Origin of the sequence: Kitasatospora sp. NBC_01300 (genome assembly GCF_041435235.1) — a bacterium.
GTDB lineage: Bacteria > Actinomycetota > Actinomycetes > Streptomycetales > Streptomycetaceae > Kitasatospora.
In genome coordinates this window covers 3590001-3647267 of the sequence record NZ_CP108408.1, presented here as the reverse complement: position 1 = coordinate 3647267, position 57267 = coordinate 3590001, and the positions used below count along the sequence as shown (strand labels likewise).

Sequence of the window (57267 nt, the reverse complement as noted above, 5' to 3'; positions counted from 1 at the left end):
GAACCGGACGACGAGACGGCGCCGGCCGTCGCGGACCCCGCCACGGGGGAGGTCCGGGTCCTCGCCCGCCTGTGCGACACCTGCATCTACCGGCCCGGGAACCTGATGAACCTCACGCCCGGCCGCGTGCGGCAGCTCGCCGCCGAAGCTCTCACCGCCAACGGGCACATCGTCTGCCACTCGACCCTGCCCGCCCTCGCCCCACCCGGCACCAAGGGCGCGATCTGCCGAGGCTTCGCCAACGCCCACGGCAACGCCATCCTCGCGCTGCGCATCGCCGCCGCCTTCGGCCGCATCGTCGAGGTGCCGCCGCCGGCCAAGGGGGCGTGAACCAGGCGGTCTGTCCGATGTCCGTGCGCAACCGCGGTACACCAGGGATGGTTCGCAAGTCCGATCTGCCGAGAGGGCGTACAGGTAAGCCCACCACTCGATACGGTGGCGTTCCGTAGCGGAACGGATACTGAAGCCGGGGGCCAGTGTGAAGGCCAGCAGCATCACGTTCGGGAAGTTCATCGCGCTGCGCCGTACGGCGAAGGGCTGGACGCAGCTGCGTCTGGCCCACGAGCTGAACCGCAGCGAGGACTGGATGTCCCAGGTCGAACGCGACATCCAAGGCGTCAAGGACCTGGCGCTGCTACGGCGCCTCGCCGAGGTGTTGGGCAGCGACCTCGGCGAGCTGATGGCCCTGTCCCAGCCTGCCGCCGATCGGCCAAGATCCCGCGCCCGGAAGCCGGCCTCGGCTACGCTGGCGAGCACTTGCGCTGCCGAGGAGGACGATGTGCGACGCCGCCCGTTCCTGACCCTGGCGACTGCCGCCCTCTTCGCCTCTGCCACCGGCCAGGAAGCCGCGCACGCCGAGGAGAAGGCCCCGCTGGACGGGCTGGAAGACCTCCTGCTGTACGGGGCGAGCCGGATTCCGGCACCCCGCAGCGAGCCAACCCACCAGTCGGTCGCCGCTACGCTTCTGATGTCCCGTCGCGAGTTCAAGGCGGCCCAGTACGACGCGCTCGCCGAAGCACTGCCGAGCCGGATCGCCGCTGCCCAGATGGTCGGCAGCACCGAGGAGCGGGCGCGCAACGTCGCCCAGCTCTACAACCTCGCGGTCCGGCTGTGCATCAAGATCGGCGACAACAACCTGGTGGCCATCACCGCCGACCGCGCCCTCACCGCCGCCCGGGCCGGCGGCGACCCCCTCGTGGTCGCGGAGGCCCAGCGGATGGTCTCCAGCTCCTGGCGCCGCCAGGGCAGCCTGGCCCGCGCAACGGACATCGTCGTGGTCGCCGCCGAGGAACTGCTCGCCGACAACACGGTGCCCGCCACCGCCCGACTGGCCCTCCGCGGAGACCTGTACGCCACCGCGGCCTACACCGCCGCCAAGTCCGGTGACCGCGCCTACGCGCACGCCCTGATCCGGGAAGCCGCGGACAGTGCTTCAGCCGCCGGCCGAACCTCAGGCCTGGTGGACGGCATTCAGGGCGTCGCCCTGCACGAGCTGTCCGTGCACTACGAGCTCGGCGACGCAGGGAAGGCGATCGAACTGGCCTCCACGATCGACCCGGCCGCCCTGCCGACCGCCGAACGGCAGGCCAGGTTCTTCACCGACGTCGCCCGCGCGTTCGACCAGTGGGGCAAGCCCGAACAGTGCTTCAAGGCCCTGCTGGCGGCTGAGGAAGCCGCTCCGCAGGAGATCCACCGAGGCGCCGTCCGAGGCCTGGCCGGCGGCCTGCTGAGGCACGACCGAAAGCTGCCCGGCGTCCGGGACTTCGCCGCCCGAGCAGGCGTCCAGATCGTCTGACCCGTAGCCGTACTACGGCCCGTAGCCCGACTACGGATCCGCCCCCCGGCCCGGCAGTTCACTGGGAACGTCCGTACCTCCCACCCGCTGCCGAAGGCCTCCCATGCCCAAGCACAGTACCCCCCTGAACACCGCCCGCGCCCGGCACGCCGCCGCGCCGCACGGACGGTTCGACGCCCTTCTCACCGGCCTGTGGGCCGCCCTGCACCTGCCGGTCATCGTGCTGCTCGCCTTCGCCGTCGACCACCAGACCGGTACCGGCGCCCAGCCGCCGACGGTGGCCGCCGAGCCCGACCAGTTCGCACCCTAGGAGCCCTCCGTGCCCCGTCGCACCCTGGCCTCCCTCACCACCCTGCGCCTCGGCGGCCCCACCAGCGACACCCTGACCATCTCCGACCCCAGCAACTGGCCGGACCTCGTCCACACCATCAACCGGCACGGCCACGACTCCCCCCTGACCCTCGGCCACGGCAGCAACGTCATCGCCTCCGACACCGGACACCCCGGCACCGTCGCCGTCATCAACACCCGCGGCATCACCACCAAGCGGGTCGACGACACCACGGTCGCCGTCACCGTGGACGCCGGCCACCCTCTCACCGACCTCACCGCCTGGGCCGCCACCGAACACCTCGCAGGGATCGAGTACCTGGCCGGCATACCCGGCACCGCCGGTGCCGCCCCCGTCCACAACGCCGGAGCGTACGGGCAGCAGATCTCCGATACCCTGCACCACCTGCACGCCTGGGACTGGCACGCCGGCCGCATGCGGACCCTCCCCGCCCGGGAATGCCGACTGGGCCACCGCCACAGCCGCTTCAAACAGGAACCCGGCCGCTGGACCATCCTGTCCACGACCCTCCACCTCACCCGCACCGGCACCGCCGCGCCAATCACCTTCCGGCGCCTCGCAGGCGAACTCGGCGTCCCCGTCGGCGCCCGCCCACCGCTCGCCGAGGCCACTGCGGCCGTCCTTGCCGACCGCGAGCAGCAAGGGCTACTCCTCGACCCGGACGGTCCCGACGGCCGGCAGGTCGGCTCCGCCTTCCTCGACCCGACCGTCACACCCGACCAGGCCGCCCGCTGGTCCTCCGCCGGCTGCCCCGTCCACACCGGCATCGACGGCCGCTGGCGAATGAGCGCCGGCTGGCTGCTCGAACTCGTTGGCTGCCACCCCGGATACCGGATCGCCGAGGGCATCCACTGCTCGCAGCGGCGCACCCTGGCGATCACGGTCCACGGTGAGACCACGGCCACGACCTTCGTCCAGGCCCTCGCCGACCTGGCGGCGCGGGTGGACGCCAACACCGGGATCAGCCTGCGCCTTGAACCCGTTCGCGTCGGCCAGTGGCCCGCGTAGGACCCGCGCCCCGCAGCGCAGGCCGCGACGCGACGATTCAACTACGCGGCCTTTCAGGGAACTTGGTGTGCCCATCCGGCGGGCAGTTGGAGAGGTTGGAGGTGGTGGGGCTGCCAAGAGCCCCACCACCCCAACCCGTCACAGGGATCGATCCCTGCTGGACCGAAGGCCGTCATGCCAACACCGCAGCCGAAGCCCCCCACCGCCGAGACCGTCACGACCGCCCGCGACCGGCACCGCCAAGCCGCCACCGACACCAACCTCGGTCCCACCGCCCGCCGCTACCACCAGCACGCCGCCTGCGCCTACGACTGGGCACTCCAAGCCCTCGGCACCCCGACGGCCGACCGCCACCTCGGCTACGCCCACGCCTACGCCGAGCAGGCCGCCAACCACGCCCCCGCCACCACCCGGAAGACGCTCACCCTGCCTGGCCCGTTCTGCGACTGGCTGACCGAGACCAGCCAACTACCGGCCGACTTCACCGGCCACGAACGCGATGACCGCCTACTGCTCGCCTACCGCGCCGGCACCGCGCACCGGATCGACCCCTCCAGCTGGAGCCTGACGATCCCGGCCTACGACGCGATGGCGATGTACCAACTCACCCAAATCGCCCGCCGGTTCGCCGAGCACTGCTTGCCGGACAACAAGACCCACACGCCCGCCCAGGTTCGCGCGGCAGTGGCCCTCGGCAAGCGGCTGAAAGACCTCTCCGACGACATGCTTCACGAGGCCAACTGACACCCCGCCGGGCCACACCCTGGCCCGGCCTCAACCCCTCCAGGACCCCAACCATGCCGTCCTCCAGGCCACTCCTCGTGCCGACCAGCCCTATGCCCCGCCGACGCACCGACCCGACCCGCGCCTTCCAGGGCGCGCTCCTCCGTGAGGCCGAAGCCCAGCAAGCCCTCGCCGTCGCCGCCTACGAACTCCTCGCCATCGAAGTCCGGACCCAAGCCCCCGAGACCGCCGCCATCGAGTTCGAGGCCACCCTCACCTCCGACCGCATCGGCGCGCTGTGGGTGAACCCCCGCGATCACTGGTACCCGACTCCGCCGCTGCTGTGGCGGCGCGCCCCCACACTGTCCTCCGAACCGCCCTGGCTCAAGAAGGCGGACCGACTGCTGCCCACCGTGCTGCTCGGGGCGTACCTTCCCGTCACCAAGCTGGCCGACAACCGGCGCCTACTCAACCTTCCAGCCCCGGACGTGGCCGCCGCCCTCGCCTCCCGCATCCGCCGAGCCTTCCCGCAGGCGACCGCACTCCTGCTCAGCCTCGACGCACGTCCGCGCGCCATCACCGTCCAAGTCGCGAACATCGTCGGCCCCGACGGCACCTCCCTGCACGCGATCCCCAACGAACACGACTGGGCACCGCCAACCGCCCAGACGTGGTGGCGGCTCAACAAGGGCCACGTCGTCCGAGCGGTCCGCCACCTGTGGGCGCACCCCGACCACCGGACCCGCCACTTCCAGGCCCAAGGCCACGACTCCCTGATGTGGAACCAGGGCCTTCAAGCGCTCGTTCTACCCCCCATCCCGGCCCTCTCTGGACCCAAGAACCCCTGACGCCCCGACGGGCCCGTAGAAGCCCTTCTACGGGCCCGCGCGCCGACACCCAACTGCAAGGGGAAGAGAACGGCCATGGGGGCTTCAGCGCCTTGGCAGCAGCCGCCTACGCAAGGGCCGGTCACTCTCACTGGGGTGCAGCGCCCGCCGGCACTCGGCGCTGTACCGATCGACCGCCTGCTGGACCAACCCCTGGTCCTCCCGTCCAAACCGCCACTGACCCTGCACCCCCTCAATCCCTGCCTCCCGTGAGGCGATGGCCACCCAATCGCGCAGGCGTCCCACCAGCACCTCGACATGCTGCGCAGCGGACTCGGCGGTGTGCGTGACGTCGTAGGGACCCTCCACCACCACCGCCCCCACCGCCCGCGCCACAGCACCACGCTGCTCCTCCAGGTCCTGCAGCCGGGCCCGAGCCTCGACCGGATCGAACCTCTCATCCATGAAGGAGTCCAGCAGCGCGATCGCGGTGTCCCTGCGCGCATTGATGGCGGTGGAACATGCCGCGTACACCTGCCGCCGGGCCTTGCGCTCCTCGATGCCGACCTGACCCCGGCTGGTGATGCGGGCCGCGCCGAGTGTGCCCACCACGCCCAGCGTGGTACCGAGCAGCGTTCCGGCGATGCCGACTAGCGCGAGCAGTGTTGCTGAGTCCATCCGGGCATTCTCGCGGGTCGGGCGACGCGAACTGCGCCGATCCGTAGAGGACGAGGCGACCGGGCGCGATGGCTCGCCCGGTCGGGAAGTTAGCCCGGCCGGGGGTGCGGTCGGGTAGCTTGGTTCCTGATCCGCTGAGGGGAGTGGAATCCTCGCCCCTCGTGTTCGAAGATCCGAAACCGTTAAGTTTCCGGCCCGGCATCTCCCCTGGTCACCGCCAGTGGTAGCGGTTCGCCCGGCCGCCAGGTGGCCAACGCGGGGACGGTGCGGGGATGAAGCGGGGATGAAGCGGGGACGGAACCGCCTGATCCGAGGGCGGACCGGAGTAGACTGATGTGGACGGCAGGTAAGCCGTAACAGCGTGTGACCTGCGGAAACGTGGACTGACGTGGACGCAGATGTAACTAGGGCCGCTAGCTTGATTGGCAGAGCTGCGGACTTTTAATCCGTAGGTTCAGGGTTCGAGCCCCTGGTGGCCCACCGAACTGAGGCCAGGTCAGACACCCTCTGACCTGGCCTTTTGCATGTCCGCCGCCGCTGAACGCACCGCGGCACCCCGGCTGGTCGAGTAGCCGGGGTGCCGCGGTGCTGCGTGGGTCGTGGGGCGGATCAGGCCGCGGCGCGGATCGGGGCGCCGGTCTGGTGGAGGTGGGTGAGGATCTCGCGGTACGAGCGGAAGAGGCCGGTCTCGTAGTAGGTGATGTCCTTCTCGGCGCAGAAGTCACGGGTGAGGACGGCGGCGCGGCGCAGGGCCGGGGTGGGCATGCTGGGGAAGAGGTGGTGCTCGACCTGGTAGTTGAGGCCGCCCATCAGCGCGTCGATGAAGTAGCCGCCGCGGACGTTGCGGGAGGTGAGGACCTGGCGGCGCAGGAAGTCGAGCCGCATGCCGGGCGTCACCATCAGCATGCCCTTGTGGTTGGGGGCGAAGACGCAGCCCAAGTAGACGCCGAGCAGGGCCTGGTGGACGGCGAGGAAGGCGAAGGCCTTGCCGACCGGGAGGGCGGCGAAGACCAGCCCGAGGTAGGCGGCGAAGTGGGCGACCAGCAGGAAGCCCTCCAGGTAGGGGCGCTTCATGATCGGGCTGCGCAGCGCGCGGAAGCTGTTGTAGCTGAGGTTGAGGCCTTCGAGCAGGAGCAGCGGGAAGAAGAGGAACGCCTGGCGGCGGCCGATGAAGCGGGCGATTCCGCTGGCCTTCCTGGCCTGGTCCTGGGACCAGACGACGAGGTCGGGGGAGACGTCCGGGTCCCGCTCCTCGTGGTTGGGGTTGGCGTGGTGGCGGGTGTGCTTGTTCATCCACCAGCCGTAGCTCATGCCCATCAGGAGGTTGGCGACGATGCGGCCGCCGATCTCGCCGGCGCGGCGCCCGGTGAACACCTGGCGGTGCGCCAGGTCGTGGGCCATCAGTCCGAGTTGGGCGAAGACGACGGACATCGCGGCGGCCAGGACGAGTTGGAGCCAGGTGTCGCCGAGGGCGAACATGGCCCACCAGCCGCCGAGGAACGCGGCGAGGACGAGGCCCGCGCGGACGGTGTAGTAGACCGGGCGTCGGTCGAGCAGGGCCTCGGCGGTGATCCGGCCGAGCAGTTGGGCGAAGTCGCTCCCGCCGGTTCCGGGCGGGGCGGTGTCCGATGGTCCGGCGGGCGGCTGCGGCCGGGTTTTCGCGGTCGGCGTCCCCGCGGTGTCGGTGGTCATGGTGCTGAGTCTGGTCTAGGGAACGGGCCTTGAGAAACGGGGGCATCCCCCTGGGGCGGGGTGAGGAAAACCCCCGGACCGTCCCGGGCGGCTGCGGACGTGCGGCGCGTGGTGCCCGATGGTGCCGCTGGGGCGGGGAGAGGTGGCGTAGGTCACGTCGTAATCGGCTGGTTTCGGGCGTTCTGTGGCGAGCTTGTGCTGTGGTGGCCGGGGTTGGTGGTGGACCGGAGGTCAGTGATCGCGTCGGGCCTAAATATGATCGGAAGCCACGTTCATCGGTTTGTACCGATGTTCGTATGTGCAACCTGGGAACGGCTCCGACCGTCTCCCTGTGTGCGGTGCGCCAGATCGTCCGGGGCGTCGCTTCCGTCGGTGAAAGGTACGCGCATGTCAGGTCAGTGGGGCGAGGGCCCGGCTCGGGGTGAGGACGCACCCGGCGCGCTCACGACGGGGAGCGACGGGTCCGTGCCTCCGCCGCGTACCGGGGGCCGGGCGGAGGCCCGGCGCGCCGCCCAGGGCAAGGGCGGCGGCCGCGGCGGCAAGGACGGCGGCAAGGACGCGGGCAAGGACGGCGGCAGGCCGGAGGCGGCGGCCGGCGGCGGCCGGGCGGCGGCGCGCAACAGCCGCAAGCCCAAGAAGAACGTGAAGAAGATCGTCGCCTGGTCGGCGGCCGGTGTGCTGGTGCTGATCGCGGGCGCCGGCGGGGCGATCTACTTCAAGCTGAACGCCAACATCAAGTCCTTCGACGGCGACGCGATAGCGACCGACCGCCCGCCGGAGGCGCAGGCCGACGCCGACGGCAACAAGCCGGTCAACGTCCTGCTGATCGGTTCGGACAGCCGCGGCGGCAGCAACTCGGACCTCGGCGGCGGCGAGGACGGCGGCGCCCGCTCGGACACCACGATCCTGCTGCACGTCTACGCCGACCACAAGCACGCCGTGGGCATCTCGATCCCGCGCAACGCGAAGGTCCCGATCCCGCCCTGCAAGCTGCCCAACGGCAAGTGGACCAAGGGGTCGTCCAGCGACCTGTTCAACGCGGCCTTCTCGGTCGGCGGCAGCGACGGCGGCAACCCGGCCTGCGCCCAGAACACCGTCGAGAAGCTCACCGGGATCCGGGTCGACCACACCATCGTGGTCGACTTCAACGGCTTCTCCGCGATGACCAAGGCCGTGAACGGCGTCGACGTCTGCCTGCCGAAGCCCATCTACGAGGGCGACGTCAACCCCAACCTGCACAAGAAGGGCGACCTCGTCCTGCCGCAGGGCAAGCAGACCGTGCAGGGCCAGCAGGCGCTGGACTACGTGCGGCTGCGGCACGGCATCGGCGACGGCTCCGACATCGGCCGGATGAAGCGCCAGCAGGCCTTCCTCAGCTCGCTCGCGAGCAAGGTCAAGAAGGACGGGCTGAGCCCCACCAACCTGCTGCCGCTGGCCGACGCCGCGACCAAGTCGCTTGTGGTCGACCCGGGGCTGTCCTCCGCGGACAAGCTGCTCTCCTTCGGGCTGTCGCTCAAGAACATCGACATGCACGACCTCAAGTTCGTGACGGCGCCCTGGCGTTACCGCACCCAGGACAAGGACCTCGACCTGGTCCAGCCGGACGCCAACAAGCTCTGGGAGACCCTCAAGGCCGACCAGACCATCGACGGGCAGAACGCCACCGGCCAGCAGCCGGACGCCGCCGCCAGCCCGAGCGCACCGGCCGCCTCGCAGCCGGCCGCGACCAGCGCGCCCGCCGCGCCGGCCGCGGACGCCGGCAACTCGTCGATCAAGGTGGCGGTCTACAACGGGACGACCGAGAACGGCCTGGCCGGCAAGGCGACCGCGCAGCTGAAGGCCGCCAAGTTCGCCGCCACCACGGCGGGCCAGGCGGCGAGCACCAAGTACAAGACCACCATGATCGAGTACGGCTCCGGGCAGAAGGCGAACGCCGACAAGGTCGCCGCGCTGTTCCCGGGCGCCAGCGTCGAGGCCGGCAACTCGGCGGGCGTGACCCTGATCGTCGGCAAGGACTTCTCGGCGGCCAACGGCGGCGGGACCACCGGCCCGGCCACCGGGACGGGCGGCCCGGCCGCGAACGGCACCCCGGCACCCCCGGCGCCGCTGCCCACCACCGTCACCAACGACGCCCGCTCGGCGGACGACGACATCTGCGCGAACACCACCTACGGCAGCGGCGGCTGACCGCACCCGAGCCGTGGGGGCGACCCCCGGGCCGGCGCCGTCCAGGGCGCGCGGGCCCGGGGGTCGTGCCATGGTGGCCGGAGAAACCGGGGAGGCGCCCGGCACCCGGGCGGCCTGATGGACGAGGGCCCGACGCACCGGACCCCGACGCACGGGACCCAGGCACACCGGACCCGGCGCACGGACAAGGGGGGCGCGCACCGAAAGGCGGACCCCCATGCCCGAGATCGCCCTCCAGCTCGACATCGCCGCACCCCGGGCCGTCGTCCTCGCCGCGCTCAACACGCACGGCGGGCTGACCAGCTGGTGGACCACCGGCGTGGACCGGGAGGGCGACGTCCTGCTGTTCGACTTCCCCGGCGTCCCCGAGCCGTTCCGGCTGCGCCGCGAGCGGGCCGACCTGGACCGGGTGGTGTGGGCCAACGCCGGGGCCTTCCCGCCGCACTGGGCCGGCACCTGGATCAGCTGGGACCTCGCCGACCAGCCCGACGAGCCCGGCCGCACCCGGTTGCTGTTCCGGCACGGCGGCTGGCAGCCGGGCAGCGAGGACGGCGTCCCGCTGGTCGCCGGCACCTGGGCCGAACTGCTGGTCCGGCTCAAGGACTACGCGCAGAGCGGCAAGGTGCAGCCGTACTTCGTCACGGCCCAGCGGCACGACGCCGCGTGAACGGCCCCCACGGCGGCGTGAGCGGCACCACGCCGCGCGAACGGCCCGCCGGCGGCCGAACGGCCCCGGGGCCGCCCGATCGCCCGCCAGGGCGCCGTCCGGTGGCGGGATCGCGGCGCCGGGCCGATGGTGGGCGGTGTACCCGCCGTTCGCGCTGACGGCCGGCACCGGCAGCCCGGCACCGAGCGGCCGGGACCCGCCCGCCCCGACGACCACGCCGGCGACCACTGCCTTCGGGAGGCCCAGCAATGCCCGTAGTGACCGCTCCGTACAAGCCCGGCACCCCGTGCTGGATCGACCTGATGGCGAGCGACCAGCAGGCCGCGCTCGACTTCTACCGCGACCTGTTCGGCTGGCAGGGCGAGGTCGGCCCGGCCGAGTTCGGCGGCTACGCCGTGTGCATGCTCAACGACCGGCCGGTCGCCGGGATCATGGCGCGGTCCGCGCCCGAGGGCCAGCCGCTGCCGCCCGTCGCCTGGACCACCTACCTGGCCTCGGACGACGCCGCCGTGAGCGAGGCCGCCATCGCCGAGCACGGCGGCACGATCCTCTACCCGGCGATGGACGTCGGCGTGATCGGCCGGATGCTGGTCGCCGCCGACCCGACCGGCGCGGTGTTCGGCGTCTGGCAGGCGATGGACTTCATCGGCGCGGGCGTGGTCAACGAGCCCGGCGCACTGGTCTGGAACGAGCTCAACACCGCCGACACCGACGCGGCCGGCCGCTTCTACCTCCCGGCGCTCGGGCTGCGCCCGGCGACCATCCAGGGCATGGAGGGGTACTTCTCGCTCAACGTCGGCGACCGTACGGTGGGCGGCATGCAGCCGATCCCCGGGTACCTGGGGGCGGGCACGCCCTCGCACTGGATGGCCTACTTCTCGGTGGACGACACCGACTCCACCGTGGACGCCCTGGTCAAGGCGGGCGGCACGGTGATCCAGCCGCCGTTCGACATGCAGTCCGGCCGGATGGCGGTCGTCCAGGACCCGCAGGGCGCGGTGTTCGCGGTGGCGGAGGCCGCCGAGGCGCAGATGCCCGACTCGCCGTAACGGCGCCGGGCACCCCTCGCCATGACAGCGCCGGGCACCCACGAGCCCACCCGGCCGCCCACGAGCACCCGGGCAACCGGAAGCCGCCCTTCCCGCGACGCGCCGCCGGGAAATGGGCGGCTTCCCCGCGTTCCCGGGTAAGACTGCACCCATGCTGGGGCTACCGGACGACATCCGCGCATTCCTCTTCGACCTCGACGGGGTCCTCACCCAGACCGCCAAGGTGCACGCCGCGGCCTGGAAGGACACCTTCGACTCCTTCCTGCGCGCCGAAGCCGCCCGCACCGGCGGGCAGTTCGTCCCCTTCGACGCCGTCACCGACTACGACACCTACGTGGACGGCCGCCCGAGACTGGACGGCACCCGGGCGTTCCTGCACAGCCGGGGCGTCGACCTGCCCGAGGGCACCGACGCCGATCCGCCCAACACCCGTACCGTGCACGGGATCAGCCGGGCCAAGAACGACACCGTCCTGCGCCTGATCCGCGAGCAGGGCGTCCAGCCGTACGACGGCTCGGTCGCGTACGTGCACCGGCTGCGCGCGCTCGGGCTGCCCAACGCCGTGGTGTCCTCCAGCGCCAACTGCCGGGACGTGCTGCGGGCGGCGGGCATCGAGGGGCTGTTCGACGTGATCGTGGACGGCGTCGTCGCCCAGCGCGAGGGCCTGCCCGGCAAACCCGCCCCCGACACCTACCTGTACGCCGCCCGTACGCTGGGCGTCGAGCCCGCGCACGCCGCCGTCTTCGAGGACGCGCTCGCCGGGGTGGCGTCCGGCCGGGCGGGCGGCTTCGGGGCCGTGGTCGGGGTCAACCGCACCGGGCAGGCCGCCGAACTGCGCCGGGACGGCGCGACCGTGGTCGTCGACGACCTCGCCGAACTGCTGGAGGAGCAGGCATGAGTGAGCGGAGCGAGGCAGTCGCATGAGTGGCTTGGACAACTTCTCCGTCGACCCCTGGCTGATCGCCGAGCAGGGCCTGGACCTGACCGCGATGGCCCGCGCCGAGTCGCTGTTCGCGCTCTCCAACGGCCACATCGGCCTGCGCGCCAACCTGGACGAGGGCGAGCCGCACGGCCTCCCCGGCACCTACCTGAACGGTGTTTTCGAGCTCCGCCCGCTGCCGTACGGCGAGGGCGGCTACGGCTACCCGGAGTCCAGCCAGAGCGTCATCAACGTGACCAACGGCAAGATCATCCGGCTGCTGGTCGACGACGAGCCCTTCGACCTGCGCTACGGCGAACTCATCCGCCACAAGCGGTGGTTGGACTTCCGGGAGGGGATACTGCACCGCGAGGCCGAGTGGACCTCCCCGGCCGGCCGGACCATCCGGGTGCGCTCCTCCCGGCTGGTCTCGCTCACCCAGCGCGCGATCGCCGCGGTCGACTACAGCGTCGAGGCGGTGGACGGGCCGGTGCGGATCGTGATCCAGTCCGAGCTGGTCGCCAACGAGCAGCTGCCCGGCGGCGCCGCGGGCGATCCGCGGGCCTCCGCCGTCCTGGAGGCGCCGCTGCAGCCCGAGGTGCACCACGCGAGCGACACCAAGGCCGTCCTGGTGCACCGCACCCGCTACAGCGCGATCCGGGTCGCCGCCGGGATGGACCACGTGATCGACGGCCCGGAGGAGCTCGAAACCGTCGCCGAGGCCGAGGCCGACCACTGCCGGATCAGCGTCACCACCGTGCTCCGGCCCGGACAGCGGCTGCGGCTGGTCAAGTTGATGGCCTACGGCTGGTCGGGGACGCGCTCGCTGCCCGCCGTCCGGGACCAGGTGGAGGCCGCGCTGACCGCCGCCCGGTACACCGGATGGGACGGTCTGGTCGCCGAACAGGCCGCCTACCTCAAGGAGTTCTGGGAGACCAGCGACGTCGAGATCGAAGGCGACGTCGAACTCCAGCAGGCCGTCCGGTTCGCCGTCTTCCACGTCCTGCAGGCCGGCGCCCGCAGCGAGGAACGGGCCATCCCCGCCAAGGGGTTGACCGGCCCCGGCTACGACGGGCACAGCTTCTGGGACACCGAGACCTTCGTCCTGCCGGTGCTCACCTACTGCCTGCCCGGGGCCGTCAACCAGGCCCTGCGCTGGCGGCACACCACGCTGCCGCTGGCCCGCGAACGGGCCGCCCAACTCGGCCTGGCCGGAGCGGTGTTCCCCTGGCGGACCATCCGCGGCGAGGAGTGCTCCGGGTACTGGCCGGCCGGTACCGCCGCCTTCCACATCGGCGCCGACATCGCCGCCGCCGTCGCCCGCTACGTCCGGGCCACCGGGGACGCCGAGTTCGAGCGCGCGTACGGGCTCGAACTGCTCGTGGAGACCGCCCGGATGTGGCGCTCGCTCGGCCACCACGACGTCTCGGGGAAGTTCCGCATCGAGGGCGTCACCGGCCCGGACGAGTACAGCGCCGTCGCCGACAACAACGTGTTCACCAACCTGATGGCGCAGACGAACCTGCGCGCCGCCGCCGAGGCCGCCGCCCGCCACCCGCACGAGGCCGCCGAACTCGGCGTCGACACCGAGGAGACCGCCGCCTGGCGGGACGCCGCGTCCGCGATGTACATCCCGTACGACGAGGACCTCGGCGTGCACCCGCAGGCCGACGGCTTCACCCACCACCAGGTCTGGGACTTCGAGCACACCCCGCCCGAGAAGTACCCGCTGCTGCTGCACTACCCGTACTTCGACCTGTACCGCAAGCAGGTGGTCAAGCAGGCCGACCTGGTGCTCGCCATGCAGGTCCGCGGCGACGCGTTCACCGACGAGCAGAAGGCCCGGAACTTCGCCTACTACGAGCGGCTCACCGTCCGGGACTCCTCGCTCTCCGCGTGCACCCAGGCGGTGATCGCCGCCGAGGTCGGCCAGCTCGACCTCGCGTACGACTACACGGCCGAGGCGGCGCTGATGGACCTGCACGACCTCGGCGGCAACACCCGCGACGGCCTGCACATGGCCTCGCTCGCGGGTGCCTGCATCGCCCTGGTGGCGGGCTTCGGGGGGCTGCGCGACCACAGCGAGTCGCTGTCCTTCCGGCCCCGGCTGCCGGGCGGGCTGATGAGGCTCGGGTTCTCGCTGATGGTCCGCGGGCAGTTGCTGGGCGTCCAGATCACCCACGAGGGGACGACGTACACGCTGCGCCGCGGCGAGGTGCTGCACCTGTGGCACGACGGCGAGCCGGTGCAGGTGAAGGCCGGGGAGCCGGTCACCCTGCCGACCACCGCGCCGCCGGCCCAGGAGCGGTGCGGCCAGCCGCCCGGCCGCGAGCCCGCCCGGCGGCAGGCGCAGGCGGGCCTGGTCAGCGGCAAGCTCGGGCAGCAGGACCACCTGGCGGCGGAGTAGCCGCGCCGACCGGTCGTTCACCTGTTCGGGCCCGCTCCGGGTGCGGGGCGGGCCCGGCCGTCGGAGGGTGCAGGTGTCCTGCGGCAGCCGGCGGCCGGTGATTGGAGAGCACCCGTGGCGAGCGTGGCCGAACAGATGGTGGAGGTGCTCCGGCAGGCCGGGGTCGAGCGGGTCTACGGCGTGGTCGGAGACAGCCTCAACCCGGTCGTGGACGCGATCCGGCGGACCGACGGCATCGGCTGGGTGCACGTGCGCAACGAGGAGGCGGGCGCCTTCGCGGCGGCGGCCGAGGCCGAGCTCAGCGGCCGGCTCGCGGTCTGCGCAGGCTCCTGCGGGCCCGGCAACACCCACCTCGTCCAGGGCCTGTACGACGCCCAGCGCAGCGGCCTGCCGGTGCTGGCGCTCGCCTCGCACATCCCGTCCGGGCAGATCGGCACCGGTTTCTTCCAGGAGACCCACCCCGAGCGGGTGTTCACCGACTGCAGCACCTGGTGCGAGATGCTCTCCACCCCCGCCCAGTTGCCCCGGCTGATGCGGATCGCCATCCAGCACGCGCTCGGCTCGCACGGCGTCTCGGTGCTGGCCTTCCCCGGGGACGTCGCCGCGCTCCCCGCCGCCGGACCCACCGGGACCAGCCACTTCCTCACCGAGCAGGCCGTCGCCGCGCCGCCGTGGTCCCAGGTGCAGGAGCTGGCCCGGCTGCTCAACGCGGCCCGCAAGGTCGCCCTGTTCTGCGGCGCGGGGGTGCGCGGGGCGCACGGCGAGGTGATGGAGGCGGCCCGGGCCCTGAACGCGCCGGTCGGGCACTCCCTGCGCGGCAAGGAGTGGATCCAGTACGACAATCCGTACGACGTCGGCATGAGCGGCCTGCTCGGCTACGGCGCCTGCCACGAGGCGCTGCACTCCGCCGACCTGGTGCTGCTGCTCGGCACCGACTTCCCGTACGACTCCTTCCTGCCGCAGGCTCACACCGTCCAGGTCGACCACGACGCCACCCGGCTGGGCCGCCGCACCGCGCTCGAACTGGCCGTCCACGGCGATGTCGCCGCCACCCTGCGGGCCGTCCTGCCGCTGCTGGACGCCAAGCGCGACCGCGCCTTCCTCGACGAGATGCTGCGCAAGCACTGCCGCTCGCTGGAGGACGTGGTCGGCGCCTACACCCGGGACATCGAGAAGCACCTGCCGATCCACCCCGAGTACGTCGCCTCGGTGCTCGACGAGGTGGCCGCCGACGACGCGGTGTTCACCGTGGACACCGGCATGAACAACGTCTGGGCCGCCCGCTACCTCCAGCCGAACGGCCGCCGCCGGGTGATCGGCTCCTTCCTGCACGGCTCGATGGCCAACGCCCTGCCGCACGCCATCGGCGCCCAACTGGCCTGCCCCGGGCGCCAGGTGATCGCGATGGCCGGCGACGGCGGGATCGGCATGCTGCTCGGCGAACTGCTGACGGTGGCCAAGCACCGGCTGCCGGTGAAGACCGTCGTCTTCAACAACGGGGCGCTCGGCATGATCAAGCTGGAGATGCTGGTCTCGGGCTACCCGGAGTACGAGATCGACAACGGGGACGTCGACTACGCGGGGATCGCGCGGGCGACGGGCATCCCGGCCAAGCGGGTCACCGAGCCGGCGAGGGTCCGGGAGGTGCTGGCGGAGGCGCTGGAACGGCCCGGCCCCGCCCTGGTGGACGTGGTCACCGATCCCAACGCGCTGTCCATCCCGCCGTACATCACGGCCGCCCAGCTGAAGGGCTTCGCGCTGGCGGCCGGGCGGACGGTGCTCTCCGGCGGGGTCGGGCGCATGATCGACCTGGCCCGCAGCAACCTGCGCAACATCCCGCGGCCCTAGCCGAGAAGGGGGATCCGGGCCCTCTTGCCTCTGAGGCAAAAATCTTGCCCGAGCGGCACGGCGGGTGTCCACTGGTCACATGACCACCAGCCCGACCGGGGACGCCGCCCCGGGAGACCGGCTCGACGACCAGGAAGTGGCCGGCCTCGCCGCCCGCCTCCGGGAACACCGGCTCAGCAGCCGCCTGACCCTCGAAGTGGCCTCCGCCCGGGTCGGGCTCTCCCCAGCCTATCTGTCCCGGCTGGAGACCGGCCGCCGCCAACCCTCCCTCCCCGTCCTGCTCGGCCTCGCCCGCGCCTACGGCACCTCCGTCTCCGGCCTGCTCGGCGAGACCATGGCCGAACCCGACCCGGTCGTGCGCGGCGGCGCCATCGAACCCGGCCGCGCCGGGGGCTGGGGCTACCGCCGGGCCGGCGCCCCCGGCCGGGCGATGCAGGCGCTGCGCGTCCACGTGCCCCCGGGCGTGCAGGACACGGTGGTCCGGGTCCACCCCGGCGAGGAGTGGCTGTACGTCCTGCAAGGCCGGCTCAAGCTGACCCTCGGCGACCGCGTCCACCGCCTCGACGTCGGCGACTCCGCCCACTTCGACTCGCTCACCCCGCACTGCATCGCCGCCGACGCGCCGGACGGCGTCGAACTGCTCTTCGTCCACACCCTGCTGCAGAGCCCCGGCGGCGAACTCTGCCTCGGCGGCCCCGCAGCAACCCACTGACCCAACGTCAGAACCCTTGGAGGAGATCCCTCATGGCCGATCCCACCAGCCCCGAGAAGGCCGCCGCGGCCACCGCCCCGGCCGCTCCGACCCCCGCCCCGCTGACCGTCGACGCCGGCATCTCGGCCAACCGCCGGGTCGGGGTCCGCCTGGTGATCTACACCGCGGGCATCCACGCCTTCGCCGGCTTCATCATGCTGCTGTTCGAACTGGGCAACCGCAACAAGTAGTTCACCGGGGCGGTCGCGGCCCTCAGCGCTCGCGCAGCAGCTCGCAGAGGGCGTCCAGCGCGGCCGGGAAGGCGTGCTCGGGCGGGGACGCGTAGCCGATCACCAGAGCGGGAGCGGCGTCCGGGGCGGCGGCCGACCGGTCGGCGAGGTGCCAGGACAGCCCTTCGAGGGCCAGGCCGGCGGCCTCGGCCCGGGCCAGCAGCTCCGCCTCGGACGCGGAACCGGGCGGCAGTTGGAGAACGGCGTGCAGCCCGGCGGCGATCCCGGTGACCCGCACGCGCGGGGCGTGCTCGGCGAGCGCGGCGACCAGCCGGTCCCGCCGGCGCCGGTAGTGCAGCCGGCAGCGGCGGACGTGCCGGTCGTACGTCCCGGAGGTGATCAGCTCGGCGAGGGTCAGCTGGTCGAGCACCGGGGACATCGTGTCGGCCAGCGTCTTCAACCGGGCCACCGGCTCGACCAGCGCGTCCGGCAGGGCCAGCCAGGCCAGCCGCAGGCCCGGCGCGAGGCTCTTGGCGGCCGTCCCGGCGTACACCACCCGCTCCGGGTCGAGCGCCTGCATCGCGCCGACCGGCTGCCGGTCGTAGCGGAACTCGCCGTCGTAGTCGTCCTCGACGACGTACCCGTCCCGCTCGCGGGCCCAGCGCACCGCGGCGGCCCGCCGGTCGGCGGCCAGCGGCGCACCGGTGGGGAACTGGTGCGCGGGGGTGAGCAGGACGGCCCCGCACCGGCCGTCCAGCCGCTCGACCCGGGCGCCCGCCCCGTCCAGCGGCACCGGGACGGTGGCCAGCCCCGCCGCCCGGGCGACGGCGTGCTGCGGCGGCAGCCCGTACTCCTCGACCGCGAGGGCGCGGTCCCCGCGCTCCCGCAGGGCGGCGCAGAGCAGGCCCAGGCCCTGGGAGACACCGGTGCAGATCAGCAGGTGGTCGGGGTCGGTGCGGACGCCGCGGACCCGCGCCAGGTAGTCGGTGAGCGCCCGCCGCAGCTCGATCCGGCCGAACGGGCCGCCGTAGCCGAAGGCCTCGTGCGGCGCGGTGGCGAGGGCCCGGCGGGCGGCGGCGAGCCAGGCGGTGCGGGGGAAGAGCGAGAGGTCGGGCCGCCCGGCCATCAGGTCGTGCCGGACGGCCCGCCGCCCCGCCGCGGGCCGGGCCACCCGCCGGCTCCGGCCGGGCGCGGCCCGCCGGGCGACGGTGGTGCCGGAGCCCTGCCGGGAGGCGAGCCAGCCCTCCGCGGTGAGCTGCCCGTACGCCTCGACCACGGTGTTCCGGGCGATCCCGAGGTCCTCGCCGAGGGCCCGCGAGGACGGCAACCGGGTGCCGGGCACGAGCCGCCCGTCCTGGACGGCCTCGCGCAGCGCGTCCTCCAGAGCGGCCCGCAGCCCGGCCCCGGCGGCGCGCCGCTCGGTGAGGTCCAGGTGCAGGTCGCCGCCGAAGGAGGTCCAGGAGCTGCTCACGGGCCCGATTATCGCGCGGCCCGGCATCCTCGCCCCCGAGTCGGTGGCGGATCAGACCGACAGGTAGACCGCGCTGCCGACGCCGGCGAGGAAGCAGTAGAGCGCGAACGGCGTCAGGCTGTGGGTCTCGAAGTACTTGGTGAGGAAGCGCACCGAGACGTAGCCGGCGACGAAGGCGGCGATGCTGCCGGCGACGACCGGGCCGAGGACGGCGGAGTTCTCCGGCTTGAACAGCTCGGGCACCTTCAGCACGGAGGCGGCCAGGATGACCGGGGTCGCGAGCAGGAAGGAGAAGCGGGCGGCGTCCTCGTGGTGCAGGCCGCGCAGGATGCCGGCGCTCATGGTGACACCGGAGCGGCTGATACCGGGGAAGAGCGCGAGGATCTGGGCGGCGCCGATCCAGGCGCCCTGGACGAAGCTGAGCCGGGCGAGGCGGTGGTCGGAGGCGATCGCCGGGTCGAGGCCCGGTTCCTCGGCGGGCGGGGCGGCGTGCCCGGCCCGCCGGCGGCCGGTGCCGCCGCGCTTGAGCCGTTCGGCACCGAGCAGCACCAGCCCGTTGAGGGCCAGGAAGACGGCGGCCGGGACGGGCTTGCCGAGCGCGTTGCGCAGCGCCTTCTCCAGGGCGAGGCCCGCCACCCCGACCGGGATGGTGGAGATGATCAGCAGCCAGGCGAGCTTCTCGTCCCGGCTCTCGACCCGGCGGCGGCGGATCGAGCTGAAGAAGCCGCCGATCACCCGGACCCAGTCCTTGCGGAAGAACACCACCAGCGCGAACGCGGTGGCCAGGTGCAGGCCGACCAGGACGGCGAGGTAGGAGGAGCCCTCGGCGGTCATGTCGAGGTCCCGTTGGATCTTCCCGCCGATCAGGGCGGGGAGCAGGATGCTGTGGCCCAGGCTGGAGACCGGGAAGAGTTCCGTCACACCCTGCAGCAGGCCGACGCCTATCGCTTCCGGGTAGGTCAGGGTGGACATCGCGCACCTTCGCTCGGGGGTCTGGATCCGGGGGAGCCCCGCGAAGCTACTACGGGCATGTAGACGCCCGGCAGCCCCGCCGCCAGAAGTTCATCGAGCGGACGTCTGGGCGCCACCGCTGCCGATCGGTCCCCGACCGGTCGCCGGTCAGCCGTCGTCAGCCGTCGTCAGCCGCCGGACCGCGCCGCCGACCCGCCTCCGCCGAGCGGCACCCGCCGCCACGCCCCGCCGCCGACGGGCACCGGCGCGGGGGCGAAGTCGTAGCGCGGCCCGTCCGGCCCGAGCGCGAGCAGCGAGATCGAGGAGGACCCCCAGATCCGCCCGTCGCCGAAGTCCCGCCGCTGGATCAGCGCCGCGTCGTCGTCCAGCGGCAGGCCGTCGCCCGCGACGATCGGCAGCCAGTCGCCCCAGGCCCGTTCGGCGGGCCCGTCACCGGTCGGCTCCGGCCGGGGCGCGGCGGCGAGGCGGGCCCGGAAGCGGTCGGCGCGGGCGGCCATCAGCGCGCGGATCCGCTCGGAGGCCGTCCGGTTGGCGGCCATGCCCTCCAGCCCGTCGTTGAGCACCACGCTGAGGCCGACCGGCAGTTCGCGCTCCTCCAGCCGGCCGCCGCCCCAGCTGGCGACCCGGGCGCCGTCGGGCCGGACCAGGACGAGGTGGAACGGGTCGTACGGGGTGAGGTCGAGGTGGCCGATCCCGCCGTTCCGGACGGCGGTGAGCGGCAGTTCGCCGCGGGAGAGCCGGGTGTCGGCGGGGGCGAGCGGCCCGAAGCCGTTCAGCAGGCAGGCGGCGGTCCGCCGCCCGGGGTCGACGGCCAGCCAGGTGCCGCCGGCGGCGAGGTCGAGTCCGCCGACCAGGTCCGGCCGGTCCGGCCAGTGGTGGTCCGGCGGCAGCCAGTCGCGTCCGAGGTACTCGTCCCGGACGGAGAGGAGCAGCACCGGCACGGCCGCTCCCGGTTCGATGCTGACGAACGCCGTACACACGATCGTGGCCCCCTGACCTCGCCCGGCGGGGGCACGCGTGGTGGCGCCCCCCGCCGTCGATCCTCGCACTCCCGTTCGCGCGCCGGGAGTGGGCGTCCGCGCCCGGAGGCGCCCCCCGGGCCCTCCCTTTTCGGCCGCCGCCGTGCCACACTCGCCCCACGGCCGGGTGCAGACCGAAGTGGCCCAGGATTCTGTGGTTCAAATGCACCAGGAAACGGGTCCACCAGGTCCCTAGGCTGGCGTCATGACGACGAACGAGCACCAGTCGGCCGAAGCGCCCGTCCCGGCCCCCGCCCAGCGCCTCGCGCTGCACAGCCTGGCCCCCGACTTCTACCAGGCCATGATCGCGGTGGACCGCGCCTCCCGGAAGGGCATCGACCACACGCTCGCCGAGCTGGTCAAGGTGCACGCCTCGATGATCAACGGCTGCGCCTTCTGCATCGACATGCACAGCACCGACGCCCTGAAGGGCGGCGAGCAGGACCACCGGCTGCTCTCCCTCCCGGCCTGGCGCGAGACCCCCTGGTTCACCGCCCGGGAGCGGGCCGCGCTGGCCCTCACCGAGTCGGTCACCCTGCTGACCCAGGGACACGTCCCGGACGCGGTCTACGCCGAGGCCGCCGCCCAGTTCGACGAGGCCGAGCTGGCCCAGCTGATCGCGCTGATCGTCACCATCAACGCCTGGAACCGGATCGGGGTGGCCTCCCGGCTCAGCCCGGCCGCCAAGTGAGGCCCGGGACCATGACAGGGACGGCGAGCACGGTGGACGTCCAGCAGGAGAAGGCCCGGCTGCTCCGGGAGCTGCACCGGCCGGGCGAGCCGCTGGTGCTCGCCAACGTGTGGGACGCGGCGAGCGCCCGGCTGGTCGCCGCCGCCGGAGCGCGGGCGGTGGCGACGGCCAGCGCGAGCGTCTCCTGGTCGCTCGGCAGCCGGGACGGCGGCGGCGCCGACCTCGAACAGGTCCTGGTACGGACGGCGCAGGTGGTCCGCGCGGTGGACCTGCCGGTCACCGCCGACCTGGAGAGCGGCTTCGCGCGGACCGCCGCCGGCGTCGGCGAGTCCGTCGCCGCGCTGCTGGCCACCGGCGCGGTCGGCGTCAACCTGGAGGACGAGGGCCGGCCGGCGGCCGAGGCCGCCGAGCGGATCGCGGCGGCCCGGGCGGCGGCGGACGCGGCGGGCGTGCCCGCCTTCGTCAACGCGCGCACCGACGTGTTCCTGCACGGGATCGGCGCGCCGGAGGGCCGGCTGGACGACGCGGTGCGCCGGCTGCGGGCCTACGTCGAGGCGGGTGCGGACGGCGTGTTCGTGCCCGGTGTCGCGGACCGGGAGACGATCGCCGCGCTGGCCGCGGCCGTCCCGGTGCCGCTGAACGTGCTGGCGGGTCCGGGCGCGCCGTCCGTGCCGGAGCTGGCGAAGCTGGGCGTGGCCCGGGTGAGCCTCGGCCCCGGGCTGGCCGAGGTGGCGTACGCGGCGGTGCGCCGGGCCGCCGCGGAGGTGTACGCGAGCGGCACCTACACCGCTCTGGAGGGCGGGCTGACCTACCAGGAGCTGAACGGCCTCTTCTGAGCGGGCTCCTCGCGGTCCCTCCAGCGCCGAGCGGTCCGTCCAGCGCCGAGCGGTCCCTCCAGCGCCGAGCGGTCCGCCCAGCGCTGGGCGGACCGGCGGCCGGGCGGACCGGCGGCGCTGGCGCGGGCCCGGGCACGGCGAAGCCCCGGCTGCCGCCGACGGGGGGTGGCGGCAACCGGGGCGGTGCCCGGTGGGCGTGGTCGGCCGGTCCGGCTCCGGGTCAGCCGATTTGGCCGCTGAGCCCCGGGTGGGTCATCTGGTTGGTGCCGACGGCCTCCACCTCCTGGGCGGCGTGGCCGACCACCGGCAGCTTGCCGGCGGCGTGGATGGCGAGGTCGGCCGGGGAGAGGTTGAGACCGTCGGTGAGGCCCCCGGTGGCGTCCGGGGAGCTCGCGGTCTGGGTGGTGGCGGACGCCGCCGGGGCGGCGAGCGCGAGGCCCGCCATGGTGAGGGCGGCCAGGGTGGCGAGTTTCTTCATGCACTGCCGAACGACCCGGGCCGCCTTCAGGTAACCGGGCGGCTCAGACCGTCACCCGCAGGGTTCGCACGCTGTTGCTGATGAAGGAGCCGATCGGCTCCGGCGCGTCGCCCTCGGCGAGGGCCAGCCCGGGGAACCGCTCGAACAGGTGCCGCAGCGCGGTCTCGGCCTCCAGCCGGGCCAGCCCGGAGCCGAGGCAGAAGTGCGGGCCGTGACCGAGCGACAGGTGCCGGTTGGGCCGGCGGGTGACGTCGAAGCGGTCGGCGTCCGGGTGGTGCCCGGCGTCGCGGCCGGCCGCCGCGTAGGAGGCGAGCAGCGCCTCGCCGCGCCGGATCACCACGTCACCGACCTCGATGTCCTCGGTCGCGTAGCGCAGCGGGAACTGGCCGACCGGCGAGTCGTAGCGCAGCGTCTCCTCGATGACCGCCGACCACGGCTGCTCACCGGAGAGCACCAGCCGCAGCTGGTCGGGGTGGGCGAGCAGGGCCCGGACGGCGTTGGTGATCAGGTTGAGCGTGGTCTCGTGCCCGGCGACCAGCATCAGCAGCAGGGTGCCGACCAACTCGGCCTCGCTGAGCCGGTCCCCGGCCTCGCGGGCGGCGATCAGGTCGGTGGTGAGGTCGTCGCCGGGCGCGGCCCGCTTGGCCGCCACCACGGAGCCCAGCAGCGCGTACAGGGCCTGCTGCGCGGCGGCGGCCGCCGCGGGGGTGGCCGAGCTGGAGACCAGGGTGTCGGAGAGCTCGTGCAGCCTGTCCTGCTCGTCCAGCGCCAGGCCGAGCAGTTCGCCGATCACCTGCATCGGCAGCGGGTAGGCGAAGTGCTCGCGCAGGTCGAACGCGCCGTCCAGCTCGGCGACCCGGTCGAGCAGTGAGACGGTGCGGGCCTCGATCGCGGGCGCCAGGTCGGCTATTCGGCGCGGGGTGAAGGCCTGGCTGACCAGGCCGCGCAGCCGCCGGTGGTCGTCGCCGTCGGCGGTGACCATGCCGGGCACGGTGACGAAGTTGAGCAGCGGCCAGCCCTGGGGCAGCCGGCCCTCCCGGAAGGTCGTCCACAGCTGGGCGTTCTTGCCCACCCGGTGGTCGGCGAGCAACGCCTGGAGGGTGTCGTGGTGGGTTATCGCCCAGACCACCACCCCGCCAGGGAGCTCCACCAGGACCGCGGGGCCGGCCGCCCGGAGGCGGGCGTTCTCCTGGTGCTGGTCGCGTCCGAAGGGGTCGAGTCTGACGGGCTCGGGTCGGGGGTCGACGGCGGTGTCCATGCGGGCCTCTCGGGGGCTGGCGGGCGGGGCGGGGTGAAGGCGCTGTACAGCACCGGCAGGCCGAGCAGGGCCCGTGACCACGGGGACGGGCGCCATCCCAGGTCGCCGGACGGGACGGCGAGTTGGAGATCGGGCAGGCGGTGCAGCAGGGTCTCGACGGCGGTCTCGACGATGATCCGGGCCGGGTGCTGGGCCGGGCAGACGTGCCGTCCGGCGCCCCAGGCGAGGTGGGCCCGGTTGCCGCCGAGCGAGCCCTGGGCGGCGGAGGCGACGCCCTGGGCGGCCGGGTCGGCGTTGGCCGCGGCCAGGCCGAGGACGAGCATGTCGCCGGCGCTGATGTACTGGCCGCCGAGGACGGTGTCGCCGGTGGCCCAGCGTCCGGGGAAGTTCTGCGTCGGCGGGTCGCGCCAGAGCACCTCCTCCAGCGCGTCGGAGACGGTGAGCCGCCCGCCGGTGAGGGTGGCCCGGAACCGGCGGTCGGTGAGCAGCAGCCGCAGCGTGTTGCCGGTCCAGTTGATGCTGGTCTCGTTGCCCGCGACCAGCATCACCACCAGGTGGTGCACGGCCTCCTCGTCGGTGAGCGCGGCCGGGTGGGCGAGCAGCCAGGAGGTGAGGTCGGCGCTGGGGGCGGTCCGGCGGCGCCGGACCAGGTCGACCAGGATCGCCTGGAACTCGGCGTTGGCGCGCACCGACTTGGGGCCGCTGTCCACGAAGTGGCTGATCAGCTCGACCAGGTGGGGCCCGGCCTCGCGGGGCAGGCCGACCAGCTGGGTGAAGACCAGCAGCGGCAGCGGGCGGGCGTACTGGGCGATCAGGTCGGCGGTGCCGTCCGGGCCCCAGCTGTCGATGAGGTCGTTGGCGCAGGCCTCGGTGGTCTCGCGCAGCTGGCGGTGGTCGATCTGGGAGAGGGTGTCCGAGACGGCGGAGCGCAGCCGCTGGTGCTCGGCGCCGTCCAGGTTGAGCAGGGTGGGCCGCCAGGAGGTCATCGGCAGCAGCCGGGAGTCGGGGGCCAGCCGGCCCTCGGCGGGCACCCGCCAGCGGCGCGAGTCCTTGGAGAACAGCGCCTCGTTGCGGGTGAGTTCGAGCAGTTCGGCGTAGCCGAGGACGAGCCAGGCCTCGACCCCGGGCTCCAGCTCGATCGGCGCGACCGGGCCGTAGCGCTGGCGCAGCCGGGCGTACAGGCCGTGCGGGTCCTCGGCGACGGCGGGGCCGTACAGCGGGGTCAGCGGGACGCCGGCGGGCAGGCTGCCGCCGTGCGGGAACGGGCAGCCGGGGGAGGCGGTGCCGGGTTCGGGCGCGGTCATCCCTGGAGCTCCAGGATCGAGCTGCGGTGCAGGTGGTCGACGAAGTCGATCAGCAGGTCGTAGGACTGCCGCCGGTCGCGGGCGTCGCAGTGCAGGATCGGTACCTCCGGCAGCAGGTCGAGGGCGGAGCGCAGCTCCTCCTCGGGGTAACTCGGCGTGTCCGAGAAGGTGTTGACCGCCACGGCGAACGGGATGCGCTGCTCCTCCAGGCGGCCGAGCACGTCGAAGCTCTCGTCCGGGCGGCGCAGGTCGACCATGGCGATGGCGCCGAGCGCACCGCGTGACAGGTCGTCCCAGAGCGGCCAGAACCGCTGCTGCCCGGGCGTGCCGAACAGGTACAGCGCGAGCCGCGGGTTGAGCGTGATCCGGCCGAAGTCGAGCGCGACCGTGGTGGTGGTCTTGTCGCCGCGTCCGGTGAGGTCGTCGATGCCGGTGCTGGCGGCGGTCATCGTCTCCTCGGTGCGCAGCGGAGTGATCTCGCTGAGCGAGCCGACCAGGGTGGTCTTGCCGACCCCGAACGGGCCGGTGACCAGGATCTTCACCGCGCCCTGGACCGAGGACGGCAGGTACCGCGGCTCGGCGGGCAGGTCGGCGGGGGCCCCGGGGGCTTCAGCGGAGTTGGCGGAGGCCAACGAGCACCTCTTCCAGAAGGGTTGCGGGCAGGCGCTCGGCCTGCGGGACGGGCGGGAGGACCTGGACGGCGCCGAGGTCCCAGAGGTCGCCGACCAGCACCTTGACGACGCCGAGCGGCAGCCCCAGGTGGGCCGCCACCTCGGCGATCGACAGCAGGCTGTGGCAGAGCGCGAGGATGCGCCGGTGCTCGCGGTTGAGCAGGGCGTGGTCCGGGAGCTCCGGCGCCTCGGGTAACGCGCTGACCAGGCTCTCGATGGCCAGCTCGGCCCGGGTGGACCGGCTGCGGCCACCGGTGATGACGTAGGGCCGGACCGGCCCGCTCACCGGTGTCCCCCCGCCGCGTGGTCGACCCGCGGCGGGCTGGTGAGGTGGCTGCCGATCCGTTCGACCAGGACCTGCATCTGGTAGGCGACCAGGCCGGCGTCCACGGCGTCGCTGGTCACCACGGCCAGGTGTGCGCCGGCCCCGGCGGCGACGATGAACAGGTAGCCGCCGCCGTACTCGATGATGATCTGGCGGGTGGCGCTGCCCGGTCCGCCGAACCCGGTCGCGACGCCGCGGGCCAGCGACTGGAGTCCGGAGCAGGCGGCGGCGAGCCGTTCGGCGTCCTCGCGCGCGATGTTCGCGCTGCGGCCGATCTCCAGGCCGTCGTTGGAGACGACGACGGCGTGCTGGACCTGCGGGACGTTGACGATGTCGGCGAGCATCCAGCCGAGATCAGGGGTGGTGGTCATGGAACTCTCCGGAGCGCTGGGGAAGTCGGGGGGAAGCGGGCAGGGAAGGGTCGGGCTGGGCCTGGGCCCGGGCGGCCGATCGGCCGCTGGCGGTGCCGGCCTGGAACATCGCCATGAACGCCTGCGCGTCCCGGGCCGAGCGGTACGGCGGGGCGGGCGGCGGCGCGGGAGAGGCGTGCTGGGCGGGGCGGGCGGCGCGGTCGCGTCGGTGGCTCCGGCGGGGCAGCGGCGGCGGGGTGTGGGCGGCCGCGGGGGGTCGGCCGGCCGGCGGGGTCTCCACCAGGGGGTGTCCGGCGGGGTGCCCGGTCGGCCGGAGGTCGGTGCTGAACGCCCGGTCGTCCGGTCCGAGGCCGGGGACGGTGGGCGGCAGCGGTTCGGTGAGCAGGGCGTTCGGCAGCATCACGACGACGCGGACGCCGCCGTACGGCGAGGGCGCCGAGCTGAGGGTGACCCGGAAGCCGTACTGCTCGGCCAGCCGGCCGACCGCGGCGAGGCCCAGTTGCGGCACCTCGCCGAGTCGGGAGACCTCCAGGCTGGTGCCGCCGGCGAGGGCGGCGGCGGCCTTGGCGACGGCCTGTTCCGGCATGCCGACGCCACCGTCGTCGATCTCGATGACGGCTCCGTTGTGCACCGGCATCAGGGTGACGAACACCTGGGTGCTGGGCGGGGAGTAGCGGGTGGCGTTGTCCAGCAGCTCGGCGACGGCGTGGATCAGCGCCTCGGCGGCGGCGCCGACCACCGCGGTCTCGATCCGGCTGCGGACCACCACCCGCTGGAACGGCAGGATGCGGGACTGGGCGCCGCGCACGACGTCCTCCAGCGAGACCGGCTCGGGCCAGTGGCGGCCGGCCCGCGCGCCGCACAGCACGGCCAGGGTCTGGGCCAGCCGGGCCTGTTGGGCGGCGGCGTGGTCGGCCTTGAGCAGGCCCTCCAGCAACGCCGGGTCGTCGTGGGTGCGTTCCATCTCGTCGAGCAGGGCCTGCTGGTCGTGGGCCATGACGAGGATGCGGCGGGCGACGCTGAGGAAGGCCCGCTGGGTGGAGGCGGTGAGTTCCTGCTCCTGCTGGACGGCGGCCAGGTCGGCGCCGCGGCGGGAGAGTTCGGCGCCGAGCTGCTCCTGGAGCCGGGCGAGGTCGCGCCGCAGCCGGTCGGCGCGGCGGCGCTGGGTGACGGACACGGCGCGGTACCGGGCGGTGGCCACGAGGGCGAGGGCGGCGAGTACGCCGGTTGCCGTTGTGCACCACTGAGTCATCGTCACGCCGCGAATTCTAGGGTGATGATCCTACGAAGGTGTGAACGGATCTCGCCAAGTGACCGGATCTCGTCAATATCCAGTCAATACGGCGTCAAACCGGCGCCGCTCGACCGCGATCCGGGCGGCCCGAGGACGTTCGTCCCCGGTGGGGCGCCTGCGGCGCGTCGGCCGGGCCGGGCGGGAGATGGCCGAGTCATGTCCTGGGATGTGTGGGGAACGTGTGCGTGGTGTTACGGAAGGGGCGACGTCCGGTGCAGGAGCAACAGCGCCACGTCGTCCGGCCGGGACCGCCGCTCGGTCACGTTCAGCGTGAGCAGGTCGGCCAGCCGCTCCAGCGCGGGTGCCGCGCCGGCCCGGGTCGGGCCGGTCTGCCGGGCCCACAGCTCCAGCCCGCCGAGCATCCGCTGCACCGACTCGTCGTAGTCCTCCTCGCGGTCCTCGACCAGCCCGTCGGTGTACACCAGCAGCGTCTCGCCGACCGCCAGCCGGCCGGCCGTCAGCGGGTACGGCTGCCCCGGGTCCACGCCCAGCGGCGGCCCGCCCGGCAGGTCGAGCTCGACGGCCCCGGCGTCCGCGATCCGCACCGGCGCGGGATGCCCGGCCCGGGCCGCGGTCAGCGCGCCGTCGGCCGGGTCCAGGGCCAGGAAGAGGCAGGTCGCGAACAGGTCGGTGTCCAGTTCGGTCAGCAGCCGGCTGGTCCGGGCCAGCGTGGCGGCCGGATCGTGCCCGTCCGTCGCGTACGCCCGCAGGCCGCTGCGCAGCTGGCCCATCACCGCCGTCGCCTCCGCGTTGTGGCCCTGGACGTCGCCGATCACCAGCCCGATCCGGCCGTCCGGCAGCTTCAGCAGGTCGTACCAGTCGCCGCCGATCTGCATGCCCTCGGTGCTCGGCAGGTAGCGGGCGGCACTGGCGATCCCGGGCAGCCGGGGCAGGGTGCGCGGCAGCATCGCGCGCTGCAGCTCGGTGGCGCGGTGGTGGTGGGTGTCGTACAGCCGGGCCCGCTCCAGGGACTGCGCCAGGATCCCGGCGAAGGCCGAGTACAGGGTGCGGTCCTCCCGGCCGAACGCCCGCTCGGTGGAGAAGGTGATCAGGCAGGAGCCCACCTGCCGCCCGGAGGCGACCAGCGGCAGCACCGCCCAGGAGACCGGGGTGAGCGGGCCGTGCCGGCCCCGGCTCGTGTCGGGCTCGCTGAACAGCGGGGCGGAGCGGGTCAGCGCGTGCTGCATCACGTTCTCGGAGCGGTCCGCCAGCCGGGTCAGCTCGGTGCGCCTCGGCCCGCCGTACACGGTGTGCGAGACGGGCAGCAGCCGGCCCTCGTCCACCAGGTCCAGGACGATGCTGGCGGCGCCGAACGCCGGGCGGGCGACGTCGGTGACGGCGGTGGTGACGTCCCGGACGGTCACCGCCCGCGACAGCGACCGGGTGAGCGCGAGCAGCAGTGCCGTCCGGGCCCCGCCCGGGGTGGCGTGCTCCCGGGGGTGTCTCCGGTGCTGGTCCCGGTCCTGGTCCCGGTCGGAGAGCAGCCCGGCGACCCGGACCGGCCGGCCGTGGACGTCCAGCATCACCTCGCCGGTCTCCTCGATCCGCGCCACCTTGCCGCCCCCGCGCAGCACCCGGTACCCGATCCGGTACCACCCGCCGGTGGTGAGCGACTCGGCGAGCGCGGCCTGCACGTCCGGCAGGTCCTCCGGGTGGACGATCCGGTCCAGCTCCGGGGCGGAGCCGTCGGCGGTGGCGGGCTGGCCGGTGACCCGGAACGCCGCGGCGTCCCAGTAGCTCTCGCCGGTGACCAGATCGCGTTCGAAGGCGCCGTGCCCGGCGGCCCGGACGGCGAGCGACAGCATCGGGTGGGCCAGCCCGGCGGGGAGGCTCCCGGCCCCGTCCGGCGGCGCCCCGGCCGGATCCTGGGGTATCCGGGCGTCCGCGTGGTCGAGCAGGTGGGACAGCCGGTGGGCGCAGGCCTCGCCGATGGTCTCCAGGACGTCCAGGTCGCGGCGGGGGACGGTGCCCCGGTGGGCCAGCGCGAGGGCGAGGACGCCGACCGGCCGCTCGTCGACGACCATCGGCAGGGCGATCACGGCGACCATGCCGGTGCCCATGCCGGCGTTCTTGTTCGGGTAGTCGACGCTGGTGTGCTCGGGACTGAGCAGGTAGGGGCGGCGTAACCGCAGGGCCATCGCGGCGGGGAGGTCACTGGCCGGATCGACGATGCTGTAGCGCTCGTGGGCCCAGTCCGGCAGCCCGTGCGAGGCGGTCAGCCGGAGCATCCCGGCGGAATCCAGCAGGTAGAGCGCGGAACCCTCGCCGGTGATCCACCCCGGTCCCTCGGCGAGGACGGTGCCGAGCAGTTCGGCGGCGCTGGTGCAGCCGAGCAGCAAGCGCACGCAGCGCATGGGGCTGCGGGCGGTGGGACTGCTGCGCGGCCTCCGGCTCTCGTCCTCGGAGGGGGGAACCCACGGAGAGCTCAGGTCCATCGGATACCCGGCCTTTCCGCTCTCGGGGGGTGGGTGCCCTCTGGGTGCCCGAACGGGCACTTAATTCTTAATACCTTATTTCTCAGGCGGGTGCTGAAGCGGGTGAATGGTGGCCCAGACGGCGTACCAGCACCAGCGTCCGGTCGTCCGCCGCGTCCCGCGCCACCGTCCGCACCAGCCGCTCCGCCGCACCCCGGGTGAGCTGCTGCTGCGTCCGCCACGGCCGCACCACCGGCTCGGCCGCCGCCAGCAGCCGGCCCACCCCCTCGTCCAGGTCCCGACCCGGCACCTCCACCAGGCCGTCGCTGAACAGCAGCAGCGAATCGCCCCGCCGCAGCCGCCCCGACACCGCCGGATACAGCGCGCCCGACACCAGCCCCAGTGCCGGGCCGCCGTGCCCCGACCGCGCCCAGCCGCCGCCGTCCGCCCGGCGGAACTGCGCGGGCGCCGGATGGCCGGCGTTGAACAGCAGGTAGTCGCCCGTCGCCGGGCGCAGCGCGAGGTGCACCGCCGTCGCGAAGTCGTCCTCCCAGCCCATCCGCACCAGGTGGTCGTTGGCCGCCGGCAGGAACGCCTCCGGGGGCACCCGCCCCAGCAGCATCGCGAACGCGCCCGACAGGTGCGTCGAGCGGGCCGCCGCCCGGCTGCCCTTGCCCGACACGTCCACCAGCAGCAGCTCCAGCAGGTCCTCCTCGGGGCGGTGCGCGCACAGCAGGAAGTCACCCGAGAACGAGGTGTCGCCGGCCGGTGCCAGCGCACTGTCGAAGTGCCAGTCGAGCAGCCGCTCCGGAAGCCGGGCCAGCGCCCGGGTGTGCTCGGCCAGCTCCAGCAGCATCGAATCGCCCTGGGTCCCGCGCAGACCCAGCCGGTGCCGGAACCGGTTCGCGGCCAGCACCGTCACCGCGGTGGCGGCCAGGACCAGCGTCACCCCGATCCGCACCCCGAGCGGATCCCGCACCACCGCCCCCAGCACCCCGCCGGCCAGCGCCGCGCACACCAGCACCAGCAGCTGACCGCGCCGCAGCAGCAGCCCGCCGACCACCAGCGGCAGCACCAGCGCCGACGGCGGCCAGCTGTACGGCAGCACGATCGGCAGCACGCTCAGCACGGCTGTCACCCCGAGCAGCACCCCCAGCGCGTACCGCGCGGCCCGGGCGTTCCCGTCCAGCAGCCGCAGGTACCACCGCCGCGCCCTCGCTATCGGTGCGGGCACGTGGACCTCCGCCAAGGGGTCGGCGGTCCCCTGTCATGACCACCAGTCAGCCCGGCCACACTAACCCGTCCGCCCCCACCGCCCCCAGGCCCGCTGCCCGCCCGCCGCACGGGAAGTCGGCGGGTCCGACTTCTGGTGCACGCCCCACCCCGTGTGGTGGTGGTTCCGTCGTCGTCGTGGGAGGCCGGGCGGGTTGTGCCACGGCCGGCGTCTCAGGGGGTGGGCCAGGTGCGCAGGCCGGTGGTGAGGAGGGTGATGAGGCGGCTCTGGGTGGTGGCCAGGTCCTCGGCGAGCTGGAAGCCGCCGCCGATGGAGAGGGAGGCGAAGCCGTGGGCGACGGAGCGGACGGTGCGGGCGGCGTGGATCGCCTCCGCGCCGTCGAGGCCGTACTCCCGCAGGACGGCGATGATCACCCCGACGAGCCGTCCGGCCGCGCGGGTGAGGTCGTCGTCCGGCTGCGGGGCCTGGGGGAGCGCGTTGTAGCGGTGCGGGTACTCGGTGGCGTACGCGTGGTAGGCGCGCAGGACGGTGTCGACGGCGTCGTCCCCGCTGCGGCCGACGGCGGCCTCGGCGAGCCGGTCGGCGAGTTCCTCGGTGACCCGGACGGCGATGAGCCGCCGCAGTTCGGCGAGGCCGCCGCTGACGTGCTTGTACAGCGACGGGGTGGCGACCCCGGCCCGGGCGGCGACGGCGGCCAGGGTGAGGGCCTCCGTGCCCTGCTCGTCGATGAGGGCGAGGGCGTGGTCGACGACCTGCTCGGGGGTGAGTCCTACTCGGGGCATGGCGCGGGCTCTCCGTCGGTGGAAGGGGGCTGATGTGGCGGGGCGGGGCTGACGTGGGCGGGCGGGGCTCAGACGAGTTCGGCGAGGAAGGGCAGCAGGGCGTCGGCGGTGGCCTGCGGGTTGTCGGCCATCGGGTAGTGCCCGGATCCGTCGATCATGACCTTCCGTGCGTCGAGCGCGGCGGCCTGCCGGTCGGCGACGGCTTCCGGCTTCGGGAAGTCGGGGTCCTTGCTGCCCATGATGACGAGCGAGGGGCAGCGCACGGCCGCGGTCCAGCCGACGGGCGCGGAGTCCCCGCTGACGTATCCGCGGGTGGCGGTCTTGCGGCCGGGGGTGCGCATGGCGGCGACGAGTCCGGCCACGTACGTGTCGAAGTCGGCGGGCTTGGCGCCCGGGTAGGCCAGCTTGCGGTGGTAGAGGCCCCAGAAGGCGGGCGAATGGACGGTCAGGAAGCCCATGGCGCGGAGGGCGCCGCGCAGGAGGGCGCCGGGCGGGGGGTTCTCGACGAAGGCGTCGACCAGGGCGATGCCGGCGACCCGCTCGGGGGCGTCGCCGGCGGCCTTGACGACCGTCGCGCCGGTGTAGGAGTTGCCGACCAGGACGGCGCGGTCGATGCCGATGTGGTCGAGCAGGGCGAGGACGTCGGTGGCGATGGCGGCGGGGGAGTAGTCGTCCCAGACGATCGAGGATTCGCCGAAGCCGCGCAGGTCCATGGTGATGACCCGGCGGCCGGCGGCGGCCAGCAGCGGGCGGAGGTGCCGGTAGGCGGCGCGGGTGTCGAGCATTCCGGGGAGCAGCACGACGGGGGCGCCGTCGCCCTGTCGGGTGTCGTCGTAGGCGAGGCGGCCGCCGGTGACGTCGAGGTACTGGGTGGTGGGGGCGCTGGTGGCGTTCATGGGGGGGCCTCCGGAGGGCTGCCGGTGCGGGGCTTCGGTGCGGGGCTTCGGCGCTGCCGCCGATAGCCATAAAGCTAAGGCTAATAGCCTTAGCCGTCAAGCCTTCATGCCCTGCGGAGCGGGGGAGGTCGGCGAAAGGTTTGCAGGTGAAGGGTCGTTCGTTGACGTCCGATCACGTGAGGTGGCGTCAATGGTGTTCAAAGGGGTCCAGGGGTGTCCAAGGGGAACAAAACGCCCGCCGTGCCCCAGAATGCCCCGCCCGTCTCAGGTCGTCCCGGGCGAACGGCTTGGAATCAGGGCCTCCTAGGATTAACGTTTGATAACGCAGCGCGGTCGTCAACGCCGTACCCAGACGGCACCGTGCGCCGTCGCCTAATCCCACCGACCGGCCTCCGGGCAGGTCAGGGAGCCGGGGAACCACGTTCCTTGGGGTGAATCGGCGGGGCTCCGGCCCGGCCGTAGGAGACCTTCCTGCTCCGAACCCGTCAGCTAACCCGGTAGGCGCGAAGGAAGGAAAGGAGCGCGCCTCCGTGGCGTCGACGCACACTCCGGCACACCCGGCCGGCCTCGCAGCAGGTACCCGGCTCCTCGACCACCCCGGCCCGGACGGCCCCGAGTACGCGGGCCCGGAGGCCGAGACCAACCGGCACCGGATGCCGCGTCAGGTCCGCGGGACCTCCCCGCTGCTCGGCGTCACCGCCGTCGCCGCCACCCTGGGCGCCACCGGCTTCGCCTCCGCCACCCCGGCCGCCGCCCCCGCCATCGAGACCCCGGACGAGACCCCGGTCGCCCTCTCCGCCGACCCCGGCCTCGCGCTCGCCGCCCGCATCCAGCTGCAGGCCGACAGCCAGCGCACCGCCGCCGAGGAGGACGCCCGCGTCCAGGCCGCGAAGGAGGCGGAGGCCAAGGCCGCCGCCAAGGAGGCCGAGGCCAAGCGGGCCGCCGAGGAGGCCGAGCGGGCCAAGGCCGCCGCCCTCACCCTGCCGGTGCGCGACTACCACCTCACCGCCCACTACGGCCAGAGCGCCCGCTACTGGGCCCACCTGCACACCGGCCTGGACTTCGCCGCGGACACCGGCACCCCCGTCTACGCCGTCGGCCAGGGCACCATCACCTCGGCCGGCTGGTCCGGCTCGTACGGCTACCGGATCGTCGAGACCCTGCCCGACGGCACCGAGATCTGGTACTGCCACCTCTCCTCGATCATCAAGGGCTCCGGCAAGGTCGCCTCCGGCCAGCAGATCGGCAAGGTCGGCGCCACCGGCAACGTCACCGGCGCGCACCTGCACGTGGAGGTCCGCCCCGGTGGCGGCGCCCCCGTCGACCCGGAGACCTGGTTCCAGCAGCGCGGCCTCAACCCCTGACGCACCCGCGAAGCCCCGGCCGCCGGAACCAGAAGGCACCGCGGCCGGGGCTTCGCCGCGTCACTCCTGCACTGGGTCCGCCGGGTCCGCCGACTCCGCCGGGTGCGCGTCGAACCCCTCCTGCGCCGGCCCCGCCAGCCCCTCCATGCGGGCGTCGAACTCCTCCTGCGCGAGCCCGGCCAGGTACGCGTCGATCTCCTCCTGCCCCGGCTCCGGCGCGAGGTCCGGGAACTCCTCCACCAGCATTCGCGGCAGCCCGGGCACCGTCCACTCCCCGTACAGGTCGAGCGCGGCCTCCACCGCGGCCTCCTCGAACGCCCCGAAGTCCCCGGCCAGTTCGTCCGGCATCGGCTGGCCCAGCGCCGTCAGCTCGGCCAGGTTGCGGTAGCTGCGCCGCATCAGGCCCTGCTCCAGCAGCCGGCGCGCGCCGTCGGTGGCCATGCCGACCGAGATCACCCGGGTCGGGCTCCAGCCCTGCTCGTCCACCTCGTCCAGCCAGCCGGTCTGCGCCAGTGCGGCGAACCTGGCCAGTCGCTCCTCCTGCGCCAGCTCCCGGAAGCCGGTCAGCCACTCCCGCACCGCCTCCGGATCCGCGACGTCCGCCCCGTACGCGTGCAGCAGCAGCGCGTACAGCCGGGGCCAGGTCACCAGGTCGGCGCGGCGCAGCAGCCCGGCCGCGACCTCGCCCTGCCACTCGGCCTCGGCGTGCAGCCGCTCCTGGCGCTTGGCGTTGAGCCGCTTGGCGGCCCGCTGGTGGTCGGTCAGCAGCCGGACGGCGGCGCCGTACGCCAGCGGGTCCGCCTCCGGTTCGGGTTGGACGTACAGGTAGAGCCGCTCGTACAGCAGGTGCTCCACCGCGTTCGAGGTCAGTTCGGGCCAGCCGTCGTGCATCCTGCCCTCGCCCAGCTCCAGCAGGGCCAGCACCGCGCGCAGCGGCGCTTCGGCCACCGGGGTGCGGTCCTCCGCCGCCGCCCAGGCGAGCAGGTCGGAGGCCCTGGTGCGCGGGGCGAGCCGCAGGTCTTCGTCGTTCATAGCTCGAACGGTAACCGCTGGCCGGGAGTAGGGTCGGCTGCCATGGTCCCCGTACGACTCACCGGCCCCCGGCTGGCCATCCGCGAGTATCACCACACCGCAGGCGACGTGGACGCGCTGTACGGGCTGTTCGGCGACCCGGAGGTCACCCGCTACCTCCCCTTCGAGCCGCGCGACCGCGAAACCTGCGCCGACCAGATCGAGCTCTACCTGGAGGAGGCGATGGCGCCGGAGCGGGACACCTACCGGCTGGCCGTCACCCGGCGCGAGGACGCCGAGGACCCGGCGGACGCCACGCCGATCGCCCACGCCTCCCTCACCCTCGGCAACCACCGCTCCGCCCACCTCGGCTACGTGCTGGGCCGCGACGTCTGGGGCCGCGGCTACGCGGGCGAGATCGCCGGCCTGCTCTGCGAGCTCTCCTTCGAGGCCCTCGGCGTGCACCGGCTGGCGGCCCGGGTCGACGTGGACAACGCCGCCTCCGCCAAGGTGCTCCTCCGGCTCGGGTTCCAGCTGGAGGGGCGGGTCCGGCACGACCTCCACAAGGGCGGCGTCTGGTCCGACTCGTACCTGTACTCGCTGCTCGCCGACGAGTGGACCGGCGCGCCCGGCTGACGGCCCGGCGCGGACGTCCGGCGTGGGCCTGGGGGCAGCCTGCCGGGTCGGGCCCGGGGGGTTAACCCCACCCCCGATCCGCCAGGCCTCCGGATCCTCCCCGGCCCGCCGTTCGACCAGACTGATGCCATCAGCAGTCGAGAACGAGGGACCGGGGCCGGGACATGAGCATCAGCCGAAGCACGCAGGACCGTGAGTGGGACGTCCTCGGTGGTTACGGCGACGACCCGCGTCCCGCTCGGGCCCACCGGACCGAGGAGCCGCCGGCCGTCTGGCGGGCGCCGTTCTCCAAGCACTACTACCGCGAGATCGGCTACACGCTCACCGGCCTGCCGCTGTCGGTCATCGGCTTCTCCGTCTCGATCGTGCTGTTCTGCATGGGGATCGGCACCTTCGTCACCGTCCTCGGCCTGCCCGTGCTCGCCCTCCTGACCACCGTCGCCCGCGGCATGGGCCGGATGGAGCGGGCCCGGGTGCGCGGCATGCTGGCCCTGGACGTGCCCGCCCCGGAGCCGGTGCGCCAGACCCGCCCGGGCACCTGGGGGGCGATCACCGCGCGGCTGGCGGACCCGGCCGGGTGGAAGGCCGCGTTCTACCAGGTGGTGATGTTCCCGTGGGCGGTCCTCAGCTTCGCCCTGTCGCTGGTGTTCCTGCTGCTCGGCTGGGCGATGGCGCTGTACCCGCTCTACCAGTGGATCTTCCCGGCCTTCACCTCCTGGCGCGGGTACCGGATCTTCGACTTCTACGACAGCGACAACGTCCAGCACGTCTACTACATCGAGGGGGCCTGGCAGATCGCCGGCTTCTCGCTGGTCGGGGTGCTGCTCATCATCCTCACCGCGCAGCTGGTCCGCGGCCTGACCAACGTGAACCGGGCCGCCGCCCAGGGCCTGCTCGGCCGCTGAACCCCGCAGCCCTCCCCGGTCCCGCCTGCCTCCCCGGTCCCGCCTGCCTCCCCGGTCCTGTCTGCCTCCCCGGCCCCGCCCGCTTCCCCGGCCCCGCCCCCACCCGGACGTGCTCCGGATGCGGGTGGGGCCGACCCGTGTTCGGATGGCCGCGTGTCCGCCGCACACACCCCCGCCGACCCGGGCGCCCTGGGCCGGGACATCCTGGTCACCTCCCGCCCGCTGGACGAGTACTGCGACCTGTTCGACCTCACCCGGGCCCAGCTCGCCGCGCTGCCGGGCCCGGTGCTGGACTGCCCGGGCGGTGCGGCCGGCCTGGCCGCCGAGGCGCGCCGGCTCGGCTGCCGGGTGATCGCCGCCGACCCGGCGTACGCGCTCCCCGCACCCGAGGTCGCGGCCCACGCGCTGGCGGCCCGGGCGTCGATGGCCACCGCGATGGCCGCCCGCCCGCACCTCTACCCGTCGCCGCGCTCCTGCCGACCGGACCGCTACCTGCGCAGCTGGGACCGCGCCCGCCGCCTGTTCGCCGCCGACTCGGCCGCGCACCCGCAGCAGTACGTGGCCGCCGCGCTGCCCCGGCTGCCGTTCGCGGACGGCGCCTTCGCGCTCACCCTGAGCGGCTACCTGCTCTTCGCCTACCCCGAACTGTTCGGCCCCGAGCGGCAGTTGGCCGCCCTGGTGGAACTCGTCCGGGTCACCTCCCCGGACGGCGAGGTCCGCGTCCAGCCGCTGCACGACGGCCACGGCCTCCGCTGCGCCCACCTCGACCCGCTGCGGTTCGCGCTCGGCGAGCGTCGCGTCGCCAGCGAGATCCGCCGCTTCCCCCGCGCCGCGGACGGCCGCACCCGCCGCGTCCTGGTGCTGCGGGCCGCCGACCACCGCCGCCGGTCCGCCACCGAAAAGTAATGGTCTCTCCTGGTCAGCGCCCCTATACTCGCCCGCATGAGCGAGACGACCATCAGGCGAGCCGGGGCGGCTGACGCCGACCGGCTCACCGAGCTGATCCAGGCTTCCACCGCCTACCGCGGCGACTACGCGGCGATGATCGACGGCTACCGGGTCACCCCCGAGTACGTCGCCCGGCACGAGGTGTTCCTGGCCCTGGACCCGACCACCGACCTGCTGCTCGGCTTCTACGGCATGATCCGCGAACCGGCGGAACTGGACCTCATGTTCGTCGCCGACGAGGCGCAGGGGCTCGGCATCGGGCGGAAGCTGATCGCGGACATGCTGGAGCGCGCCCGGGCCGCCGGGATCACCTCGATCAAGGTGGTGTCCCACCCGCCCGCCGAGGGCTTCTACCTCCAGATGGGCGCCGAGCGCACGGGCACCCGCCCGCCGCAGGTCAAGACGCCCTGGGAGCAGCCCGAACTGCACTTCACCGTCAAGGAGTTCAGCAGCTAGCTGGGGTCGCCCGCCGACGGAGCCGACTGGACGGGCTGAGCCGACTGGACGGGCTGAGCCGACTGGACGGGCTGAGCGGGCTGAGCGGGTGGGGCCGGCTGTTCCGGCCGGCCGGGCTCGGCGGGTGAGGCCGGCTGCGTCGGGACGAAGGCCGTCGTCTCCAGCCGGGACAGTATCTTCTCCGCCAGCCAGCTGCGGTCCGACCCGTACGGGATCCCCTCCGGCAGCACCAACTGCCCGGCCACCGCGTCCCGCAGCCGCTGCGCCTCGGGGCCGGGCAGCCGGGAGAGCAGGCCCCGGGCGGCCAGCAGCGCGTGGTACTGCTCGAAGCCGGAGCGCGGACGCTCGATCGCGTCCAGCAGGCTCGGCAGGTCGGCCAGCGACGGGTCGCCCTGCATCAGTGCGAGTGCTTGGATCCGGCGGCCCTCGGAGCCGTCCGCGTACAGCGCCCGCACCTGGTCGGCGGTCAGCGCCGAGCGCCGCGCCGTCGAGCGGACCTCGGCCACCACGCCCGCCGGCCCGGACGAGGGCGAGGAGGCGGGCGGCAGCTGTGCGGCCAGCGCGGCCGACTGCTCCGCGCTGTCCCCCAGCAGCCCGAGCTGCTGCATCGCCCGGACCCGCAGGTCGTCGGCGCCCACCTTGTCGCCCCGCCGGTCGCGGTCCTGCCCGGCGAGGAAGAGGTCCAGGGCCTGGTCGGCGTCGGTCAGCACCTGCGGCAGCGCGAGCCTGGTCACCAGCCAGCCGGCCAGGAAGCCGAAGACCACGAAGTACAGCACCAGCGCCGCCGCGAACGGCACCGCGGCGTCCTCCCCGCCCAGTGCGGGGGCCAGCGCGGTGCCGAGCTGGTGCAGCCGCTCGCCGAGCGAGCCGAGCTGGGTCAGCCCGACGCCCAGCAGCACCTTGGTCAGCCAGTCGGACACCTGCTCCAGGTTGGTGTTCGGGGCGTACGAGCCCTGCGGTTCGCCGCTGCCGCTGCGCACCCGGGGCACTCCGAACAGGAAGCCGAGCGCGCCGCCGAGCACCGTCGAGGCTCCGGCCACCACCAGCCCGCCGCCGAACGCCTGCCAGGCCTGCTCCCGGTCGAGCGAGAAGAGCAGCAGCCCGAGCAGGCCCGTCCCGGCCAACGCCCCGGGCGCGGCCCACCGGGCCGTCCGCAGGGCCGTCGTGCCGCTCCGCCGCCGCGCCTTCGCCATCGCCTACCCCCTGTGCCCGCGCCGCTCCGCTCCGGAACCCGCGCCGACTCTAGCGCCGCGGCCCCACCACGGATACGACCCGGGGGCGCCCCGGACAGGACGCGGGTGACGGCGAAGAGCGGCGGAAGGCACCGGAGAGCGGTGGAGAGCGGTGGAGAGTGGTGGAGAACGCAGACAGCCCGCAGGCTGCTCCTCCGCGCCGGCCCGTGCACTGGCCTGGCGCCGAGGCACCGGGGATGTACCGGTGGGCCTGCGGGCCGGGTGACTGCTATGGATTTCGCCTGCCGGAGGCCTCAGGCCTCACCCCGCGCAGGCAGGGGCGGCTCTAGCGAGCAGCCACCTCACGCATCCTGATGGAACTCAATTCAGGATCACCTCCCTTCAGTGTGCCGCCACGATAGGCAGCCCACCGGCGGGAGGGCAACGGATTTATCGGCGGCCCGGCGGCCGTCGTCCGGGCGGTCTCCGCCGTCGGAGGCCCAGGTCCCGTTGCGGCCGGCTTTGCGGCGGAACGTTCCTTCGCCGCGCCGGGGAACGCGAAAGGCCCGGAGGACGAATCCTCCGGGCCTTTCGTTGCTACTGAGTAGCGGGGACAGGATTTGAACCTGCGACCTCTGGGTTATGAGCCCAGCGAGCTACCGAGCTGCTCCACCCCGCGTCGGTGAACGCAACACTACGGGGAAGTCGCCGAGATGGGAAATCGGTTCTTCAGACCACCCCGGCGGAGCGCCTGCCGCGCCGGGCGGCGTGCCGGGACGCCCGGGACCTGGCCCAGGCCGCGAAGCAGACCAGCGCGGCGAAGCAGGGCACCATCAGCGCCCCGTACACCACCAGGAAGCCGTCCGTGCCGAGGTCGGCGGCGGCGTTCCAGGTGCCGTGCAGCGCCATCGCCAGCAGCAGCCCGGTCGGCGCGGCCAGCCGGGCCAGCCAGCGCCGCCCGGTGGTCAGGGCGACGGCCAGGCCGATCCCGGTGAGCGCGGTGAACAGCGGGTGCGCGAAGGGGGAGAGCAGCGCGCGCAGCACGAAGGTCTGCACGGTGCCGTCGAAGTCGCGCAGGCTGGGCGGATCGCCGAGGCCGATGCTGTCCAGCCGCTGCCGCTGGTCGGTGGTGAACGCCCGGCCCAGGTAGAGGGCGTTCTCGGTGAAGGCGAAGCCGCAGGCGGTCATCCCGCCGAGCACCACCCCGGCCGCCAGGGTGCGCGGCCGGGAGCGGCGGTGCGGGCCGCCGCCGGAGGGCGGGGCCGGGCGCAGGTACGGCAGCGGGCGCAGATACGGGCGCAGCCGCAGCCGGCCCCGGGCGTGCGGACCGGCCGGGCGGCGGGCGTACGTGCGGGGGAGCCGGGGGGCCGGCAGCCGGTGCAGCAGCGGCGCGCAGGGGCGGCCGGTGCGGCGGCCGTGGCAGCGCAGCCGCTGGCCGAGCGGCAGCAGCAGCACCAGCAGGGCGGTGGCCTTGGCGGTCTCCTCGATCAGCGGGGTGGCGATGCCGGCGCCCAGCAGTTCGCCGAGCGGGCCCTGGTGCGAAGTCAGGTACCTGGCGGTCCAGTTGTTGGCCACGATGGCGACGGTGGTGGCCGCGCAGGCGCCCCAGGCGAGGCAGAACACGGTGTGCCGCAGCGGTACCCGGGCGGTCAGGTTGAGCCAGGCCAGGGCGCCGAGCACGAACGGCAGCGGCACCATCGCCAGGCCGACGCCGACCAGCAGTCCGACGGTGCCGGTCTGCCGCTGGACCAGGTGCAGGATCAGCACCCCGCAGCCGGCCAGGGTCAGTACGGCGGTGGCGGTGACGGAGGAGACCGCCACCGAGTGGCCGCGCCGGCGCGGTGCGGCGGCTCCGGACGGCGGCGGCGGTGACGCGGCGCCGACCCAGGGCGCGAGGCGGTGGGCCCGGCGCCTCCGGGGCCCCGGGATGGTCCGGGTGTCGCCGGTGCGCGGGACCGTCTCCGGTGCGTCAGCGGCGGCCTGGACGGTGGCCCGGGACCCGCCGCCGGCCGGGCTGCCCATGCGGCACAGGGTAGGCCACCGCACCCGCCCGTCGGGAGGACTCCGGACGAACCGTCCGGCCGGGGAACGGCCCACCGGTCATCGCGCGGTGGCCCGTTCGAACGGCCGACGGCGGCTCAGCGGCGGCGGAACAGCAGGTCGTGGACGACGTGCCCCTTGGCCAGCCCGGCCCGTTCGAACTTGGTGACCGGGCGCCAGTCCGGCCTCGGCGCGTAGCCGGGGATGCTGCCGTCCGGGTGGTCCTCGGGCTCCAGCCAGCCGCTGCCGTCACCCTCGGGGTGCAGGTTCTCCAGCTCCGGCGAGGCGGACAGCACGGCCAGCATCTGCTCCGCGTAGGGCTCCCAGTCGGTCGCGCAGTGCACCAGGGCGCCGGGGGCGAGCCGGGGCAGCACGAGCTCCAGGAAGGACGGCTGGACCAGTCGGCGCTTGTGGTGCTTGGGCTTGGGCCACGGGTCGGCGAAGTAGACCCGCAGGCCGGCCAGCGAGGCGTCCGCCAGCATGTCGCGCAGCAGGATCACGGCGTCGCCGGCGGCCGGCCGCACGTTCCGCGAGCCGTCGCGCTCCAGCAGGCCGAGCAGGTTGCCGTGGCCGGGGGTGTGGACGTCGGCGGCGAGGATGCCCATGGCCGGGTCGGCGGCGGCCATGGCGGCCGTGGTCTCGCCCATGCCGAAGCCGATCTCCAGGGTGACCGGCAGCTCGCCGAACAGCTCCCGCAGGTCGAGCGGGCTGCCGTCGATCGGTATGCCGTAGGCCTCCCAGCCCCGGTCCAGGGCGCCCGCCTGGGCGTTGGTCATCCGGCCCCGGCGCGGCTGGAAGCTGCGGATGCGCCGCTCGCGGTGCTGGGCATCGGTGGCCTTGTGCGGGTACATCGGCGCGGGGTATCCGGCCGGTGCGGCGGACAACCGGGCGGACGGCGAGGGCTGGGGGATCGGGGCGGTGGCAGTCACAGTTCCCCGAGTCTACGGGGCCCCCGGGCCCCTCCCGAAGGCGCTGTGACCGGGCTCATCCGCCGGCCTCCAGTGCCGCCAGCGCCCGGCGGGCCACCTCGCGGCCGATCGGCAGCGAGGCCGTGGCGGCGGGGGAGGGGGCGTTCAGCACGTGCACCGCGCGGCGCGGGGAGCGCGGGTCGGCCGGGTCGAAACCGGCGAAGGCGAAGTCGTCCAGCAGCGAGCCGTCCCGGGCCACGGCCTGGGCCCGGACCCCGGCGCCGGCCGGCACCAGGTCCTCGGGGGCGACGGCGGGCAGCAGCCGCCGCACGGCGGCGGTGAACGCCCGCTTCGACAGCGAGCGGTGCAACTCGCCCACCTCCTGGCGCCAGTGCCGCCGGGCGATCCGCCAGGCGCCGGGGAAGGCCAGCGTCCCGGCCAGGTCGCGCGGGCGCACGGTGCGCCAGTCGTAGCCCTCGCGGGCCAGCGCGGGTACCGCGTTCGGGCCGACGTGCACGTCCCCGTGGACGCCCCGGGTGAGGTGCACGCCGAGGAACGGGAAGGCCGGGTCGGGCACCGGGTAGACCAGACCGCGCACCAAGTCCCTTCGCCCCTCGGCCAGTTCGTAGTATTCGCCGCGGAACGGCACGATCCGCACCCCGGGCTCGTCCCCGGCCAGCCGGGCGATCCGGTCGCTGTGCAGCCCGGCGCAGTTCACCAGCACCTGGCAGCGCAGCTCCCCGGTGGAGGTCTGCACCGTCACGCCGTCCGCCCGCCGGGCCACCGCCCGCAGCTCGCAGCCGAGCCGGAGTTCCGCACCCGCCTCCCGGGCCAGCCGGGCGTAGGCGGTGGCGACGGCCGGGAAGTCGCAGACGCCGGTCGTGCCGACGTGCAGCCCCGCCACCCCGGTGACCTGCGGCTCGTACCGGGCGATCCCGGCCCGGTCCACCTCGGTGACGGGGATGCCGTTCGCCCGCCCGCGCTCGGCCAGCGCCGCCAGCCGGGGCAGCTCCTCCGCGCCGGTGGCCACGATCAGCTTGCCGGTGACCTCGTGCGGGACGCCCTGCTCGCGGCAGAACGCCACCAGCTCGGCGGCGCCCGCCACCGCGTACCGGGCCTTGTACGAGCCCGGCCGGTAGTAGACGCCGCTGTGGATCACCCCGCTGTTGCGCCCGGTCTGGTGGGCGGCGAAGCCGGGCTCCTTCTCCAGCACCGCGAGCCGCAGCCCCGGCCGGGCCCGGGTCAGCGCGTACGCGGTGGCGAGGCCGACGATCCCGCCGCCCACCACCAGCACGTCGAAGTCGTACGCCACCGCCCGCTCCTCGCAGTCCGCCCGGCTCCCCCGCCGCCGATGCTGCCACGCCGGGCGGGACCGGTCGAGGGCGCCCGGGCCCGGGTGGCGGTGCCGTACCCGAGTGCCCGGGCCCCTCCCGCCGGTGCGCCTCAACTGCGGCCGGGCACGCCCCCGGTCACGCCGGTGCGCCGCAACTGTCGCCGGTCACGCCGGGGCGACCAGGACCGCGCGGGCCCGTTCGGTCAGCTCCCGGACGCGGCGCTCGCCCTGGAAGGGCTCCAGGCGGCGCAGCATCTCCACCACGTACTCCCGGCTGCGCTGGGAGGAGATCCGGCCGGCCACCTCGACGGCGCGTTCGCCGGCGGCGACCGCGGCGTCCAGGTTGCCGGCCTCGGCCTCGGCCATCGCCGAGACCACCAGTCGCAGGCCGTGCGAGCGGACGAAGCCCTCGGTGGGCTTGGCCAGCGCCTCGCGGGTGAACTGGCGGACCTTGGAGGGCACTCCGAGGTCGCGGAAGCACTCGGCGGCGTCGGCGGCGAGCCGGTCGTAGGCGTAGAAGTCGATCCACGCCGGATCGGGATCCCCGGCGCGGGCCCGTTCGAGTGCGCTCTCCGCCGCGCCGAGCGCCGTCGCGCACGCCGCCGCGTTGCGGGCCTTGGCCTGGGCCCGGGCCTCCACCAGGTGGAAGAAGCTCATCGTCCGGGCGGTGGCCAGGCCCCGGTTGCGCTCCAGGGCGGCCTGGGCGAGGTCCACCGCCTCCTCGGCGAAGCCCCGGTAGCCGGCCTGGAGGCTCATCGAGGCGAGCACGTAGCCGCCGAGCGGCACGTCGGCGGCGGCCCGGGCGAGCCGCAGGGCCTGGATGTAGTAGCGCTGGGCGGCCTCGTGCTGCCCGGTGTCGAAGGCCATCCAGCCGGCCAGCCTGGTCAGTTCGGCGGTCGCGCCGAACAGCGCCCGGCCGACGGTGTCGCTGTACGAGGCCAGCAGCAGCGGGGCCGCCTCCACCCGCAGGCACTCCGGCACCATCGACGAACGCCAGTCCCCGCCGCCGTACTTGGAGTCCCAGCGGCGGGCCTCCTGGGCGGCCTCGCGGAGCTTGGCGGCGTCCGAGTGGCCGACCCGGTAGGAGGACGCCTCGCTGGGCGCGCGCGGCGCCTCCCGGGCGACCGAACCGTCCGCCGGGGTGATCAGCCAGCGGGACACCGGCGTCGCGTAGGCGGCGACCGAGAAGGTGCCGGCCAGGCTGTCGCTCCAGCGGCCGCCGCCGGGGCCGCGGCGCAGGTCGAGGTCGACCCGCCACAGGTCGGTGGCGGAGCGGACCGCCTCGGCGACGTCGCGCGGGAAGGCCAGGCCGAGTTCGGGGGCCGGGTCGGTGTCGCCGAGGCCGATCTCCTCCAGCGGCACCGGGCGGCCGAGCTTGCCGCCGATCGCGGTGGCGATCAGGTGCGGGACGGGGCCCTGCGGGACCATGCCCTTGCTGACCCAGCGGGCCACCGAGGTCTTGTCGTACCGCAGGGTCAGCCCGCGCTGGGCGCCCAGGTCGTTGACCCGGCGGGCCAGTCCGGCGTTGCTGATCTGGGCGAGGGTCAGGAGCGTGCCGAGCCGTTCGTTCGGTCCTCGTGGGCTGACGGTCATGGTGGCGGCGGCACCTCCTGCGGCCTTGTGCTCGGGGCCCGGGCGGCACCGGGCCGTAGCTGCTGTACCTAGAGTAGTCGGACGCGTTCCGACGGTTAAGAGGCCGCATTCCGGATGGCGGGATCGTGCACCCGGCGGTGCGGCGCCGGCTCCTCGCCGGGGTTGGTCCGGACCACTCGGATCGAGCCGGGGGTGCCGCACGCCGGAGCCTCGTGCTCCGGTCCTGTGTTGACGTGCGCCCGGCCGTGCCCCCTGGCTCGACCGGCTGGTCGGCGATTCGCTGGTGGTCGTGGGTCGGCCCGCCGTCGAGGACCCGGCGGGCCGGGGGATGCCGCCACCTCAATCCCCGCGGGTGGCGGTTGAGTCCGGGAGGGCATGCGGATGCCCTCCCGGGCTGGGCGACGCCTTTCGGCCATCTCGCGATGCCCATGTCAAAGGCGGCGCGGGGGGCGGTCCGGGCCGGGGAGGGGAAGGCCCGGCCCGCCCCGCGGACCACGCGCACACGTCAACACCCGTTGCCCGCAACGGGATCGCCGCCGGGGCCGGAACCGCCCCGCGGCCGGGCCCCCGGCGGAACCGGAACCGGCAACACGGGCCACGGGAGCGCCAACCGGTGGCACGATGTCTCCTGACGGCGCGCCGGTACCCGGGGCGGCCGCCACGGCACACCGCGGACCGGCGAGGAGCCGCCCGGCGGCGGAAGCGCCGTACGGGTGCAGGTCCTCGTCCGGTGGAGGCGCGATGCGGTGGCTGACGGGCTGGAGCACGGGCACGCCCCGGGCGGGCGCACCGGCGCACGAGGCACTCGGTACGGTCGCACCGATCGCCGCGCGCCCCCTGTGGACCGGACCCAACCCGCTCTGGGCCGTCGGGGACTGGCGCCCCGAGGAGATCCGCCTCGCCACCCTCCGCCCCGGCGCCCCCGCCACGGTCACCACCGGCCCCACCGCCCCCGACCCCGTCGAGGACACCCCCGCCACCCTGCGCCTCGCCGTCCTCGGCCACTGCGGCGCCACCGACGCGGAACTCGCCGCCGGCCTCGCCGCCGCCCGCGGCGGCGCCGTCCGCCACCTCACCGCCTGGCCCGGCAGCTACACCGCCGTCCTGCGCACCGGCACCCGCTCCACCCTGCTGCTCACCGACCTGGCCGGCGCCCAGCCGGTCTTCCACACCCCCTGGGCCGGCGGCACCGCGTACGCCACCGCCGCCCTCCCGCTCGCCGACCTGGTCGGCGCCCCGCTGGACACCGGCCACCTCGCCGCCCGGCTCGCCTGCCCGGAATCGCCCGAGGCCCTCGGCGCCGGCACCCCGTACCTGGGCGTCCAGCGGGTGCCGCCCGGCCACGTGCTCGCCATCCGCAGCGGCCACCCCTACCTCTCCGCCTACGACGACCCCGCCGTCCGGGAGCAGCCGCGCGACGAGGCGCCCGCCGTCCGCGAACTCACCCGCGCGCTGCTGGAGTCCGTCCGCTCCCGGGTCCGCACCACCGTGCCCGCCACCGCGCCGGGCCCGGCCGGCCGCGCCCGGCTCGGCGTCGACCTCTCCTACGGCACCGCCTCCGCCACCGTCGCCCTGCTCGCCGCCGCCGTGCCGTTGCCGCCGGTGCCCGCGGGCACGGGCCCGGAGCGCCTGCCGGCCGTCCGCGCCGGGGCCAGGAACGGCGCGGTCAAGGGCTCCTGGGCCCGCGTCGCCGCCCAAGAACCCTCCGCCCCGGAACAGTTGGCCGCCGTCACGCTCGGCGAGACCGAACCCCCCACCACCCTCGCGCTCGCCCCCGACACCCCCCGGCTGCGGCACACCGTGCTCCACCCCGGCCCCGACACCCTCCCGTACGCCGGACTGCACGCCGACGCGCCGCCCGGCCGGCTCACCGACGAGCCCGGGCCCGAACTCGTCGCCGCCGCCCGCGCCGAGGTCCGCTTCGACGCCGGCGGCACCGACCACCTCACCGGCTACGGCGCCCGCCAGGTCCTCGACGGCCACCCGGCCCGGCTCGCCGACCTCATCCGGGCCGGCCGCCCGCGCGAACTGCTGCCCCCGGTCGCCGCGCTGGCCGGTGCCGACCGGGCCGTCGTCGGCGTCCTGGCCGGCGCGCTGCGCACCCCGCTCACCGTGGTCCGGGCCGCCCACCGGCTCTCCCGGGTCCGCTACGCCGAGGCGCTGGACGACGCCGCCGCCAAGCTGACGGCCCGCCACCTCCCGGGCGGCGGCCGCACGGCGGGCGACCGTTCGGCCGGCGACCTCGCCTGGTGCGTCCCCGGCCCGGCCGCCCGCTGGCTCTCCGACGAGGCGCTCTCCTCCGTCGCCCTCCGGCTGCGGCTGGCGGCGCGCAGACCGGCGCCCGACGAACGCCCGGGCGCACACCGTGCCCGGCACGCCCTCTACCGGCACGCGCGCTCCTACCGCACCCTCGTCCACGCCGCCGAACAGCCCGGCCAGCGGCTGCACGCGCCGTTCCTCGACAACCAGGTGGTCCGCGCCGCCCGCCTGCTCCCCGACGACGTCCGCCTCCAACCCGGCGCCCGGCACGCCCTCCTGCACGCCGTCCTCACCGGCGCCGGCCGCACCGACCTGCCCCCCGACTGGGGCCGCGGCCCCCGGCCCGACCGCACCGCCCCCGCCCGGGCCGGCCTGCGCCTCGCCGCCGACGGCCTCGCCGAACTCTTCGACGCCCCCCTCCTCGCCGAAGCCGGCCTCATCGACCTCCCCGCCGTCCGCGCCGGCCTCGCCGACCCCGCCACGCCCCTCTCCCCGGCCGCCCTGGCGGGCCTCGCCGACCTGGTCTCCACCGAACTCTGGCTCCGCCGTATCCGCGCCCGCCGCCACGGAGCCTGCTGGACCGGCCTTCCGCTGGCCCAACCTCCGGCCCTCAGCCCCGTCGGTCCCTCCTGACCCCCTCCGGGCGCCGCGCCCGGCCGGGCGACGGGGTCCGGGAGCCGGGGCAGGTGATGATGGCGGGCAACGAGTCCGTCGGTGAGGAGAGCCGTGGTGGCCAGCGTGAGCCCGGAGCAGTCCGTTCCCGTCGTGCTGTCGGTGTCGGGGCGGCCGCCGACGGGGCGCCCGCCGGGGGTGCTGGCGGCCTGCGACGGATCGGACGGGTCGCTGTGGGCGCTGGACCGGGCGATGACCGAGGCGGAGCTGTTCGGGCTGCCGCTGTACGTGCTGGCCGTGGTGAACCCGGCGCCGGCCGGCTACCCGCCGGGGATGGCGGAGCTGGTGCAGGAGAGCGTCGAGACGCTGGTGGAGAGCATGGCGGACGGGCTGCGCCGGGCGGTGGTGGCCGTGCAGGGGCAGCGTTCCCGGCCGTACGCGGGGGAGATGTCGCTGCACGTGGTGCTGGGGAACGTGATCGAGGTGCTGCTGGAGGCCTCGACCCGGCAGCACACGCTGGTGCTCGGCACGCGGGGGAACGGGGGGTTCGCGCGGTTGCTGCTGGGTTCGGTGAGTTCGGCGGCGGTGCACCACGCGGCGTGCCCGGTGCTGGTGGTCCCGGCGCCCGCGGAGGGCTGATCCGGGGCGGGTTCGGGGCGGGGGCGGGGCGGGTTCGGGGCGGGGGCGGGACGGGGTCGGGGCGGGTTCGGGGTGCTGACCAGCCCGGGTCGGGGCGGCGCTGACCAGGGAGGCCGGCCGGGGTGTCGGGAATGTACCGAGATGGTTCATCGTTCACCTATCCCGACATCCGTCCCCGCCCCACCCCTGGAGTCCCCTCATGAAGGTCGAGATCTGGTCCGACATCGCCTGCCCGTGGTGCTACATCGGTAAGCGCCGCTTCGAGCAGGCCCTGGAGGGCTTCGCGGGCAAGGAGGGCGTCGAGGTGGTCTACCGGCCGTACCAGCTGGTCCCGGACGCGCCGGCGACGGCGAGCCCGCACCGCGCGTGGCTGGCCGAGCGCTACGGCCCGCAGTCGGTGGCGATGGACGCGCGGGTGGCCGAGCTGGGCCGCGCCGAGGGCATCACGTACGACTTCGACGCCGCGCTGCACGCCAATACCTTCCTGGGCCACCGCCTGCTGCACCTCGCCGAGACCGAGTACGGCGCGGCCGTCCAGGGGCGACTGAAGGAGGAGCTGCTGAAGGCGCACTTCACCGACGGTGTCGACGTCGGCGACCGCGCCGCGCTGACCGACATCGCCGTGGCCGCCGGCCTGGACCGGGCGCGGGTGACCGCCTACCTGGCGGGCGACGAGGGCGCCACCGAGGTGAGCGCGCAGCTGGCCGAGGCCCGGGAGCTGGGCATCACCGCGGTGCCGACCTTCGTGTTCGAGGGCAAGTGGGCGGTGCAGGGCGGCCAGGACGCCGAGACCTTCCGCAAGGTGCTGGAGCAGGTCGCCGCCGAGATCGGCGAGACCCGCCCGGCGCCGGTGCAGGTCGCCCCGGCGGGGGAGGCCTGCGCGGACGGCTCCTGCGCGATCTGACCCCGCACAGGCCCACCCCGCACAGCCCTACCCCGCGTGGGGCCCACCCCGCGCAGCCCCCGCCGAGGCCCGTTTCAGGAACACCTGAAGCGGGCCTCGGCCCAGTCCGCCACGTTGAGCGCCGACCAGATCCCGTGCACCGGGGTGACCACCAGCCGGATCGACTTCTGCCCGGCCAGCGGCACGTGCACCGGTACCGTGTCGTCCCCCGCGGCGAGCGGGCGGGAGCGCCACAGGGTGCCGCCGTCGCCGCCCTGGACGGAGAAGACCACACCGCCCGGCGAGAGCGTGGCGTCGTCGACCCCGGCGACCGCGTCGAAGGACGTGCAGCTGCGGTTGAGGTCGATCAGGGCGGTCGCCGGGGCGTGCACGGTGATGGCGTGCCCGTGGCGTTCGCCGCCGATCCAGGCGTTGTCGTGCTGCCAGAGCCAGTCGCTGCCCTTCTGCCGGATGCTGGGGCCGGGCGGCGGCACCCGGTTGTTGCCGGGCTTGACCACGGGCAGTGAGTCGGCCCAGAAGTCGGTGGGCGCGGGCGGCGAGGGCAGGGTCACCGTCGGGGTGGGCAGCGGCGGCACGCTGGGCGTGGGGACGACGGGGACGACCGGCGGCTCGGGCGTGGGCAGCGGCGGCACGCTGGGCGTCGGCACGGCGGGGACGTCCGGGGCCGGCGGCGGCGTGGGGGTCCGCTTGGGCGTCGTCGAGCTCGGCGTGACCGGCGACGCGGCCTTCGTCGTGGTCTGGGCGGCCGTCGGGGCGGCTGTCGGGGCGGACGTCGGGGCGGACGTCGACCGGGCGACCGGCGTCGCGCTCGGGCTCGGCTCGGACGGCGCCGGGGCGGCCGCGGCGCTGCTGGGCGCCGGGTCGGCGGGCGCGGGCGGCGCGGGTACGGGCGCGGGGGCCTGCGGCCGGGGGGTGGCGGGGGCACCGGCGGCGGGGGGCGCGGCCGTGGGGGGCTTGGGTTCGGGCGAGCCGGTGAGCGCGTACGCGGCGACGGCGGCCGCGGCCACCGCGACGGCGGCGGCGATCCCGGCCTTGGCGGCGGTGCCCAGGCCCTCGCCGGCCGCGGCGCCGGCTCCGGCCCCGCCTCCACCGGAGGCCGCACCGGCGCCCGCACCCGCTGCGCCTGCACCCGCTGCACCCGCACCGGCTCCCGCGGTTCCGGAGGTGGCCGCCGCGGTGCCCGCGGCCGCGCCGCCGACCGCGGCGACTCCGCCGACGGCCGCCGCGGCGGCGCTGAACCCGCCGACCCCGATCCAGACGAGCACGCCGGCGGGCAGCACCCCGCGCAGACCGGCGTTGATCTCGGTGAGTTCGAGGCAGGCGGCCGTGCAGCGGTCGCACTCCTGGAGGTGCCGTCCGACGTCCGCCGAGGCCCGCTTGCGCAGCGATCCGCGCGCGTACGCGCCGAGCCGGTTGGCGTACGCCTCGCAGGTGCGGTCCTGGCTGCCGGAGAGGTGTGCCTGGAGGTAGGCGGCGGCAAGCCGGTCGCGGGCCCGGTGGGCCTGGACGGCGGTGGCGTTGGCGGTCTTGCCGAGCATCACGGCGACGGTCTTCGGGGACTCCCGCTCGACCTCGGTGTGCCAGAGCACCATCCGGTCGTCCTCGGGCAGTTCGGCGTAGGCCTGCATGACCATGCGCTGGTCGGCCATGGCCATCGCCCAGGCATCGGCGCCGGGGTCGGCCAGGTCGAGGTCGACGACGGCGGCCGAGGTCTGGGCGAACACGCTGAAGTCGTCGACGAGTTGCTCGCGCCGCTCGCTGCGGGTCCAGGCGGCGGCGACGTTGCGGACGGCGGTCAGCAGGTAGGCGCGGACGGCGAACTCCGGGCCCTTGCCCGCCCTCAGGGCCTGCAGGGTGCGGGCGAAGACCTCGCCGGCGAGGTCTTCCGCGGTGAAGCTGTCCCGGCAGCAGGTGCGGGCGTAGCGGCGCACCGAGTCGGCGTGCCGGCGGTAGATCTCCTCGTACGCGGTGTCGTCGCCGGCCCGGACCCGGGCGGTCAACTCGGCGTCGGAGGCCGGGCGCTCGCCGTCGACCGGGTCGGCGGGGGCGGGCACGGTGGGGCGGGCGGGTCGGCCGGCGCCGACGAACGCCTCGGGGGCGACGCCGCCGCGGCCGGCCGGGGCCTGGCCGGGCACCCGCCCGGGGGGCAGCGAGGCGGCGGAGGCGGAGAGGGACTCGCGGCTGGGCATGCCCGCCTGGTCGGGAACGTGTCCGGCGGTCGGGCCGGTGGCCGAACCCGGTGCGGCGCCGGGTACTTGGGCCGGGCCGCCGGAGGCCGTGGCGGGGCCTTCGGACGCACTGGACGCACCGGACGTACTGGACGCACTGGACGCACTGGACGCACTGGGCGTACTGCCGGACGAGCCGTCGGCCAGTCCCCCGGTCAAGCCTCCGGACGGGCCGAAGTCGAGGCCGTACCCGTAGTCGTTCTGTTCCTCGGCGCTCACAACGGACCCCAGATTCCACGACAGCCCCCGCAGTGTGGCAGGGCGCGCCGGAGTGCGTGGGCGCACGGTTCCGCGCTGTACGGCGCCGAGGGCGCGCGAAGGGCGCGCATCGGGACATTGGCTCCAACCACGGGCAAAGGATGGCATAGCGCAGGGACGGGCGGTAGCCGGACCGGCCGGGACCCACTCTTCCGAGGAGTCGTCGCGGATGTGTTCGGCCAGCCCAGGGCGGGTGGTTGTGCACCGCCCGCACCCGGCGCGCGTGACTGGTCCGCGCGCCGGTCTCCCGTCCAACTCCCGCCCCCGCCACCGGCGGGGGCCGCACCCGTGGTGGCGCGTCAGCGTGCCCGCAGGCCGTCCAGCAGGATCTCCAGCAGCCGGTCCGAGGGGCCGGCGGTCGGCTGCCCCTCCGCCTGCTGGACCCCGGCCGAGAAACCGGCCGTGGTCGGCGCGGTGCGGGCCGCGTGCACCGGCACCGAGGCGGTCAGCACCAGCACGACGTCCGACACCGTGACGCCCGGCCGCAGTTCGCCGGCCGCACCGGCCCGGGCGACCAGGGCGGCCAGCAGTTGCAGCAGCAGCCGGGGATCGGCGTCGGCCGCCGACGGCTCGACGGCCGCACCGTTCTGCGCGTCCTCGCCGCGCAGGTCGAACCGGACGGCGGCCGGCTCGGGCACCCGCTGCTCGGGCACCCGGCCCAGCTCCTCCGCGTACCGGAACGCCTCCGGCGGCAGCAGCCGCCCGGCGCCGGTGCTGACCGCCCGGGCCAGGTAACCGGCCAGCGACTCCCAGGCTCCGCCGCCGCCGTACAGCGACTCCCGCGCCTGCGCGGTCAGCCAGGCCACCTCCTCGGCGGCGATCCGCTGGACCAGCACCTCCTTGCTCGGGAAGCGCCGGTAGACCGTCCCGACGCCGACCCCGGCCCGACGCGCGACCTCCTCCATCGGCGCGCCGTAGCCGAACTCGCCGAACACCTCGCGGGCGGCCCGCAGCACGCTCTCCAGGTTCCGCCGGGCGTCCACCCGTAGTCGGGCCCCGGGGACGTGCACGGTGGCCGGTGGTGGCTCCACCCGGTAGGGGACGCCCGGATAGGCGGCCCCGACCTCCGGCGGCAGGTCCACCGGGCCGCGCTGTTCCGGCACCATGCCCTGGCCGGCGTGCGGTGTTCCCGTTCGCCCCAACACCTGCTCCTGCTCCATCATCCCAACTCTCCCCCGCAGGCGCCCGAACCCGGACCCTGTCGTCGCCCGCCCCTGCACCCCCCGGTGCAGCTCAGCCCGTCAGAAATGACCTGATGACCCATCGCTCGTTGCCGCCCGTCCCGTTTCGTGACCACGGTTCGTGCCTCCGGGCCGGCTCGCGTCCGGCTCGGCGCGTCGGCACCGTCCGGGGCCTTGTCCGGGAACTACCCTTCCCCGGATGACTGTCCCGCAGTCGGGTTCTCGAGCCAACGCTGGAACTGGCCGTAGTGGCCGCTCCACGGTGCGTCGCCGCCGATTGTCATGGCGGTAACCGCTCCGGCACACAATCCGACCATAGTTCACGCCCGTTCGCGGCCGAAAGTCCGTCAGAAAGTCGCCCGGGCAGCACAACTGGCCCCACCCGTCGACTTCCGTCACATCCGGCGCGGTACGGACTGTGGACAAGACCGCCCCTGCCGGTCCTTCATAGGGGGGCGCGAGGGGGGACACCCCCGGCCGCGGGGCCGGGAGGAAGCGCCAATCGGCAGGAGGTGCACCATCAGAATCCTGATCGCCGGCGGAGGCTGTGCCGGGATGGCCACCGCGCTGCACCTCCAGCGCGGCCTGCGGGAACGGCTGCGACGCGGCGAGGTCGAGATCACCGTCGTCGAGCCCCAGGCCTACTTCACCTACCACCCGCTGCTGGCCGAGGTCGCGGCTGGCTCGATCGACCCCCGGCACGTGGTCGTCCCGCTCCGCCGGGCCCTGCCGGACTGCCGGGTGCTGACCGCCCGGATCACCCGGATCGAACACGCCGCCCGCCGCGCCTTCGCCGACGCCGCGGGCCCCGGAGAGGCCGCCACACCGATCGAACTCCCCTACGACGTCATGGTGGTGGCGCCCGGTTCGGTCTCCCGGACGGCGCCGGTGCCCGGTCTGGCCGAACACGGCCGCGGCTTCTCCACCGTCGGCGAGGCCGTGGGCCTGCGCAACCACGTCCTGGAACAGCTCGACCTCGCCTCCGCCACCCGCGACCCGGCCCTGCGCCAGGCCGCGCTCACCTTCGTCTTCGTCGGCGCCGGGTACGCGGGCGTCGGCGCGCTCGCCGAACTGGAGGACATGGCCCGGACCGCGGTGCGCGGCTACCACAACGTCCGCCCCGAGGACCTGCGCTGGGTCCTGGTCGAGGCCACCGACCGGATCCTGGCCGAGGAGTCGCCGGAGCTGGCCGAGCACACCCTCGGCCAGCTCCGCGAACGCGGCGTCGACATCCGGTTGCGCACCACCCTGGCGTCCGCCGCGGACCGGGTCGTCGCCCTGTCCGACGGCAGCCGCTTCGGCGCCCGCACCCTGGTCTGGACGGCCGGGGTGCGGCCGGCCCCGCTGCTGCGCGACACCGACCTGCCGCTGGACACCCTCGGCCGGGTCCGCTGCCTCGCCACCCTGCAGGCCGTCGGCCCGGACGGGCGCGCGCTGCCCGGCGCCTGGGCGGCCGGGGACTGCGCCGCCGTACCGGACCCCGACGCGGACGGGGCGCCCTGCGCGCCCAACGCCCAGCACGCCTTCGCCCAGGCCGAGCTGCTCGCCCGGAACATCGCGGTCGCCCTGGACGCCGGACCGCACGCCGCGGGCCTCGCCGAGTACCGGCCGGGCCACGCCGCCTGCTCGACCTCGCTGGGCCTGCGCCGGGCCGTCGCCCACACCAGGCGCGGTCGCCGGATCACCGGGCGGCGGGCCTGGTGGCTGCACCGGGCCCGGCACCTGCGGCGCCTGCCGAGCGCGGAGCGCCGGGTGCGGGTGCTGATGGACTGGGTGCTGGGCGGGCTGTTCTCCCGCGAGGTGGTCTCGCTGGGGGCGGCGGAGCATCCGCGTCCGGAGTTCGAGGCCGGGGCCGGACCGCGGCCCGACGGCGGTCCGGACGCCCCGCGGTGAGCGCCCCGGTGCCCCGCGCAGGGGCGGAACGGGCGGCCACGCCGGGCGGGCGACTTCCGGAATCGGGCCCTTGCCTGACAGGATCAGCCCAACCTAGTCATTACCCCGTGTGCTGATGCGCACACAAAAAGTGATGATATGCCTGGAAATCGAGGAAGCGGCCGTCGTTTGAACCTCATGCGCTGGAGCGCCCGGCTTACCGGAGTCCCTTGGCGTGCCGCCCCGCCCACCGGGGCCGGCACCGACGAGGGCGCGCCCTCCGCCGACGGCGTCGTCGTCCCCGGCCCCCGCGACCCCACCAACCTGGCCACCGCCGCCGAACTCCTCGACCTGCACAAACCCCAGAACCTGCGCGAGGTCCTCAACCGGATCCCCGCCCCGGTGGCCGTCACCTACGGCCCGCTCCACCAGCTCGGCTACGCGAACCGCGCCTACCGCGAACTCTTCGGGGACCGCACCACCGGCCTGCCCGCCGGAGAAGCCCTCCCCGAACTCGGCACCATGGGCGTCCTCGCCCTGATGGACCAGGTCATCCGCGGCGGCCGCCCGCGCAGCGTCAAGGCCCGCTGCATCCTCGGCCTCACCGGCAACCGCTACTACAACGTCTCCTGCGTCCCGCTCGGCCCCGGCGACACCGGGGACACCAGGGACACCAGGGACACCGGGGACACCTTCACCGAGGGACCGCCCGCCGGCGTCCTGATCTTCGCCGCCGAGGTCACCGACCAGGTCCTCGCCGCCGCCCGGCTCCGCGAAGCCGAACGCCGGCAGCGCGAGGCCGCCGTCACCCTCCAGCGCAGCCTCCTCCCGCAGAAGCTCGACCAGCCGGCCGACCTGAGGGTCGCCGCCACCTACCAGCCCGGCGGCGCCGAGGCCGCCGTCGGCGGCGACTGGTACGACGTCATCGCCATCGACGGCGGCCGGACCGCCCTGGTCATCGGCGACGTGATGGGGCGCGGCCTGCGCGCCGCCGCCGTCATGGGCCAGCTGCGCACCGCCGTCCGCGCCTACGCCCGGCTCGACCTGCCCCCGCACGAGGTGATGCGCCTGCTCGACGGCCTCGCCATGGAGATCGACGCCAACCAGATCGCCACCTGCACGTACGCCGTCTGGGACCCGCAGCGCCGCACCCTCTCCTACGCCTCCGCCGGGCACCTCCCCATGCTGCTGCGCTGCCCCGACGGGACGGTCCTGCGCAGTGAGGAGCAGAACGGCCCGCCGCTCGGCACCGGCGACGGCCTCCACGTCTCGCACACCCTGCGCCTGCTGCCCGGGACCACCGGCGTCCTCTATACGGACGGCCTGGTCGAACGCCGCGACGAGGACATCGACGAGGGCCTCGACCTCCTCGCCCGCACCCTCACCGGCGCGGTCGGGGCCCCCGAGGTGATCTGCGCCCGCCTCCTGCGGGCGATGGGCGTGACCTCCGAGCACGACGACGACGTCGCCGTCCTGGCCTTCCACCTGCCGGCGGAGGAGCCGGAGGAGAAGGCGGAGGAAGAGGCAGCCGAAGAGGTGGCTGAAGAGAGCGCCACCGAGGCGGAACCGGCGCTTGACTCGGCCCTGCCCGAGGTCTAGTGTTCTTCGAGCTGCCTGGCAGGGAGCACCGGACACGCGTTTGCGCGGACGGTCCCGCGGTAGCCAATCCTTTCGAAACACCACTTCCCGGTTCGGGCTGGGTCGCGTCTTGTCGCGGCTTGGTTCTTATTCGGCGTGTTCGTTTTATTGGATTGCGGCCGATTCGCTTTTCGGAGCAGGGATCGGCTAGAGTTTGAAACGTCGGACGGGGCGTCAAGCCGCAGAAGACACCAGCGAGTTGGATGAACGAAGCGCCGGAA

The 57267-nt window shown here is 74.5% G+C and carries 49 protein-coding genes, 2 tRNA genes, 1 pseudogene and 1 riboswitch (1 of these 53 cut by a window edge); of the genes and pseudogenes, 27 read left to right on the top strand and 25 right to left on the bottom strand.

The features are described from left to right. The 6 genes from OG556_RS16090 to OG556_RS16065 all read left to right on the top strand — a co-directional run. Positions 1 to 330: the 3' portion of a hypothetical protein gene (locus OG556_RS16090; protein WP_371517626.1), read on the top strand. Its footprint begins 24 nt before the window's first position; only the last 330 of its 354 coding nucleotides appear in the window; its start codon lies beyond the left edge, outside the window; it ends in the stop codon at positions 328 to 330. Between the two features lie 148 nt (positions 331 to 478). After that, positions 479 to 1795 carry a helix-turn-helix domain-containing protein gene (locus OG556_RS16085; protein WP_371517625.1) on the top strand — a complete coding sequence of 439 codons (1317 nt, stop codon included), beginning with the start codon at positions 479 to 481 and terminating at the stop codon, positions 1793 to 1795. 103 nt (positions 1796 to 1898) lie between these two features. After that, positions 1899 to 2105 carry a hypothetical protein gene (locus OG556_RS16080; RefSeq protein WP_371517624.1) on the top strand — a complete coding sequence of 69 codons (207 nt, stop codon included), beginning with the start codon at positions 1899 to 1901 and terminating at the stop codon, positions 2103 to 2105. A gap of 9 nt (positions 2106 to 2114) precedes the next feature. Next, positions 2115 to 3155, top strand: a complete 1041-nt coding sequence (locus OG556_RS16075) for a UDP-N-acetylmuramate dehydrogenase (RefSeq protein WP_371517623.1) — start codon at positions 2115 to 2117, stop codon at positions 3153 to 3155. A 174-nt stretch (positions 3156 to 3329) separates the two neighbouring features. Continuing rightward, positions 3330 to 3899 (top strand): hypothetical protein, encoded by a 570-nt coding sequence (locus OG556_RS16070; protein WP_371517622.1) that lies wholly within the window; start codon positions 3330 to 3332, stop codon positions 3897 to 3899. Between the two features lie 77 nt (positions 3900 to 3976). Beyond that, positions 3977 to 4726 carry a hypothetical protein gene (locus OG556_RS16065; RefSeq protein ID WP_371517621.1) on the top strand — a complete coding sequence of 250 codons (750 nt, stop codon included), beginning with the start codon at positions 3977 to 3979 and terminating at the stop codon, positions 4724 to 4726. Between the two features lie 84 nt (positions 4727 to 4810). On the opposite strand, the gene OG556_RS16060 is transcribed toward OG556_RS16065, so the two are convergent. Continuing rightward, positions 4811 to 5383, bottom strand: coding sequence for a hypothetical protein (locus OG556_RS16060; protein WP_371517620.1), 573 nt, complete (start codon positions 5381 to 5383; stop codon positions 4811 to 4813). A gap of 407 nt (positions 5384 to 5790) precedes the next feature. Between OG556_RS16060 and OG556_RS16055 the strand changes: the two genes are divergently transcribed. Further along, positions 5791 to 5863 (top strand) — tRNA-Lys (locus tag OG556_RS16055). A 129-nt stretch (positions 5864 to 5992) separates the two neighbouring features. On the opposite strand, the gene OG556_RS16050 is transcribed toward OG556_RS16055, so the two are convergent. Beyond that, positions 5993 to 7075: a fatty acid desaturase gene (locus OG556_RS16050; RefSeq protein ID WP_371517619.1), complete on the bottom strand. Its 1083-nt coding sequence runs from the start codon at positions 7073 to 7075 to the stop codon at positions 5993 to 5995. A gap of 465 nt (positions 7076 to 7540) precedes the next feature. Here OG556_RS16050 and OG556_RS16045 point away from each other — a divergent pair, with 465 nt between their 5' ends. From OG556_RS16045 to OG556_RS16010, 8 genes are all read left to right on the top strand, one after another. Beyond that, positions 7541 to 9262 carry an LCP family protein gene (locus tag OG556_RS16045; protein ID WP_371517618.1) on the top strand — a complete coding sequence of 574 codons (1722 nt, stop codon included), beginning with the start codon at positions 7541 to 7543 and terminating at the stop codon, positions 9260 to 9262. 217 nt (positions 9263 to 9479) lie between these two features. Beyond that, positions 9480 to 9929 (top strand): SRPBCC domain-containing protein, encoded by a 450-nt coding sequence (locus OG556_RS16040; RefSeq protein WP_371517617.1) that lies wholly within the window; start codon positions 9480 to 9482, stop codon positions 9927 to 9929. Between the two features lie 248 nt (positions 9930 to 10177). After that, positions 10178 to 10978: a VOC family protein gene (locus tag OG556_RS16035; protein WP_371517615.1), complete on the top strand. Its 801-nt coding sequence runs from the start codon at positions 10178 to 10180 to the stop codon at positions 10976 to 10978. Between the two features lie 151 nt (positions 10979 to 11129). Continuing rightward, positions 11130 to 11876 carry an HAD family hydrolase gene (locus tag OG556_RS16030; protein WP_371517614.1) on the top strand — a complete coding sequence of 249 codons (747 nt, stop codon included), beginning with the start codon at positions 11130 to 11132 and terminating at the stop codon, positions 11874 to 11876. 22 nt (positions 11877 to 11898) lie between these two features. Beyond that, positions 11899 to 14304, top strand: coding sequence for a glycoside hydrolase family 65 protein (locus OG556_RS16025; RefSeq protein ID WP_371517613.1), 2406 nt, complete (start codon positions 11899 to 11901; stop codon positions 14302 to 14304). 114 nt (positions 14305 to 14418) lie between these two features. Then, entirely contained in the window at positions 14419 to 16152 is a 1734-nt protein-coding gene (locus OG556_RS16020; protein WP_371517612.1) for a pyruvate dehydrogenase, read from the top strand. A 79-nt stretch (positions 16153 to 16231) separates the two neighbouring features. Beyond that, the gene (locus OG556_RS16015; RefSeq protein WP_363581369.1) at positions 16232 to 16864 is read left to right on the top strand and encodes an XRE family transcriptional regulator; all 633 of its coding nucleotides are present in this window, start codon (positions 16232 to 16234) and stop codon (positions 16862 to 16864) included. A gap of 32 nt (positions 16865 to 16896) precedes the next feature. Further along, complete coding sequence (locus OG556_RS16010) at positions 16897 to 17094, top strand: DUF6126 family protein (RefSeq protein ID WP_363621259.1); 198 nt, start codon at positions 16897 to 16899, stop codon at positions 17092 to 17094. Positions 17095 to 17116: 22 nt separating this feature from the next. On the opposite strand, the gene OG556_RS16005 is transcribed toward OG556_RS16010, so the two are convergent. The 3 genes from OG556_RS16005 to OG556_RS15995 all read right to left on the bottom strand — a co-directional run bounded on the left by OG556_RS16005 (position 17117) and on the right by OG556_RS15995 (position 20496). Then, on the bottom strand, positions 17117 to 18544 hold the full coding sequence (locus tag OG556_RS16005; protein ID WP_371517611.1) for a PLP-dependent aminotransferase family protein: 1428 nt from the start codon (positions 18542 to 18544) through the stop codon (positions 17117 to 17119). Positions 18545 to 18595: 51 nt separating this feature from the next. Next, on the bottom strand, positions 18596 to 19516 hold the full coding sequence (locus OG556_RS16000; RefSeq protein ID WP_371517610.1) for an undecaprenyl-diphosphate phosphatase: 921 nt from the start codon (positions 19514 to 19516) through the stop codon (positions 18596 to 18598). 167 nt (positions 19517 to 19683) lie between these two features. Then, the gene (locus OG556_RS15995; RefSeq protein WP_371517609.1) at positions 19684 to 20496 is read right to left on the bottom strand and encodes an NRDE family protein; all 813 of its coding nucleotides are present in this window, start codon (positions 20494 to 20496) and stop codon (positions 19684 to 19686) included. Between the two features lie 244 nt (positions 20497 to 20740). Here OG556_RS15995 and OG556_RS15990 point away from each other — a divergent pair, with 244 nt between their 5' ends. Together OG556_RS15990 and OG556_RS15985 are read left to right on the top strand one after the other, a co-directional pair. Further along, positions 20741 to 21226: a carboxymuconolactone decarboxylase family protein gene (locus OG556_RS15990; protein ID WP_371517608.1), complete on the top strand. Its 486-nt coding sequence runs from the start codon at positions 20741 to 20743 to the stop codon at positions 21224 to 21226. 11 nt (positions 21227 to 21237) lie between these two features. Further along, positions 21238 to 22062 (top strand): isocitrate lyase/phosphoenolpyruvate mutase family protein, encoded by an 825-nt coding sequence (locus tag OG556_RS15985; protein ID WP_371517607.1) that lies wholly within the window; start codon positions 21238 to 21240, stop codon positions 22060 to 22062. A 220-nt stretch (positions 22063 to 22282) separates the two neighbouring features. On the opposite strand, the gene OG556_RS15980 is transcribed toward OG556_RS15985, so the two are convergent. From OG556_RS15980 to OG556_RS15930, 11 genes are all read right to left on the bottom strand, one after another. Continuing rightward, complete coding sequence (locus tag OG556_RS15980; protein WP_350880538.1) at positions 22283 to 22540, bottom strand: hypothetical protein; 258 nt, start codon at positions 22538 to 22540, stop codon at positions 22283 to 22285. Positions 22541 to 22583: 43 nt separating this feature from the next. Then, a complete protein-coding gene (locus OG556_RS15975; RefSeq protein ID WP_363581355.1) occupies positions 22584 to 23690 on the bottom strand; it encodes a cytochrome P450 in 1107 nt (368 codons plus the stop codon). Further along, the gene (locus tag OG556_RS15970) at positions 23654 to 25102 is read right to left on the bottom strand and encodes a cytochrome P450 (RefSeq protein ID WP_371517606.1); all 1449 of its coding nucleotides are present in this window, start codon (positions 25100 to 25102) and stop codon (positions 23654 to 23656) included. Before OG556_RS15970 ends, OG556_RS15975 begins: the two co-directional genes overlap by 37 nt. Further along, on the bottom strand, positions 25099 to 25734 hold the full coding sequence (locus OG556_RS15965) for an ATP/GTP-binding protein (protein ID WP_371517605.1): 636 nt from the start codon (positions 25732 to 25734) through the stop codon (positions 25099 to 25101). Before OG556_RS15965 ends, OG556_RS15970 begins: the two co-directional genes overlap by 4 nt. Further along, positions 25712 to 26059: a DUF742 domain-containing protein gene (locus tag OG556_RS15960; RefSeq protein ID WP_371517604.1), complete on the bottom strand. Its 348-nt coding sequence runs from the start codon at positions 26057 to 26059 to the stop codon at positions 25712 to 25714. Before OG556_RS15960 ends, OG556_RS15965 begins: the two co-directional genes overlap by 23 nt. Next, positions 26056 to 26469, bottom strand: coding sequence for a roadblock/LC7 domain-containing protein (locus OG556_RS15955; RefSeq protein ID WP_063348307.1), 414 nt, complete (start codon positions 26467 to 26469; stop codon positions 26056 to 26058). The genes OG556_RS15960 and OG556_RS15955 overlap by 4 nt, the downstream gene beginning before the upstream one ends. Beyond that, positions 26453 to 27721 carry a sensor histidine kinase gene (locus OG556_RS15950; protein ID WP_371522725.1) on the bottom strand — a complete coding sequence of 423 codons (1269 nt, stop codon included), beginning with the start codon at positions 27719 to 27721 and terminating at the stop codon, positions 26453 to 26455. Before OG556_RS15950 ends, OG556_RS15955 begins: the two co-directional genes overlap by 17 nt. Positions 27722 to 27954: 233 nt before the next feature. Then, complete coding sequence (locus OG556_RS15945; protein WP_371517602.1) at positions 27955 to 30108, bottom strand: SpoIIE family protein phosphatase; 2154 nt, start codon at positions 30106 to 30108, stop codon at positions 27955 to 27957. 172 nt (positions 30109 to 30280) lie between these two features. Further along, a complete protein-coding gene (locus OG556_RS15940; protein ID WP_371517601.1) occupies positions 30281 to 31411 on the bottom strand; it encodes a PP2C family protein-serine/threonine phosphatase in 1131 nt (376 codons plus the stop codon). A 212-nt stretch (positions 31412 to 31623) separates the two neighbouring features. Continuing rightward, positions 31624 to 32193 (bottom strand): TetR/AcrR family transcriptional regulator, encoded by a 570-nt coding sequence (locus OG556_RS15935; RefSeq protein WP_371517600.1) that lies wholly within the window; start codon positions 32191 to 32193, stop codon positions 31624 to 31626. Between the two features lie 68 nt (positions 32194 to 32261). Beyond that, positions 32262 to 33089 (bottom strand): alpha/beta fold hydrolase, encoded by an 828-nt coding sequence (locus OG556_RS15930; protein ID WP_371517599.1) that lies wholly within the window; start codon positions 33087 to 33089, stop codon positions 32262 to 32264. Positions 33090 to 33448: 359 nt separating this feature from the next. Beyond that, positions 33449 to 33607: riboswitch (cyclic di-AMP (ydaO/yuaA leader) on the top strand. Positions 33608 to 33619: 12 nt separating this feature from the next. Here OG556_RS15930 and OG556_RS15925 point away from each other — a divergent pair. Beyond that, positions 33620 to 34453, top strand: coding sequence for a M23 family metallopeptidase (locus OG556_RS15925; RefSeq protein WP_371517598.1), 834 nt, complete (start codon positions 33620 to 33622; stop codon positions 34451 to 34453). A 60-nt stretch (positions 34454 to 34513) separates the two neighbouring features. Here OG556_RS15925 and OG556_RS15920 read toward each other — a convergent pair whose 3' ends face one another. Further along, positions 34514 to 35485: a hypothetical protein gene (locus OG556_RS15920; protein WP_371517597.1), complete on the bottom strand. Its 972-nt coding sequence runs from the start codon at positions 35483 to 35485 to the stop codon at positions 34514 to 34516. Between the two features lie 42 nt (positions 35486 to 35527). Here OG556_RS15920 and OG556_RS15915 point away from each other — a divergent pair, with 42 nt between their 5' ends. The 4 genes from OG556_RS15915 to OG556_RS15900 all read left to right on the top strand — a co-directional run bounded on the left by OG556_RS15915 (position 35528) and on the right by OG556_RS15900 (position 38409). Then, positions 35528 to 36100, top strand: a complete 573-nt coding sequence (locus tag OG556_RS15915; protein WP_371517596.1) for a GNAT family N-acetyltransferase — start codon at positions 35528 to 35530, stop codon at positions 36098 to 36100. Positions 36101 to 36264: 164 nt separating this feature from the next. Continuing rightward, positions 36265 to 37005, top strand: a complete 741-nt coding sequence (locus OG556_RS15910) for a sensor domain-containing protein (RefSeq protein ID WP_371517595.1) — start codon at positions 36265 to 36267, stop codon at positions 37003 to 37005. A 153-nt stretch (positions 37006 to 37158) separates the two neighbouring features. Continuing rightward, a complete protein-coding gene (locus tag OG556_RS15905) occupies positions 37159 to 37911 on the top strand; it encodes a hypothetical protein (protein WP_371517594.1) in 753 nt (250 codons plus the stop codon). Positions 37912 to 37947: 36 nt separating this feature from the next. After that, positions 37948 to 38409 (top strand): GNAT family N-acetyltransferase, encoded by a 462-nt coding sequence (locus OG556_RS15900; RefSeq protein WP_371517593.1) that lies wholly within the window; start codon positions 37948 to 37950, stop codon positions 38407 to 38409. Here OG556_RS15900 and OG556_RS15895 read toward each other — a convergent pair. The 6 genes from OG556_RS15895 to OG556_RS15870 form a co-directional block, all read right to left on the bottom strand. Continuing rightward, positions 38406 to 39602 (bottom strand): hypothetical protein, encoded by a 1197-nt coding sequence (locus tag OG556_RS15895; protein WP_371517592.1) that lies wholly within the window; start codon positions 39600 to 39602, stop codon positions 38406 to 38408. The genes OG556_RS15900 and OG556_RS15895 overlap by 4 nt on opposite strands. A gap of 584 nt (positions 39603 to 40186) precedes the next feature. Next, positions 40187 to 40260 (bottom strand) — tRNA-Met (locus OG556_RS15890). A gap of 50 nt (positions 40261 to 40310) precedes the next feature. Next, positions 40311 to 41603 (bottom strand): PrsW family intramembrane metalloprotease, encoded by a 1293-nt coding sequence (locus OG556_RS15885; RefSeq protein WP_371517591.1) that lies wholly within the window; start codon positions 41601 to 41603, stop codon positions 40311 to 40313. 116 nt (positions 41604 to 41719) lie between these two features. Then, positions 41720 to 42550 (bottom strand): tRNA (guanosine(46)-N7)-methyltransferase TrmB, encoded by an 831-nt coding sequence (trmB, locus tag OG556_RS15880; RefSeq protein WP_371517590.1) that lies wholly within the window; start codon positions 42548 to 42550, stop codon positions 41720 to 41722. A 55-nt stretch (positions 42551 to 42605) separates the two neighbouring features. Then, positions 42606 to 43841 (bottom strand): L-2-hydroxyglutarate oxidase, encoded by a 1236-nt coding sequence (gene lhgO / locus OG556_RS15875; protein WP_371517589.1) that lies wholly within the window; start codon positions 43839 to 43841, stop codon positions 42606 to 42608. 186 nt (positions 43842 to 44027) lie between these two features. Beyond that, a complete protein-coding gene (locus tag OG556_RS15870) occupies positions 44028 to 45455 on the bottom strand; it encodes a hypothetical protein (RefSeq protein WP_063348294.1) in 1428 nt (475 codons plus the stop codon). A gap of 741 nt (positions 45456 to 46196) precedes the next feature. On the opposite strand from OG556_RS15870, the gene OG556_RS15865 reads away from it, so the two are divergent. From OG556_RS15865 to OG556_RS15855, 3 genes are all read left to right on the top strand, one after another. Continuing rightward, the gene (locus OG556_RS15865; protein ID WP_371517588.1) at positions 46197 to 48347 is read left to right on the top strand and encodes an asparagine synthase-related protein; all 2151 of its coding nucleotides are present in this window, start codon (positions 46197 to 46199) and stop codon (positions 48345 to 48347) included. A gap of 96 nt (positions 48348 to 48443) precedes the next feature. Then, positions 48444 to 48965: a universal stress protein gene (locus tag OG556_RS15860; protein ID WP_371517587.1), complete on the top strand. Its 522-nt coding sequence runs from the start codon at positions 48444 to 48446 to the stop codon at positions 48963 to 48965. Between the two features lie 199 nt (positions 48966 to 49164). After that, complete coding sequence (locus OG556_RS15855) at positions 49165 to 49869, top strand: DsbA family oxidoreductase (RefSeq protein WP_371517586.1); 705 nt, start codon at positions 49165 to 49167, stop codon at positions 49867 to 49869. A 74-nt stretch (positions 49870 to 49943) separates the two neighbouring features. Here OG556_RS15855 and OG556_RS15850 read toward each other — a convergent pair whose 3' ends face one another. Together OG556_RS15850 and OG556_RS15845 are read right to left on the bottom strand one after the other, a co-directional pair. Continuing rightward, complete coding sequence (locus OG556_RS15850; protein ID WP_371517585.1) at positions 49944 to 52058, bottom strand: sigma-70 family RNA polymerase sigma factor; 2115 nt, start codon at positions 52056 to 52058, stop codon at positions 49944 to 49946. Between the two features lie 596 nt (positions 52059 to 52654). Then, positions 52655 to 53518: a helix-turn-helix domain-containing protein gene (locus tag OG556_RS15845; RefSeq protein ID WP_363621295.1), complete on the bottom strand. Its 864-nt coding sequence runs from the start codon at positions 53516 to 53518 to the stop codon at positions 52655 to 52657. Between the two features lie 573 nt (positions 53519 to 54091). On the opposite strand from OG556_RS15845, the gene OG556_RS15840 reads away from it, so the two are divergent. Next, a complete protein-coding gene (locus OG556_RS15840; RefSeq protein ID WP_371517584.1) occupies positions 54092 to 55429 on the top strand; it encodes an NAD(P)/FAD-dependent oxidoreductase in 1338 nt (445 codons plus the stop codon). A 168-nt stretch (positions 55430 to 55597) separates the two neighbouring features. Continuing rightward, positions 55598 to 56902 (top strand): annotated as a pseudogene (locus OG556_RS15835) (PP2C family protein-serine/threonine phosphatase); the annotation flags it as partial. Between the last annotated feature and the right edge of the window lie 365 nt (positions 56903 to 57267).

Coding starts and splice junctions, on each gene's coding strand:
- OG556_RS16080 (WP_371517624.1), top strand. CDS start 1,899: ATGCCCAAGCACAGTACCCCCCTGAACACCGCCCGCGCCCGGCACGCC.
- OG556_RS16070 (WP_371517622.1), top strand. CDS start 3,330: ATGCCAACACCGCAGCCGAAGCCCCCCACCGCCGAGACCGTCACGACC.
- OG556_RS16060 (WP_371517620.1), bottom strand. CDS start 5,383: ATGGACTCAGCAACACTGCTCGCGCTAGTCGGCATCGCCGGAACGCTG.
- OG556_RS16050 (WP_371517619.1), bottom strand. CDS start 7,075: ATGACCACCGACACCGCGGGGACGCCGACCGCGAAAACCCGGCCGCAG.
- OG556_RS16040 (WP_371517617.1), top strand. CDS start 9,480: ATGCCCGAGATCGCCCTCCAGCTCGACATCGCCGCACCCCGGGCCGTC.
- OG556_RS16035 (WP_371517615.1), top strand. CDS start 10,178: ATGCCCGTAGTGACCGCTCCGTACAAGCCCGGCACCCCGTGCTGGATC.
- OG556_RS16030 (WP_371517614.1), top strand. CDS start 11,130: ATGCTGGGGCTACCGGACGACATCCGCGCATTCCTCTTCGACCTCGAC.
- OG556_RS16025 (WP_371517613.1), top strand. CDS start 11,899: ATGAGTGGCTTGGACAACTTCTCCGTCGACCCCTGGCTGATCGCCGAG.
- OG556_RS16015 (WP_363581369.1), top strand. CDS start 16,232: ATGACCACCAGCCCGACCGGGGACGCCGCCCCGGGAGACCGGCTCGAC.
- OG556_RS16010 (WP_363621259.1), top strand. CDS start 16,897: ATGGCCGATCCCACCAGCCCCGAGAAGGCCGCCGCGGCCACCGCCCCG.
- OG556_RS16000 (WP_371517610.1), bottom strand. CDS start 19,516: ATGTCCACCCTGACCTACCCGGAAGCGATAGGCGTCGGCCTGCTGCAG.
- OG556_RS15990 (WP_371517608.1), top strand. CDS start 20,741: ATGACGACGAACGAGCACCAGTCGGCCGAAGCGCCCGTCCCGGCCCCC.
- OG556_RS15985 (WP_371517607.1), top strand. CDS start 21,238: ATGACAGGGACGGCGAGCACGGTGGACGTCCAGCAGGAGAAGGCCCGG.
- OG556_RS15980 (WP_350880538.1), bottom strand. CDS start 22,540: ATGAAGAAACTCGCCACCCTGGCCGCCCTCACCATGGCGGGCCTCGCG.
- OG556_RS15970 (WP_371517606.1), bottom strand. CDS start 25,102: ATGACCGCGCCCGAACCCGGCACCGCCTCCCCCGGCTGCCCGTTCCCG.
- OG556_RS15955 (WP_063348307.1), bottom strand. CDS start 26,469: ATGACCACCACCCCTGATCTCGGCTGGATGCTCGCCGACATCGTCAAC.
- OG556_RS15950 (WP_371522725.1), bottom strand. CDS start 27,721: ATGACTCAGTGGTGCACAACGGCAACCGGCGTACTCGCCGCCCTCGCC.
- OG556_RS15935 (WP_371517600.1), bottom strand. CDS start 32,193: ATGCCCCGAGTAGGACTCACCCCCGAGCAGGTCGTCGACCACGCCCTC.
- OG556_RS15930 (WP_371517599.1), bottom strand. CDS start 33,089: ATGAACGCCACCAGCGCCCCCACCACCCAGTACCTCGACGTCACCGGC.
- OG556_RS15920 (WP_371517597.1), bottom strand. CDS start 35,485: ATGAACGACGAAGACCTGCGGCTCGCCCCGCGCACCAGGGCCTCCGAC.
- OG556_RS15915 (WP_371517596.1), top strand. CDS start 35,528: ATGGTCCCCGTACGACTCACCGGCCCCCGGCTGGCCATCCGCGAGTAT.
- OG556_RS15910 (WP_371517595.1), top strand. CDS start 36,265: ATGAGCATCAGCCGAAGCACGCAGGACCGTGAGTGGGACGTCCTCGGT.
- OG556_RS15900 (WP_371517593.1), top strand. CDS start 37,948: ATGAGCGAGACGACCATCAGGCGAGCCGGGGCGGCTGACGCCGACCGG.
- OG556_RS15895 (WP_371517592.1), bottom strand. CDS start 39,602: ATGGCGAAGGCGCGGCGGCGGAGCGGCACGACGGCCCTGCGGACGGCC.
- OG556_RS15885 (WP_371517591.1), bottom strand. CDS start 41,603: ATGGGCAGCCCGGCCGGCGGCGGGTCCCGGGCCACCGTCCAGGCCGCC.
- OG556_RS15870 (WP_063348294.1), bottom strand. CDS start 45,455: ATGACCGTCAGCCCACGAGGACCGAACGAACGGCTCGGCACGCTCCTG.
- OG556_RS15865 (WP_371517588.1), top strand. CDS start 46,197: ATGCGGTGGCTGACGGGCTGGAGCACGGGCACGCCCCGGGCGGGCGCA.
- OG556_RS15855 (WP_371517586.1), top strand. CDS start 49,165: ATGAAGGTCGAGATCTGGTCCGACATCGCCTGCCCGTGGTGCTACATC.
- OG556_RS15850 (WP_371517585.1), bottom strand. CDS start 52,058: ATGCCCAGCCGCGAGTCCCTCTCCGCCTCCGCCGCCTCGCTGCCCCCC.
- OG556_RS15845 (WP_363621295.1), bottom strand. CDS start 53,518: ATGATGGAGCAGGAGCAGGTGTTGGGGCGAACGGGAACACCGCACGCC.
- OG556_RS15840 (WP_371517584.1), top strand. CDS start 54,092: ATGGCCACCGCGCTGCACCTCCAGCGCGGCCTGCGGGAACGGCTGCGA.